Source organism: Vibrio sp. 3-2(1) (assembly GCF_963887575.1).
Classification (GTDB): domain Bacteria; phylum Pseudomonadota; class Gammaproteobacteria; order Enterobacterales; family Vibrionaceae; genus Vibrio; species Vibrio anguillarum.
In genome coordinates, this window is record NZ_CAWPGB010000063.1 from 57,449 (window position 1) to 115,119 (window position 57,671).

Below are 57,671 nucleotides of genomic sequence, written 5' to 3' on the forward strand. Positions count from 1 at the left end.
TTATGGACAGAGCACCGAACGCGATGAAGATAAGATTGAACGTGGCTACCAAGACAAAAGCTTAAAAAGTTTAACTTCAAAGTTGAACTACCAACTTAATGAGCAGCATGATCTGACTTTTGAAGTGGGCACTTCCGCACAAGATCGCCGAGGCAATGTAGGGTTATCCGTGCCAACGACAGGTTGTAAAGGTGGGTGCGAAGACAGCTTAAACGAATACCGTAGAACCTATATTTCCCTTTCTCACCAAGGGGATTGGGGCGACTATGGTGTGTCGGATACTTATGTCCAACGTGAAGTAAGTAACAATAAAAGCCGTGAGATGGAGATCATCAATACGGTGGCTAAATCAAGCTTAGTGGTGCCATTGACTAACAATACGGCAACCGTAGGCATTGAGGCTTCACATTCAAAGTTAGAAGATTTTACCTCAAATAAAGCCTCTGATTTAACTCAGATTGAAAGCACTCAATGGGCGGCGTTTGTTGAAGACGAGTGGCGCATGACCGAGTCGTTTAACCTAACCTTAGGTGGCCGTGTTGACCACGATGAAAATTATGGTTCTCATTTTAGCCCAAGAGCGTATGGCGTGTGGACCATCAATCCAGCGTGGATTCTGAAAGGTGGCGTGGCAACGGGTTTCCGTTCACCGCAGCTCAGAGAAGTCACGCCAAATTGGGCGCAGGTGAGTCAAGGCGGTAATATTTACGGTAATCCAGACTTAAAACCCGAAACCTCGATTAACAAAGAGTTGGGGTTGATGTACCAAAATGGAGCGGGTCTTAACGCGAGTTTGACTTTCTTCCATAATGATTTCAAAGACAAAATTACCCGTGTTGTGTGCCCAAGCAACGTCTGTACTGCAGGCCCGAACGAGTGGGGCTCTGATCCCACTTATCGAGTGAACGTTGATGAAGCGTACACGCGTGGGGTTGAAAGTACGCTCGGTTTGCCTATCACAGAAACGGTTTATTTCAACGCGAGCTATACCTTTACTGACTCAGAGCAAAAAACCGGAAAATATCAAGGTATGCCACTTGAGCAACAACCTGAACATCGCTTCAGCGCTGATATTGATTGGCAAGCGACTGACAACTTGAGCAGTTGGTTGAAGCTGACTTATCGTGGAAAAGAGAGCAACCCAGTCACTGGTCCTTCTCGTAGCAGCTTGATTGAGCCAGCTTATCAGTTCATCGATACTGGCATAACTTACGCGCTTTCTTCTCAAGTAAGCTTGAAAGGTGCGATTTACAATCTACTCGATGAAGAAATTTCATACCAAGAATATGGCTATGTAGAAGATGGACGTCGTTATTGGTTAGGTATTGACGTTAACTTTTAAACCATCAATACCGCAAATGAAATGGCTCCCGTTTGGTGAGCCATTTTTTATGGTCATCTTTCTTGTCGTAGCCGCCATTGCTTGTACCTTGAGTCCGTTTAGAAACAGAATCTTTTGCGACAACTGATGGCTTGGGGTGTTGCTCTTGGTCGCTATCGGTTACTATCTGTACCACGAAAAAAGTTAAGACGATGGAATGATGCTTAAAGTCGCGATCAATGGTTTTGGGCGTATCGGGCGCAACGTGCTGCGTGCGATATATGAAAGTGGAAAAAGTCAGCAGATAAAAGTGGTAGCGGTGAACGAGCTGGCGCTACCTGATGCGATGGCGCACCTACTGCAATACGACACTACTCATGGTCGATTTGGTAAAAAGATCACCAATGATCAAGAGCATATCTATGTTCATCATGGGCTGGATGAGCATGACTCGATTCGAATTTTGCACCTTAGTGAAATCAAACTTCTGCCATGGCGCGATTTAGGCGTTGATATTGTGCTCGACTGCACGGGTGTGTACGGCTCAAAAGCCGATGGTTTGGAGCACATTGAGGCAGGCGCAAAGAAGGTACTCTTTTCACATCCAGGCTCACATGATCTCGATAATACAATCATTTATGGGGTCAACCATGAGACGCTAACCGCAGAACACCGCATTGTGTCGAACGGATCCTGTACCACCAACTGCATTGTACCGATTATTAAAGTGCTTGATGAAGCGTTTGGTATCGATTCAGGAACCATTACCACTATTCACTCGTCAATGAATGATCAACAAGTGATCGATGCCTACCACACCGATTTGCGTCGAACACGTTCCGCCAGCCAATCCATCATTCCAGTAGACACTAAGTTGCACAAGGGAATTGAAAGGATCTTTCCGAAATTTTCTAACAAATTTGAAGCGATTTCGGTGCGTGTACCGACAGTAAATGTGACCGCGATGGATTTAAGTGTCACAATTAAATCAAATGTGAAAGTTAATGACGTAAATCAAACCATTGTGAACGCATCTCAGTGTACATTACGTGGCATTGTTGACTATACTGAAGCTCCGCTTGTTTCCATCGATTTTAACCACGATCCCCATAGTGCGATTGTTGATGGTTCACAAACAAGAGTGAGCAACGGGCAGCTTGTTAAAATGCTCGTTTGGTGTGATAACGAATGGGGCTTTGCGAATCGCATGCTGGATACGGCACTCGCAATGCAAGCATCCGAGTAGTAGCAGGATGATGGAGATTTATTTATTTTCAGGCTTGAAATAAATAACTCAAATCTCCATATCGATAACCAGTTTGAAGAATTTATAGGCTCGGCAAGGTTGCCGGGTTTCCAAAAACTTTATTTATTAATATTTGAGAGGACAAACCATGTCTGTAATCAAGATGACCGACCTGGACCTAGCAGGTAAACGCGTATTTATCCGTGCTGACCTAAACGTACCAGTGAAAGATGGCAAAGTAACTTCTGATGCACGTATTCTTGCATCGCTACCAACAATTCAGCACTGCCTAGCGGCGGGCGCTAAAGTGATGGTTACTTCTCACCTAGGTCGTCCAACTGAAGGCGAATACGCGGAAGAGTTCTCTCTACTACCAGTGGTTAATTACCTAAACGACGCGCTAGATTGCGAAGTGAAACTGGCAAAAGATTACCTAGATGGCCTAGAGCTAAACGCAGGTGAGCTTGTTGTTCTAGAAAACGTTCGCTTCAACAAAGGCGAGAAAAAGAACGAAGAAGAGCTATCTAAAAAATACGCCGCTCTTTGCGACGTATTTGTGATGGATGCATTTGGTACGGCTCACCGTGCACAAGCCTCAACTCACGGCATTGGTATGCAAGCACCTATCGCTTGTGCTGGTCCACTATTGGCAGCAGAACTTGAAGCACTAGGCAAAGCCATGGATAACCCAGAGCGTCCATTAGTGGCTATCGTTGGTGGCTCAAAAGTATCTACTAAACTAACGGTTCTAGAATCGCTATCTAAAATTGCTGACCAACTGGTTGTTGGCGGTGGTATTGCTAACACTTTCATCGCAGCAGCAGGCCATAACGTAGGTAAGTCTCTATATGAAGCAGACTTGCTTGAAACGGCTAAAAAGTTGATGAAAGAGTGTTCTATTCCAGTAGCAACAGATGTTGCTTGTGCAAAAGCCTTTGATGAAAACGCAGAAGCGGAAATCAAAAACGTGGCGGATGTTCAAGATGACGATATGATTTTCGACCTAGGTCCAGATTCAACCGCACAACTGGCTGAAATCATCGCTAACGCAAAAACCATTCTATGGAACGGTCCTGTTGGCGTATTTGAATTCAAAAACTTCGAAGCAGGTACAAAAGGTATCTCTGAAGCGATTGCGAAATCTGCAGGTTTCTCAGTGGCTGGTGGTGGTGACACACTAGCGGCAATCGACAAGTTCGGTATCAAAGCCGACGTATCTTACATCTCTACTGGCGGCGGTGCATTCCTTGAGTTTGTTGAAGGTAAAGTACTACCAGCGGTTGAAATGCTAGAAGCACGCGCGAAAGCTTAATGACTAATGAAAGCGGGAGTGATTCCCGCTTTCTTGTTTGCTGCACGTGTGTTTTTATTCTGATAGAATGACGCCAGTTGTGAGCAAACGTTTGCAAGAATTTAAACTTAACTGTTTTATTTTTAAAACGATAGAAAAAATAGGATCAAATCCATGTCTAAGATCTTCGATTTCGTAAAACCAGGCGTAATTTCTGGCGATGACGTACAGAAAGTATTTGAAGTTGCAAAACAAAATAACTTTGCTCTTCCTGCAGTAAACGTAGTGAACACTGACTCTATCAATGCGGTTCTTGAAGCTGCATCTAAAGTTAAAGCGCCAGTGGTTGTTCAGTTCTCTAACGGTGGCGCGGCTTTCTTTGCTGGTAAAGGCGTTAAACTTGCTGGTCAAGGTGCACAAATCCTAGGTGCGGTTGCTGGCGCGAAATATGTTCACGCTGTAGCAGAAACTTACGGTGTGCCTGTTATTCTTCACACTGACCACGCTGCGAAGAAACTACTTCCTTGGATCGACGGTCTACTAGACGCAGGCGAAGAGTTCTTCGCTCAAACTGGTAAGCCTCTATTCTCTTCTCATATGCTAGACCTTTCTGAAGAGTCTCTAGAAGAGAACGTTGAAACTTGTGCGAAATACCTAGAGCGTATGGCTAAAATGGGTATGACTATCGAGATCGAACTGGGTTGTACTGGTGGCGAAGAAGACGGCGTTGACAACTCAGACATGGATTCATCTGAGCTGTACACTTCTCCTGAAGACGTAGCTTACGCTTACGAGAAATTGAGCGCAGTGAGCCACCGTTTCACTATCGCAGCTTCTTTCGGTAACGTACACGGTGTTTACCAAGCAGGTAACGTGGTACTGACTCCAACTATCCTACGTGATTCACAAGCGTATGTTTCTGAGAAATTTGGCCTTCCAGCGAACTCTCTAAACTTCGTATTCCACGGTGGTTCTGGTTCTTCTGAAGCCGAGATCAAAGAGTCAATCAGCTATGGTGTTATCAAAATGAACATCGATACTGATACTCAGTGGGCAACTTGGGACGGTATCCGTCAGTACGAAGCTGAAAACCATGACTACCTACAAGGCCAAATTGGTAACCCTACGGGTGAATCTGCGCCAAACAAGAAATACTACGATCCACGCGTATGGCTACGTGCTGGTCAAGCATCGATGGTTGCTCGTTTAGAGAAAGCCTTCGCTGACCTTAATGCGATCGACGTACTATAAGTTCATTTATCTGGACTAAGTGATGAACCCGCTCAATGAGCGGGTTTTTTTATGGCCGAGATTCAGACAAAATGACTGGCGGATTGTTAAAATATTGCTTAACCTCTAACAAGCTCATATCAATGCTTCCAAGTAACTATTTGTTTTGTCAGTATTTACATAAAACTGACTTTGCAACATAACCAAAGTGAGATATTGTGCCAAAAAACTGACACTCTGCTGTCAGTCGTTTTTTGTCTTTGATGTTCAGTGGTAACAACAACATTCAAAATGATTTTATAAAGAGGAAATACAATATGTCAGGTGAATCAATGGGCATCGAAGCTCCATTAGTCGATGGTTTAGCGCAAGCCAATACTTGGCTGACCAATAATTCAGATCTTTTGATACAATACGGCGTCAATATTGTTTCCGCTATTCTGATCCTATTTATCGGTAACATTGTTGTTAAAGCTGTCGCTGGAAGTGTTGCCAAGGCTCTGAAAAAGAAAGACATGGACAAAGCAGTTGTTGAGTTTGTTCATGGTCTAGTCCGCTATACGCTATTTGTGGTGGTATTAATTGCCGCTTTAGGTCGCATTGGTGTGCAAACCGCTTCTGTTGTGGCCATTATTGGTGCGGCTGGATTGGCGGTTGGTTTAGCGCTACAAGGCTCGCTATCAAACTTTGCTGCGGGCGTTTTGATTGTGGCATTCCGCCCATTCAAATCCGGTGATTACGTGGAAGTGAGTGGTACTGCTGGATCGGTTGAATCGATTCAAATTTTTTCAACAGTACTGCGCACGCCTGACAATAAAATGGTGATTGTGCCTAATGGTTCGATCATCAGTGGCCCAATTGTTAACTATTCACGCCATGACACTCGTCGTATTGATTTGGTGATTGGTGTTTCTTATAAGTCCAATCTGCAAAAAACCAAGGAAGTGCTGGCTAAAGTAGTCGCGGCAGAGCCTCGTTTATTGAAAGATCCTGCACCGACTATTGGTGTAATGGCCTTGGCCGATTCTTCAGTCAATTTTGTGGTTCGCCCTTGGGTGAAAACGGCAGAGTATTGGGCTGTTTATTTTGATTTGTTACAAGCCATCAAAGAAGAGTTAGATAAAGAAGGTATTGAGATCCCATTCCCACAAATGGATGTTCATCTGAATAAAATGAATTAATTCATTTTCAATCAAGTGAAAAGGGCATGAAATGATTATTCAGTTCATGCCCTTTCTTTTTGTTGGTTATACACTTACACCAGATATTGAATTGCCAGCCCTTTTGCAAGGATAAAGGCGATGCTAAACATCATTGCAGCCACGGCCATGTCTATTCCTTTCTTCACGTTAGGCTTTGAGAGCGTCGGCCCCAGTTTCGCAGCACCAATTGATAAAGAATAAAACCATACAAAAGAGGCCATCATGGTTCCTAGCGCAAACGCGATGCGATCATGGCCTTCAAACTGACCACCAATCGTTCCCAAAATCACAACCGTATCTAAGTATAAATGTGGGTTAAGCACAGTAACGGCTAACGCGCCCAAGATAACCGTTCGTTTACCACGTGCGATCACTTCGCCATCCGATTCATTAGTGCTTGTTGAAGTGAAGGCACTCCTTAAAGAAATAAATCCATAAAATGAGAGAAAAGCAACACCGCCTAAGGTAACCGAGGTCAGTAAGATTTCGTTACTTGAGAGTAGGGCACCGCCACCAAATATACCCAGAGAAATAAAAATTACATCCAGTAGACTACAGATGGTCGCCGTCGTTAAGTGGTGATTGCGCTTAATTCCTTGGTTTAGCACATAGGCATTTTGTGCACCAATAGGAATAATCATCGTTGCACCTAATCCAAAACCTTGTAGCAAAATCCACACATTCACAGCTCACCTCATCGTAATAATTCAATACAGTGAGCGCACAATAGCGAGAGTATAAAAATAAGTATAATTAATGATTTTAATATTATATTAGTAATACTAATAATCATAAAAAGGAGCCTTGGATGAGAGGGCTAGATTACAAATGGATTGAGGCATTAGATGCGGTACTGCAACAAGGAAGCTTTGAACGAGCCGCTGAAAATCTCTATATTTCACAATCGGCTATTTCTCAAAGAATCAAGCAATTAGAGAGATTTATCGCCCAACCGGTCCTGATTCGAGAGCAGCCACCAAGGCCAACGCTGGTGGGAAAAAAATTGCTAGGGCTGTATCGTAGGGTGTGTTTGCTTGAAAATGAACTGGTGCCTGAATTGATGAATGAGGAGAATACGCGGCCCGTTTCAATAGCTATTGCCACTAATGCGGACAGTTTGGCTACTTGGTTACTTCCTGCGTTATCGAATACGATGAAAACGCGGCAAGTTGAGTTGAACCTGACGGTTTTCGGTGAGTCACGTACGATCGAAAAAATTAAAAATGGCGAAGTAGCTGGCGCAATAAGCTTAGAATCGCAAGCCATTCCTGGTTGTCATGCTGACTACTTAGGCCGAATGGACTATGTGTGTGTTGCCAGCCCGGAGTTTTATCAGCGTTATTTCTCTCAAGGTGTGAACTTTCATACTTTAAAAAAAGCACCAGCGGTATCGTATGATCAGTATGATGATCTGCATAAAAAATATTTGCATGATCACTTCAATGTGCCAAGAGATGCCGTCATAAACCATACCGTGGGTAGCTCAGAAGCTTTTGTTAAATTAGCCCTATCCGGTGCGGCGTATTGTTTGATCCCTCGCTTACAGATAGCACAAGAGCTCGAAATAGGCACGCTTACCGACATTACACCAGGGTTCATTTTAACCAACCGTATTTATTGGCATCATTGGCAGTTAGAAACGGGAATATTACAGGAAATTTCTCAGGCCATCGTTCAATATGCTCGCCAAGTGTTGCCGCAATGACAAAAGTTCAACGTCAAAGTTGTGTCATTTCATAAGCTATTAACTGTGCTTATATAGAGTATCGCCTATGATGTATTCACCCATTTGAGTAAGGTAACTCCCATGAAATTAATGACAAGTGTAACGCTATTATCTGGATTGCTCAGTTTTGGTTCTATGGCGCAGGAAATGAATTTTCCTCATCTTTCAACGACAGGTTATGGTGAAGTCGTTGCGGTACCTGATATGGCTGAGTTTTCAGTTAAAGTGGTTGAATCGACGCTGACGGCGGAGCAGGCAAAAAGAGCGGTCGACAAAGTGGTAGAAGCATTTGTGGCACGTTTGAAAGAATCCGGTGTGACTTCCCAACAAATATCGAGTTCAAATCTCTACCTTGCCCCTCAATATCATTACCCTAAATCTGGTAAACCTGAGTTAGTGGGTTATCAAGCAACAAGAAGTGTCACGGTTGAGGTTGAAGATTTAAGCCAGCTTAATCAATACCTTGATGTAGCGCTCGGTGAGGGCATTAACCAAGTCGACAATATTCAACTTAAAGTTCGGAATCAAGAGCAATACCAGCAACAAGCCCGGCTAGCGGCGATTCAAGATGCGAATACCAAAGCACTATCACTGGCGGAAGGATTTAAGTTGAAATTAGGTGATGTGTGGCAGATAGACTACAACTCGCCCAGCGTGCAGCCGATCATGATGCGTGCTATGGCAATGGATGCAAAATCTGAATCAAATAGCTACCAAGACTCGACGCTTATTATTCGCGATAGGGTGGACGTAGTCTATCAATTAAACAACTAAGCCCTTGCCTAAGCTACTGATTAATTGGTTAATTTAAGCTGGATGGCATGAGCTTTTACTTCTATAAATTGATTGTATTATTAATCGGTAGCTTTTTGTTTTGTCTATTTTTTAAGATGCTATAATCCGCTCATCACTATTTAGGGTTAATATTTAGACAAGTCATGAGATACACAAAAATAATCAGCATTCTTCTCATCATTTGTTTCTTATTCAGCGCAATAGTGACTGGGTATTACTATCAGCGCTACCAAGAAGTGAAAGACAACGCAACGCAAAACACGGTAGCGGAGGCGTTTGATCAACTAAATGAGAGTGAACATCAATACCGGGGTTTGAAAGCCCAAGTAGGCTCCATTGTTGATTTACTTAGTCGCAGTCAAAGTTTGTATGAATTTATTTTCTCTCCTTCAGAGGCTAACCAACAGAGTCTTGAAAAAAGCTGGTCTTCTGTTGCTGAAAAACAGACATGGTATAGCTCAATTGCGCTTTTAGACGTATCTGGGCATGAACAACTTCGGATTCATTATTCTGCGACTAATCATTTAGCTTCTAGTGTAAAAACACAGCAAGACAGCTCACATCATGACTACATTGATTTTGCAGAAAATCTCTCAGAGGGGGATGTGGGTGTATGGGGCATTACATTGGCAGATGCTCCGAGCAGAGCGGCTATACAGCCTATGCTATGCGTAATCACACCAGTTACCGTATTAGGGGAGCGAAAAGGCTATTTGGTTCTCAATGTTGATATTTGGTCACAATCTTCGCGCTTAACTCATGCGCGTGATCCACAGTTAACTCCTGAGCTTATCGGCGACTCCGGTTTCTACTTGTCTTCTAGCGATAAAACCAAATTATTTGGAGATTTATTACCCTCTAACCAGCACGTAAATCTGGCACTTCAATTACCGAAAACCTGGCAACAGATGCAGCTTAAGCCTTCTGGGTACGTGCTAGAAAATAACAAGATGACTGTATATACAACCCTTAAGTTTACCTCACTGAAACCCGTCTTTTTAATTATTCAATTCACTGATGAGCAGTTAGATCATCGAGCCCAGCGTGACGTCAACGACTTAATCAAAGAAGCTTTTTTTGTCTTCTTCGTTGTACTCATTTTTGCGCTTCCCATGGTTTCCATGGCGTTGCATTACCATCATCGAAGTATTGAAAGCAAACTGGCAAGAGCAGCCTTGAATGGTATGTCTGCAGTGATGATCTCAGACAGAAAGCACAAAGTGATGATGGTTAATGGCGAATTTGAAAAGATTACCGGTCTGACTATTGACGAGATAAAAGGCAGTAACGCATTAAAGTTACTGCTCAGTCCAAATGGTATGGAGTTTATGCTCGAAGTACTTGAAGAGGTATCGCAGCAACATTTCTGGGAAGGCGAAGTAGAAATGGTCAATACGCAAGGTGAGACTCTAACCGCCATCATGAGAATTCAAGCGATTAAAGAGGCAACTAAAGTCAGTTATTATATTACGTCTTTAGTCGATATTACTCAGCACAAAGAGCTTGAAAACCGATTACGAGAATTGAGCGAAAAAGACGCGTTAACTCAGCTATGGAATCGCCGCAAATTTGAAGCAGAATTGCAGCATCATACGCACCTCATTCAACGTTATCCCGAAAGCCATCAGGTTTGCCTTGTCTTAATTGATATTGATTACTTTAAACGAGTGAATGATGAACAAGGACATGATGAAGGTGATCGCGTCATTATTAAAGTTGGTGAAATTTTGAGCCAAACATTGCGTGCCACGGATTTTCTGGCACGTATTGGCGGTGAAGAGTTTGCGATTATTATGCCGCATACTTCTGTCGAAGAGGCGGAGATAGTCTTGAACCGCTTGCGAGTCGCAGTAGAGGTAGAGCAAAGTCTTACCGTGACCATCAGCGCTGGCTTTACTGACTTAACCGCAGATGGTAAACGCTCGTATAAATGCGCTGACATTGCTTTATATGAGGCCAAAACCTTAGGGCGAAATCGAGTTTCACTGTGTAAAAGTAGTGATGATCTTGCTTAAGGCATACTACAAAGAGTGATGGGCTTGGTAAGTAAAGCGTAAATAGCGGAAATAAAAAAATCGGGGCAAGCCCCGATTTTTGTGTTTCTAGCTTACGTTTCTATTATAGAACGTGAACAGAAGCTGTGTTGGTTGTACCTGAAGCGACAAGTGCACCAGAAACCATCACTACGATGTCACCCTTCTTGCCTAGACCAGAAGCCAGTGCAATCTCTTTACCATTGATGTAGAACGCATCAGTGCTGTCGATAGTATCAACAACAACCGGTGTTACACCTTTAGTCAGAACAAGTTGAGCCGCCGTTTTCTTGTTAGTGGTTACGGCAATGATGTTCGCAGTTGGGAAGTACTTACGCACTGAACGAGCTGATTTACCCGCTTCAGTTGCGACCACGATAAGTGGAGCCGCCAATTTCTCAGCAGTATCTACCGCACCTTTACATACGGCTTCAGTAATGCGTAGGCGTGGGCTGTCTAAACGAGAACCCAACTCAGCTTGTAGAACGCGGTCTGTACGAGCACAGATTTGCGCCATGATAGTGACCGCTTCAACAGGGTATTTACCTTTTGCTGTTTCGCCAGAAAGCATCACTGCATCTGTACCATCCATTACCGCGTTGGCTACGTCGCCAGCTTCTGCGCGAGTTGGACGTGGGTTCTTGATCATTGAATCAAGCATTTGAGTTGCTGTGATAACCACTTTACGTGCGCGGTTACATTTTTCGATCATCATCTTCTGTGCAAAGATAACTTCTTCAGCAGGGATCTCAACACCTAGGTCGCCACGAGCAACCATGATACCGTCAGAAAGCTCAAGAATTTCGTCGAAGTTATCAACGCCTTCTTGGTTTTCAATTTTAGAGATGATTTGGATATCTGCGCCGCCGTTTGCTGTTAGCAGTTCGCGGATTTCACGTACGTCGTCAGCTTTACGAATGAAAGAAGCTGCAACAAAATCAACGCCTTGCTCACAACCAAATTTAAGGTCTGCTTTATCTTTTTCAGAAAGAGCTGGAAGGTTCACTGAAACGTTAGGAAGGTTAACACCTTTGTTTTCACCTAGCGCGCCGTTGTTCAGCACTTTACATTTCACTTCAGTTTCTGTGGTTGCAATCACTTCCATTTCAATCAGGCCGTCATCAACCAAAATTTTGTTACCTACAGTAAGGTCTTTAGCAAAACCTAAGTAAGTCACGGCAACTTTATCTTTGTTACCTACAACGGTTGCATCAGTAGTGAAAGTGAAATCCTGGCCAGCCACGAGATCAACGTCATCACCATTTTCTAGTTTGATGGTACGGATTTCAGGACCTTTAGTGTCTAAAAGGATCGCAAGCTGTTTACCAGTGTTTTCCATTACTTTACGGAAGTTCGCAATACGAGTGCCGTGTTCTACGAAGTCACCGTGAGAGAAGTTCAAACGCATAACGTTCATGCCAGCATTCACTAGCTCAGTAAGCTTCTCTACAGATTCAGTTTTAGGGCCAATCGTACATACGATTTTGGTCTTTTTCATGGAAGGTTCTCTCCGGTAAATATGATTACAATTTGAAGTTGGTTGAGTGTTCTAGCGTCATCACAAGCGGCAATTTTTCTTATCTATTACCCAACAATATTAATGTGATTTTGTGACATTAGAGCTGAAAGTCTTTCAACAGTTTAGTCATTTTATGACCAAGCATTGTCGATTTTATAGCGTTATTTTGCCACTTATTGAGTTTAAATCGGTTAAGTTGCAAAAGAATAACAGTCAATTCTGTAATTTTTTTTCTTTTCGGCGCGAATTCTACCACCTAATGAGTTCAATATCACTGCCTAAGAATTGTCTTAGGACAAGGTTTTAGCGTGAATTATTAATTTTTTAGATCGAAATAAATAGACAATAAAGTTTCGATTCGATTAATATTGCTTTCGATTCGTAATCTTGAAGAAAAATATAAATGTCGAAACGAAACACACAACTGAGAAGACACACCATCGCTAACCTTGTGAATGAACAGGGTGAGGTCAGTGTTGATGCACTCTCTGCTCAGTTTGAAACCTCAGAGGTGACGATTAGAAAGGATTTGGCCTCTTTAGAGAAAAACGGTCAACTCTTACGCCGTTACGGTGGTGCGATTGCACTGCCTAAAGAGGTGGTCAATGATGAGTTTAATCCTAAAGTTTCGAATCGAAAGATAAAGCTGGCTAAAGCGGCGGCTAAGTTAATTCGAGACCACAATCGCATCGTTATTGACTGTGGTAGTACTACGGCAGCATTAATTCAGCAACTGAATGATAAACGCGGTTTGGTTGTGATGACCAACTCATTGCACGTAGCGAACGCCCTTAATGAACTAGAAAGTGAACCGACACTATTAATGACGGGCGGTACTTGGGATACCCATTCCGAGTCATTTCAGGGCAAAGTGGCTGAATCCGTACTGCGTTCTTACGATTTTGACCAACTGTTTATTGGCGCTGACGGTATTGATCTTGAACGTGGCACTACCACCTTCAATGAACTGATTGGCCTGAGCAAAGTGATGGCCGAAGTCTCACGAGAAGTGATCGTGATGATCGAATCAGACAAAGTTGGCCGAAAAATTCCCAACCTTGAGCTCGCTTGGGAGCATATCGACGTGTTAGTGACCGATAACGATCTAACCGTTCAAGATGCCGCATTGATTGAATCGCACCAAGTGCGAGTGATCCGAGCTTAATTAACCCCTATTCAACCATTCCTAAATAAAGGCCTTCGCTTGCGGCTTTAGGGATGAAGCATAAATCTAAAATGGAGTAAAAACCTTATGTGTGGAATCGTCGGTGCAGTAGCACAACGAGATGTGGCTGAAATTTTAGTGGAAGGACTACGCCGCTTGGAATACCGCGGTTATGATTCAGCCGGTGTTGCTGTGGTGGATAGTGCGAGCCAATTAACGCGCGTTCGTCGTTTAGGCAAAGTGCAAGAGCTAGCCGATGCAGTCGAAAAGCAACATGTTGCAGGAGGCACAGGCATTGCGCACACACGCTGGGCGACACACGGAGAACCTTCCGAAATTAATGCTCACCCACACATGTCGGGCGATATTGCGGTTGTGCATAACGGCATTATCGAAAACCATGAAACGCTACGTGACGTTCTGCGTGAACGCGGCTACCTTTTTGAATCGCAAACCGATACCGAAGTGATTGCTCACCTTGTTGAGTGGGAACTGCGCACGGCCAGTTCACTGCTTGAAGCGGTGCAAAAAACCGTTAAACAACTCGATGGTGCTTACGGTACTGTGGTACTTGATCGCAAAGATCCAAGCCGTGTTGTGGTTGCTCGCTCCGGTAGCCCGATCGTGATCGGTTTCGGTGTTGGTGAGAATTTCTTAGCTTCAGACCAATTAGCTTTGCTGAATGTTACACGCCGCTTTATGTATCTTGAAGAGGGTGATGTCGCGGAAGTTACGCGCCGTGATGTGACGGTTTTTGCTGCAAACGGCGAACAGGTGATGCGTGAAATTAGCGAATCTAACGCAGAGCATGACGCTGGCGATAAAGGTAAATATCGTCATTTTATGCAAAAAGAGATCTTTGAACAGCCAACGGCATTGATTAACACCATGGAAGGCCGTATCACCAAAGACAGCGTAGTGACAGAAAGCATTGGCGTGAACGCTGCCGAAATTCTTAGTCAAGTGGAACACGTACAAATCGTCGCTTGCGGAACGTCGTACAACGCAGGCATGACAGCGCGTTACTGGTTTGAAGCATTGGCTGGCGTGAGTTGCGATGTGGAAATTGCCTCTGAATTTCGCTATCGCAAATTTGTGACTCGTCCAAATAGCTTGTTGATCACGCTTTCTCAATCCGGTGAAACGGCAGATACCTTAGCCGCTTTGCGCTTGGCGAAAGAAAAAGGCTACATGGCCGCGATGACTATTTGTAACGTAGCGGGTTCTTCGCTGGTTCGTGAATCTGACTTTGCATTCATGACTCGCGCCGGAACAGAGATTGGTGTGGCATCAACCAAAGCCTTCACTACTCAGCTGGCAACCTTGTTAATGTTAGTGACCGCTCTTGGTAAACAAAAGCAGTGCATTAATAAAGAAAAAGAGGCGGAAATTGTTGAAGCACTGCATGCACTGCCTGCACAAATTAATGCCGCCCTTGCCTATGAAAAGCAGATTGAAGCACTGGCTGAAGATTTCGCAGATAAACACCACACTCTATTCTTAGGTCGTGGTGAGTTTTACCCTATCGCCCTTGAAGCATCATTAAAGCTGAAGGAAATCTCTTATATTCATGCTGAAGCATACGCAGCGGGCGAATTAAAGCACGGCCCATTAGCACTGATTGACGCTGACATGCCCGTTGTCGTGGTCGCGCCAAATAACGAGCTGTTAGAGAAGCTAAAATCGAACATTGAAGAAGTACGTGCTCGTGGCGGTTTGCTGTATGTGTTTGCCGATCAAGACGCTGGCTTTGCGGCTGATGAAACAATGAAAATCATCACCATGCCACACGTGAGTGAAATTACCGCGCCGATCTACTACACCATTCCAATGCAGCTTCTTTCTTACTATGTCGCATTGATCAAAGGCACGGATGTCGATCAACCTCGTAACCTGGCCAAAGCCGTAACGGTTGAGTGATACAAGGTGGTTAGAGCGCATATTGTGTGTGAGTAGAATAAAGCATCACACTAAGTAATAAAGATGCATACTAAGCATTAAAGTATCATACTAAAAAGGCAGCGTTCTCCAATCGGTACGCTGCCTTTTCTAAAACGCTTACGTCCCGAAGTGTGTTAACACACTTCGATACCTAATTTGCCTAATTGATAAAAATGACTGGATTCATAGCGTTCGAACTGGGTTTTCCATTCTTGGTCGGTGCGTCGTTTGGTCATATCAAATCTCCTTGTGGTGGGAGGTTTGATTTTATGGCGTGCTGAGGTTGATTAGAATGCGGGGTTTATGATGCGGTTACGGTTCAAATACCTTTTGTGCTTAAATTCCAGAGAATATATTGCGATATTTGACCTGAACCGTCTTCGAGCGTTTACTGATACAGGTGTAGTCAGGGGACGTCAGCGGTACATCCAATAGTTCAAAGAACGAGTCGATAAAGCCTTGAAGTGCACGTAATGGCAGAGAGAAAATACCCTTAATCATCAAAGCAGTTTCAATCGCTGTATCTGAGTACTGGAAGCTTCTACCACGCTTATCATGGTGGGTTTGCATTGCCATGCATCAATGGCTGAGTCATCTATCCAGAACGTAACCGAACCACGCTTGCACAGAGCCTTATTGTACTCCTCCCAGTTAGTTATCTTCTTTTTCGTTTTCCCCATGTCACCACCGCTCTTACCATCACAAAGGATCAGATCGTAGGACTTGGAAAAGGTTCAACTGATTTAGGCAACAACGCCCCGTTTGATCGTATCTAAAAGCCTAGCGCCAGACTTACAAAGTTACATATGCAGTATGTGTGCTCAACCAGATTTGCAGTTGCTTAATACTAAAATCGCCTTTGAGCAGAGAGCGTTAGTTGAAAGGCATTATGTTATCAGTCTTGCCAAGTGGTTATTGCTCAAATACCCCAAGCGAGTTTTGTTTGCTATTGAGGATAGAGTAATAAGAAGAAACTGGCTTTACAGAGACATTGAGTTGAACGATAAAGTCCTTGCTGTTTGCGCTACACGCTAAAAAAAACAGCAATTTTTGCAATGTTATTTAATCTTCAATGATCGTCAGAGGTAGGGAAAAGTCTGAAATAACGAACATTTTATTGAACAAATATTTATTTAAAAAAGCTTTACAAGTTCATAAAATGAACAGAAAATCGTATGCACAAAAAATGTGTACACAATAATGATGGATACAGAAACGAAATTTACGAATCAACAAACTGAAAGGTTCAAAGCTTTAGAGTACATGCTTTACTGGGAAGGCGGTACAAATGCCACACGCTTATCCCGTTTTTTCGGTGTGCATGTAAATGTGATCTCAAAAGCTATTCTTTTGTATCGTCAAGCTCACCCTGGCAATCTTGTATTCGATGGTAAGGATCCTGAAAAAGTATTCATACCGGCCGCTAAGTTCACTCCGAAGTTTACTCGGCCTGCATGGTCTGACTACGTGGACTTTATATTTCATAACGCCAATCAATACGTAACAGAGACATATGGTTCATCGGCATTCTCAAAAGGTCTAACTCCTATTCAGTCTCCTAAAGCAGAAGTAACAAGGCAGCTATTTAAAGCTATCCGGACGGGAAAAGAAGTGATGATTGATTATTGCAGTCGCACCAATCCTCTTGGAAAAAGTCGTCTGGTGACGCCATTCGCAATTGCTAATGATGGTTTGCGCTGGCATTGCCGAGCTTATTGCCATACTCGGGAACGCTTTGCTGACTTTAACCTGGGCCGAATTATGAAGGTAGAACTTCAAGGAAAGTCCAGCATCAACTTTCAGCAAGATACTATTTGGTTTACTTTTGTCGACATTGAAATAGGCCCGCACCCTGAACTGACTCAAGAAGAGCAAAATTTGGTACTCAATGATTTTGGATATGACAAACCATTTAAAATACGTACTCGCGGGTCTTTGGTTGATTACACGATTCAGTATTACAGAATAGCTAAAGATCCTGAGAAAGTTTCCGGGAAAGCCTTTCCTTTGGTTGTCTTGAATTCAGACGACATCAAAGAATATTATTTTCCTGAGGTATAAAATGAGCTTGTATCCTTATTTGAAAGCAATTGAGTCAGGAAGGACAATAAACGCGACTCGTTTTATAGCGTTACTTAATAATGAGCATGTAAATTTTGATTCTCTGGGCGTGGCTGAATTTGTTCGGCCGGAACGATATTTTATACGCATTTCCAACCATGATTTATTTGATAAGTTACTGGCAAAGTATGCTCCCAGTCGCTCACGCATACACGCGGCTAAACAAGGCAACTCTCATCGTCATAGCGCCCACTCTGCATACCTCACAGCGAAATTTGGTGTAAATGCTCAAACTCATATTGCCATTGAGTGCTCCCCGGAAAAAGCACATGAAGAAATGTCCAATTTTGACCACTTAACGCCGGTTATTCTTATTGAGAACAGTGACTGTTTTACGTTCAGTGAAGACTTCCTTGTAGCTATGGAGCTTGAAGATATTGGCGTGGAATCGCTAATTATTTTTTCTTCAGGTAACGCTATCACTCACAAGCAAACACAGCGGTTTTTATCACAATTTGAAAAAGTGTATTACTGTCCAGACTACGACCTGGCCGGGTTAGAGATATTTGAAACATTACATAAGCAACTCGGCGACAGAATAATATTCACAATGCCTTCAAACCTCACCTGTTACCATGGCCATTGCTATAAACCTGACAAGCAGAAGCAATTTATAAAGGCACTGGATAAGGCACATCATTGGAAATTTGCCGAACTAGCTTCTTTGTTTTCTAAAGGGTTGGGTTTTATTGAGCAAGAAATATTCTTAGGAGAAGAATATGAACAATAGGTTCTCTGTAAATTTAAAACGAATAATCGCCGTTGATTCTGCTTCTTTTGCTTATGTCGAGGTTCCTCTGGATAGTAACCTCGTCCTATTAGCTAAAGGCAACTGGGGGAAAACAAGCATCGTAAATGCAGTGCGCTTTTTCTTGCTTCCTGAGCTTAACCTAAATGATTGTGATAAAAAATTTTCCTTTAAAACTCCCGAGAGTACGACCGAACAAGAGTATTACACTAAGGATGAGGTGAAAAACTATTACTTTCAGTCGGTTCATAGCAAGCTGATTCTAGAGGTAGAGCACAAGCTTATTGGGGGCGGAGCACGGCGTCATTGTCAGATTATTTCTGCCGGTAACAATTACAAGCTTAACCGACTTTTTATAGCGTCTCCATTTGAGGATATCGCTCATTTATTCTGGGACAAATCAAAAGGAGTAAGTGGTGGAAGACCTGATTCCCCTCCTGGGGAAAACTTGTTTAGCGCGTTGAAAGATGTCAACAAAACAACGGCGCTTATTCGCAATACAGATGAACTCAAAAAACATCTATACAATATCGATGTTTTGCATCCGGATGAGTGTCCATTTGTAATTTACCCGCTGCATGATTTGTCAAAAAACTCAATCGAGTCTCTGCGTGCGCTGGTCAAATTACTCTTCAACCAGGATGGAAAATCTCTCCAGCTAATGACGGCGACGGCCATTGATTCTCAGGATCAGGGTTCGCAGCCTCTGGAAGTAGATGTAAAACAACTTATTAATGATCACGATAGGTTGGAGAAAGAACGGGCTGAGTTAGATCAGCTAAAAGCAAATATTCCTGCTTTCCAAGAATTAACCAAAGAGTTTGCAATTCAAAAGGTACAACAAACACACGAACTTGAATACGCTCAGCTTATGATAAATGTTGACGCGTTGAGACTGCATCATGAGGAGAAGCACCGTTTACAGTGCCAGAAAGTGGAGCCGTTAAAATTGGCTTATACAGAAGCCGATAAGGTGTCAAAAGAGAGCAAAGAAGCACTCAAGATAAACCAGCACGATATCAGTAAATCTGAAACTGAGCTAAAACAGCGTGAGTTAATATTAGAAAAATGCGAACTTATCTGTCAGCCATACCCAGGTCTTTCTACATCTGAAGTACTCGATGCTTTAGATGAGCACCTTCAAGAAAGGCAGGAAAAGTTAACTCAGTATGCAGACGCCAGCGCACGACAAATCAGGTTGGAAGAATTGAAGGGGCTGATCCAGCAGGAAACTGACAACCTCAAAAAGCTAAAAGAACGAGAGGCTAACCAAGCCTTAGCAATCAAGGCGCAATTGGCCGAAAGCGAAGTCAGAAAACTGTATGCGATCAATCCGCTTTTGGTTAACGCAAACCCAAGGCGCTTGCTTAATGAAGATGAAATCCAAGCCATTTCAAAATTTCTTCAACTATTTACATTGAACGCAGCGCATCTTCAATTTTTTGACGAAAATATTCCTCTTTCGACTTACACGGCTGAGCGCTCTATTAGTGAGCAAATTTTTGACTGTGATGCACAGCGAATTAGCTATATCAGTGAAGAAAAGGAGTTATTGCGCCTAAACGATAATCCCACGTTACATAACGCATCGGAGATATCCAAAGTAGAAAGAGAAATCACCCTGACTCAATCAGATGTGGAAACGCTTAAAAGCTTTGAATTGTCATTTCAACGAAAAAAAGAAGTGCAGGAAGAGTTAGAAAAACTAAATAAAATCAAGGCGGTGAAGGATATCGAGAAAGAGAGAAATCTTAAAGATTTAGAAAATTCACAACAAGCCTATGAAAAAGCTGAGTTGGAGCGCGAAATAGCTGCTGGACTATGCTTACAAATTTCACGGTTGAACAACAGCATCAAGAGTGACTGTTTACGTTTTCCACGAGTACAGCACCTTACAGAATCATTGAGGCCCACAGATTCTCCAGAAAACATTCAGCTTCCTCTTCCAGAAGAACTTCAAACCTATGCGCAAAAGCTAGAACGAAGCAAAGACGCCAGAGAAAGAGTATATACACAGCTAGTGCAGTTTTGTATAAAAGGGATAATAAAAGATGAGCATGGAATCATGGAAAACAACCGCTCACAAGCTGCTATTAGTAAGAGTTTTGATACTCTCTCTATAAAATTCCAAATACTTGACCAGTCACAAAGCCAACTAGAAAAAGATACAGCCCTGCATAACAGCTATTTGCGCAACCGCTTGGAGCGGTTAGACAAAACAAAGATCAAAATAGAACAGACAGTTCAGCGCATTAATGAGGAACTGGCTAATGCAACAATAAATGATTTAGAGGCCGTCAAACTTAAAGTTGTGCTCAATGGCTCCTTTGATGACTTGGTACTTAGTTGGCGAGAATTTGATGATTTGAACACAGTAGCAACTTTGCCCGCAAGTTGGTATGCCAGACTCCAAGAATTTTTACATTCCGACGCAGTAAATAGCTTAGATGGCAAATTACGCATGGAAAATATTATCAAACAAGCTAGCTACATGACTAAAAAGCCGGGGGAAATGTGGGATGAAAAGGCACAGTCAACTTCCACGCAAATCCTGATTAATATGCACTTTGCAGAAATATTCATCCAGCGGCTATGCGATAATATCAGCGCTATTTCGTTTCCACTTATCCTGGATGAAGTAGGCACCGTCAGCGCTGAACAAATTCCGCCGCTTATACGAATTCTCAATGAAAAAGGCCACACACTGATCGGTGCAACTACTCATGGAAAAAGTGCGGATCTGATTGATGCATTTGGGCAATACTTGTTTATGGATGAAATGAGTACAGCAGAGCCTTATGATCAAAAGCGGGTTAAAACTTGCTTTTCGCCCGAGCAAGAGTTCATCCGCAGGCACTCAACTCAACTCGCCTTTGTGGAGGCATAGATGGCAGGCAAAATCACTAATAAACAGTTCAGTACGCTGGAGACATTTCAACGATTGCTGCGTTACCGTGAAGTGATGTTCAAAACCATCGAATTTGCAGACATTAATCATGCCGGTGCTATTCCAGAGACAATATTTTACTCATTTGTAATAGCGTTAAAGGATCAGTTTTCTGATGAACAGGCTAATGAAGTGAGTTTAGTATTTGATGTGGATAATCTGTTACAGGCGCGGATCATTAATGATCGTCGCAATGTTGATGGAGTAACGAAGTTATTATTCAACACTAGCGTGTTTGAGGTATTTAGGTTATGCCGAGTAAGTCTGTACCGTCCATTAACAAAAGTATCGTTAAATGCTGCCATGACACCGTTGTGGTCTTTGATGCGACAGGTTAAACGTGGCAAGCTGAGTACAACACCAGGAACTGATGACTATCTGGAGTGGGTGGATGATTTGGTATATCGTATAAGCGACTTACTGGGAAAGATCCGAGCAAATATTGCGAAGCTCCAAAATGTTGGTGTTGAGTTTGAAAAATCCGCTATAGCAGATCCTCAGGGTTATTCCCAACTGGAAGTGAAGCGTGAATCATATAACATGGCAGCTAAGTTATATCAGAGAGAAATAGATCCGTTGAAGGTGTTTCTCGACAAGCATACACGTTATGAGGAAGGGGATGGTATTTTTCTTACCCTGGAATATTTTCGTTCTTTTTTTCACACGGTAAACGATACGAGTCGCGCATATTTGATGTTGAGCTACGAAGTACAGTACTTGGATTTATTTTCACCAATCAAACAAGTGGCTAACCAGGTCAGTATCTACCTGCAAAAGACACAGCAATCATTACATGAGCACAGCGCGATCGATCGTGCATATTCAGTAGTTCTTGCCGCCTTTGAAAATACGCTTGGTGGCGACCTGCGTAACAAATTCATTGATATGTCTGATTTAAAGTCTTTGGGTATGACCGTTCAGTGTCCAGCTCTTGGCAGAATAGCTTCGTTCAGGACGGAAAAATCACCTTCATTTTTAGACGTCGCCTTCAATGAATTGGCTACGCGTGTCCAAAGTTATGCCCCTGAGAACAGTGAAAAAGTACTTTTATCCGAAAGTATAAGTAAAGAGGCTGCTAAGAAATTACAGTATTCTCAACGCTTAGCTCGATGGGTTGATAATTTTGACTGGCCGCTAAACAAAGATTTCCTTGCCTTGGCGCATAAAGAGCTAAGCCAGGAATGGACAGACTTTAAATTGCCGGATTTATTCGAAGTACAGTCCAGGCTTATCAACTCACCCAACTATCGGTTGGAGTTGAAAAATGAATATCAAAAAATGGTAGATGATGTATACGAACTCCAGTATAGAGTGCGTCATCTGGTTTCGTTAAGCATTCAACAGACGGAAGTTAATTGAGCATGGATCGTAATACATTTTTAGATGCTGATGAGCAATTGTCGCAGACGATTTATCGTGCTTTTTATACCGGCAGTGTAATTAATCGAAAGGAATACATGACCTCACAAGCGCAATTTGTGGAGTCCAAGACTTACCTTGAAATTCGCCAGCATGAAAACCATTACAATCAGCTATACCGACACTTGGGGTATGAACTAATTCATGATGAAGACGGCGAGTTTTTTTCTCTGAAATCAATAGCTGAGAGCGAAAGCGAAGATACCGTGTTTGATGAAACGTCTTTAAAAATCATTGCGATCTTAACACTCATCAGTCGACTCATGACACAGCGAGGGCAGCCGCTTGCACTATTAGGCGAGTCTGCTCAGGGAATTACAGGTAATGATATTGCATCGTTGGCTGACGATGAAACAACTAGTGCAATATTTAAAGCTTTAAAATTAAAAACTCCAATTGATGCGCTTGAGTTCATAAAAAAGAGAGGCTTTGCCTTTCGAATTAGTCAGAGCCGATACGTTTTAAGCAAAGGAGCCATTACTATGATAGATACTCTAATTGAGCGAGAGAAAGAGTTGTCCTCTTCAGTAAATTAAGGCAGGCTATCCTTAACTTAACGTAGAAATTCCAGTCAAGAGTTTGGTTTTTTCAATTTGGTTAAGATTGAATTTCGTAGCTAATAAAGTACGTCAGGAATTCTTTTAACTGGCAACCAAGCGGTTGCGTTCTATAAATATCTCACATAAATGTAGCATTCCTTACTATAGTAAAGACTTACTCAAAGCCTATCAAAGATAGAGCTCTTAAAATCCATTGATGTTGACCGTACGCGCCCCATGAACACTCAGGGCGTTTTAGTGTGAGAAGTTCCACGGAAGAAGTGAGTCGATATTGGGCTCAGCTTTCGCTAGCTTTTTCATGCACTTGACCATGTAATCGTAGAGAATGAGTCTATTGGCTTTAGCTGTCTCGATGCTGCTATAGAGTAATGCACTGGCATCGGCGTCTCTTGATGTGTTGGCGAAGAGCCAGTTCTTTCGGCCAATGACCATCGATTTGATTGCACGTTCTGCTCGGTTGTTGTCGATGGATAAGTGCCCATCATCCACATAACGCACCAACTTCGGTCATTGACCCAATGTGTATTTAATCGCTTTACCGAGCGGCTGTAAATAAAAAAATAGAACTTCTTTCAATTGCTCGAATCCTTAGTTTCCAGTGTTCTTTGGCAAACAAAATATCACTGTGATTATGAAAAAAAGGAAAGATAGCCATTGAATTTCAAGGTTAGGTAAATCGAGATGTTTAATAAAAAAATCTTCGAAAAAAGGTATCTTAGATGAAACTCCTGCTGTTTTTGTTCCAATCTGAAAAATTGCCCAAAATTGCCCACCTAAGATCAAAAATAATAAAAACCTACATAGCAGAGTGATACCTTTTGATGGTACGTGGTTTATTCGCCATAGCAGATAAATGAGGGAAATAGATGAAAATGAATACCACGTAATGGTTATCATTTTTTGACCTCATCATATAGTGAGTATGCTGTAATGCTGTCACTTAATGCCCCAGCTCCTAGTGATAACCTACTTGATGCTTGATATCCTCTTAGATAGTCTTCTGAGCTGTATCTAAATAACTTAAATTGTTTGGCTTTTGGGGTGATTGTCCATGGCATAGGCTTTAAGTTAGGTTTGGAGGCAATTTGATACGCCTCTACTGCATTTTTAGCCGTGTTGGTTTTGGCTATAGCTCCATAGGCTGACATGGCTAAATCAGAGCTATAGTAGGCAATATCGCCATGAGATTTGGAGTAACCTAAATACTCTGCTGCATGTTGATAGCCTTCTCGAACTAGCCCCGTGGGATTCTCATCACCATCCCAAAAGTATTTGCCATTTTCATACATGTTATTCGCGCCATGAGCCATCATTGTTGCACCAATTGAGCAAAGGTAAGTGGCAGAGTAGTAACAGACCCCCGCGCCTGCGGCTACCTGCATCACACCCGCGATAAAACCAACCCCTTTTTTGGCAATTAGGGCACCTTGGTCCATCAAGTTTTGTCTTTCCTTTCGAAGTTCTTTAAATACCGTTTCTTTGTTTTTTTTACCGTTCTTAAAATCGTTAACAAGACATTGTTCAAAACGATCAACGTCACGAACAAACTGCATCTTTAGCCCACCATTCGAAATATAGCGGTGTGACAGCGTGACGGCTTGCATAGTGAGTCCTTTCCCTGCCTTTTCGACTTCTCGAATGTCCCATGCATCGGGCGAAGTTTGATTTCTCACCCTAAGTTGCTCTCCCATGTTTCATAACCTTCAGTGCCAGCTATTTTATGTTTCCAAGTGATGTCTCGGTAAGAGAGGTGAAGGGTTTCTGACATATCTTCATCGCCAGAGTTCAGTACGTTAGGTTGGTCAAAAGACAGGGTGGTAATTAAGGCGTCAACCAACTCAATAGTATAGAAGTTTTCGTTATAGCCTTGCTCATTAGTACGAAAGAAATTGATTGTGCACTGTAAATGCTCTTGTTTAGAAAAGGCATTACCAAGAAGTGGAGAGGCTTTATCAATGGGTTTGGTAATGACGACTTCGGCAGGTCCGCCGTGTTTGTTTAAGGTGAAGTTACACGCCAGAACGGTGATTTCATTTGAATGCGATACTTGAGCCTTATTTCCTATAGAGTCTTTCGTGTTGCAACCAAGGGATATACAACCTTGTTTTTTACCGATCACTGAGAGATATGCCGTGTGAGCCATGCTATGCCTGTTGTTGTCTATGGTGCAGTGCTCATATTGTATCTTTAATTACCTGAAAAGATAAGATATGCACATTAGATTTTGACATAAGGTCACAATGTATGTGCATGGCAAGAAAAATGGTAAGTGCATGCTGCGACTTGCTCCCTTGGGTTTGTCAAACTCTGCTACTTCTATTTGACCTTAGATAATTCAATTTATCTCAAGGAGTAGTGGCGTGTATTTTTGAAGATAGAATTTCGTTTTAATGACTCAAAGATTGGATACAACTGGTGACCTAAGTTTAAGGGAAGAACTTGATACAGCACGCTTGTGATAACTACAGTTATCGATAATTTACTAAATTATAAAAACCACTGACGCGTTTTTATCCAAAACCAGCAAGAAAACCACGGCCATCGTATTTTGATGCGCTCTATTAACTCTCGTATCACCTTCTGGTGAAGTGTCATATGACAGTTATCGTCGCCGTCATGTTTTAAGTAGGGTGCACTAAAATATGGGCTTGATGTAACTCCGCGTTCCACTCTTTCATTTCGGCAAGGAACAGACCGTGAGCGTTAATCGAATTTATGAGCTCTGGTGCACGCTCTAGCTGGATAAGCATCGATAACGGTGTCACTTGGTTATGTTCTTGGTCAAAACTGTGTTCGACTTGCTCTTCTAACATGTAAAGAATGCCAGGCTCCGCTTCGCTACCTTCTTCAAACAGCCGAGACTCAATACCTTCTTCATCATGAAGGTGGACGAGTAGGTTATAGAGCTTTTCAGCCCCGACGAGTTTCGTTTGATTCGATTCAGTGCTGAGTTGATGCAGTTTCATTTCTAGGTTCCCGCCTTTTTTTCTCGCAACGCTGAGCATCAGTTTGATGTCTTTTTTTATATTTGATAGAGACTTATCGTTGAGCTTAGGCTTGAGGTATTTTATCAATATTTCATTGCGCGTTGCGACTGGCACAAAGCGGGGAGATGCTGACACTTTACATAACAAGTGAAGTAAGGCGTGAGTAATGACATTGTGTAGGTTGTGGTAGTAGTCAAAGTCTCGTTTGATTTGCATAGCCAAGATAATGTTGTGGTCCGATTATTAATATAATCGGGGGCTTGCTGTGCTTTATCAATCACAATAATGACTCAGGAAGCGATTTTCCATACATTTCGTTATTCAATAATCGCTAATGTTATATTTTCTGAAACGGATTTTTGTCCAAAAGCTTGTTACTGTGACCTGCTTAGACTTTGTGATCACCGAGCTATTCTGTCGTACCAAATCTGTATTGTGACACGAAGTATCGGTTGTTAGTATAAATTGCTGCTCATTGATTGTGTTCACTATATAAGAATTGTTGAGTAATAAAGTTGCATACTAAATCTGTTGCGTTTATGCTTATTTTTTAAGCAAAGTGTGATGGTTTTATATGGCAAAAAGCAAGTACGCACCCTCTGAAACGAAATACAAACGCTGGATAAAAGAAGGCCGTGGCAATGGCTGCGGCTCTGATTATCTGCCTTGGATAACTGTCCGCAATGTTCCATCCGATGGTCGCTCTCATCGTGTCTTTGGTCATAAAAGCCAGCGTACTCATCATTTGCTATCTGATTTAGAACTTGCCGTATTCTTAACCCTTGAATGGAACTCCCAAACAACTGATATTCGCGAGCAGTTTCCTCTTAGGCGCGAAGAAACGCTTGATATTGCCCTTGATAGTGGAATTAAACATCCAGCCGAAGGCGGTGTGAAAATGTACATGTCATCCGATTTTTTGGTTGATAGCTTAGAACTTCAGCTTCCACAGTATGTCATTCAAGCTAAGTACTCTAATTTTTTAAAAGATCCCCGAGTTATTGAAAAGCTGGAAATTGAACGCCGTTATTGGCTACTGAAAAAGGTCCCTTGGTTTCTGGTCACGGAAAACGATGTATCCCCAACGCTTGTCCAGAACATTAGTTGGATATACCCGGCTGAGCAGGATGAGATTGATGATGAAGTCTTGTTAGACAGGACGGCGTACTACAGTGACCTTTTTCAGCAAAATCCCAATAAAACGGTTACTGACATCTGTAAGTTGACTGACCGTATTTACAATCAGCCTGATGGTTCTTCTATCTATGAAATCAGGCAATTACTGGCTAATCGCTGTTTCTACTTTGATATGTTGTCCCAACCATTCCACCTACTAAAAGGTAAGGATTTCGTTGTTGAGGACATGGGAAACTTAATAGGAGCTCGTCATGTTTCGAATCAATGAGGTCCTGGAGTATGAGAACGAGCGATTCCGGATTTTGAGTCGATTCGGAAACAATTTTGTCTGGATATCGATCGATAATAAAAGCGCCTTCCCCAGCATTATTGACTTATATTCGCTGGATTTGGCGATTCAAGATGAATTGTTACACCGAGTCGAAGATCCCTATTCCTATTTGATTATGCTCTCGCCTGAAGATGGCAGTACAGCTCAAGTAAAAAGAGACCAAAACTATAAACTGATAAGCCCTATCATCCATCTGGAAGAATTCTATCAGCCGAAACAGCGCGCTAAAGCCATTGATTTGGTCATTGCTAATCACAAAACAACCAAACAAACATTGTATCGTCTTATCCGCCAATACTGGCAGCGGGGTCAGATTGTTAATGCTCTTCTTCCTGATTACAAAAATTCCGGGGCAAAAGGAAAAAAACGAATCCCGGGAGAGATAAAATTAGGGCGACCCAGAAAGTATAATCCGGGTTCTGGTGTCAATGTGGACGAGTTCATCGAAAAGCTATTCAGGATTGCCATTCAGAAGTATTTGTTAACTGACAAAGGTTATTCATTTCCCTATGCGCACCGGCGTTTTAAAGATATGTATGAAACCTATTTTCCGGATGTGCTCGAGGCAGAAATTCCAACCAATTGGCAGATGAAGCACTTCTATCAACGTGAATACACTCAGGTAGAAAAAATCAAAAGCCGGGCAAGTCAAAATTCCTATAACAAAGATATTCGACCTTTGACAGGAACGGCGACTATGTATGCTTTGGGGCCGGGCTCCCGCTTTGAAATTGATGCGACCATCGCAGATATTTACGTGGTTTCCGATGTGAACCGAGGCTGGATTGTTGGACGTCCGGTTGTTTATATCGTTATCGACGTATTCAGTCGCCTGATAGTTGGATGTTATATTGGTTTTGAAAATCCTTCTTATGTAGCTGCTATGCAGGCTTTACAAGTTGCGATGACTGATAAAGTTGAACTATGTCGCCAATATGGGATAGAGATCGAATCTCAAGATTGGCCTGCAATCGGATTTCCAGATGCTATTTTGGCAGACAGAGGTGAATTGCTTGGCTATCAGATAGAAAATCTCGAAAAAAGCTTCTCGGTGCGAATTGAAAATACGCCTCCGTTTCGAGGTGACGCCAAGGGCATTGTTGAGCGCAATTTCAAGACGTTGCAAGCCGACTTTACACCATTTGCTCCTGGTGTCGTGACGGGAACCATTGTTAAAAAACGTGGTGGTAAGGATTATCGTCTTGATGCCAAGTTATCTATTTCAGATTTTAAAGAAATTATCCTGTCCTCAATTCTTTATCACAATCTGTACCATGTGATGAAGACCTATGACAGATCTGCCGATATGCCGGTTGATTTGCCTTCGGTGCCATTAGAACTGTGGAACTGGGGGATTCAACACCGTACTGGCCGGTTGCGCTCAGCTCCTGAAGAAGCCGTAAGATTAAGTTTACTTCCCAGAGCAGATGCAACGGTCTCTGATTTGGGGATATGCATTTTTGGTATCTACTACACCTGCCAAGAGGCGATTGTCGAAGGTTGGATGCATCGAGCCCAAGAAGTGACTCGTCCGCAAAAAGTTTTGGTGGCATATGATCCCGACCTTGCCGATGAAATTTATCTGTTTCCTAGTCGAAACAGCGCCGAGCATTGGGTTTGCAAACTTTCCGGACGATCCAGGGAGTTTGTTAATTGTACTTTCTGGGAAGTGTGGCAGCGACAAGAGCAGAAAAAATTCACTCATGCTGAAAGTAAAGTCAGAGCTGATAAGCACAAACGAAAGCATGAGCAGCGAGTGATTGACAAAATCAAACAAGCAGAGAAATTAAGTCCGGATACCTCAAGCATCCCGAATACTGAACGCATCGGTGAGATTAGGTCGAACCGAAAAGCTGAACTACAAAATGAACGAGTCAGCAGAAAACCGAAAATAAAGACAGATTTGAAAGACACGGCAGATATCATTCCTTTACGTGGTGTTCCGGAGGAAGATTATGACTACCCGAGCTATGTCGATGAGTTATTCGATGATGAGGATGATAACGAATGAGTTTGCCAAGTGAATATGTTAATGCCATATATAAAGATACTGGTAATCCAGCCTATAAAGGGAACCCATTTATCGAAGCTTTGACACCAATCATGGAGCTTAAGCAACTAAAAGAAGGATTGGAAGGTAAAGTCGATTTTTCTTTGAATGATCTTCAGGATAAGCCTCGGCAACGAGCTCATATGGTTGCAGCTTTACTTGATGATTTCTTCCAGCCCTTATCCCAGCATGTTCTCTTGGAAGAGCGCATATCGATTATGATCCGGCGTGGTTATGTGAGCCGAAATTTACTGGATGGTTCATTGAATAAGCATTTACAAAATGGCTACGAACGGGTGATGTCCGGTGATTTGCAGAGTTATAAATTCAGAAATGTGCTAACGACAGCAACTTGTTTATCTCTTATCGGATGTTCCGGTAGTGGTAAAAGTTCAACCCTTGAGCGCATTCTTGCCACCTACCCTCAGGTCATCTATCACGAACAACATAACTTTTTTCAACTCAGCTATCTGAAAATCGAATGCCCGAATAATGGATCACAGCAAAGTTTGTGTCTGAATTTTTTCCGTGAGGTGGATAAGCGGCTGGGAACTAATTATGAAAATACGCATGGCCGCAAACGTCACGGGGTGCCAACGTTACTGGCTCTAATGAGCCAGGTTGCGAATGAACGTGCTATAGGTGTCCTGGTTATTGATGAAATTCAACGCTTAAAAATTCGCAAGGCGGTTGGCCGAGAGCAAATGTTGGAGTTTTTCGTCGAACTGGTTAACACCGTCGGTATTCCGGTGATATTGGTTGGTACGCCGAAAGCTCGCCCTTTGTTTGAAGTCGAATTGCAGTCTGCAAGGCGAACCACCGGCATCGGTTCTGTTTATTGGCAACCCATGCCGCAATATCCGGAAAATCCGAATGCTAGAAATGAATGGGTTGCTTTTACGAATAAGCTTTGGAAATACCAGTGGCTTAATCGGCGTGATGAAGTGCTTACCGAGGAAATCAGAGATTGTTGGTATGAGCTATCTCAAGGGGTTCTGGATATCGTGGTTAAGTTATTTGTCCTGGCTCAGCTACGAGCAATAGCATCAAAACTGGAGCGTATCACGGTTAACGTTTTACGCTCAGTTTACGACGATGAACTCAAACCGGTACACCCTATGCTGAATGCTATTCGCCGGGGTAACCCAACCTTGATAGCCAAATACTCCGATCTCCGAGTAGAAGATATCGACAAACGACTGCTTAGCCTTCACCAAAAAATCAATCAGATCCCAGATGAGCCGGAATTACCTTTCAGTAATAACGAACAAGCGATGCGGCTATACAAGCTACTTGTACAAACCGATTGCCAGTCTGAAATTCTCATTCCGTTGGTTGAAAAAATTTTCCGGGAACAGCCCAAACTGATGATGCGCGAAATGATGCCGGTTGTACTTGATTGGTATGACGAAAGTAAGCAGTTTGTCGATCAGCAACCGAAAGCACCAAAAGCGGCTGTAGTTAAACGTGCCGACTGGTCAAGCCTTGAAACTGGCGATTTGCGATTTGTGTATTCACAACTGACCAAGAAAGAAGATATGTACAGTGCGCTCAAGGTCAATAAACTTATCTTGGATTTGAAAAAGGTTAGTTAGATGCTCGGTTTCCCAGTCCCGTATCCAAATGAGTTGATTTACAGCTTGGTTGCTAGGGCTAGGGTTCATAGCGGAGCCATATCACCTAAGCAGCTATTGGATGAGGTTTATGGAGACCGAAAGGTTATCGCTACGGTTGACCTACCGAGTCACCTTGCTCAAATTTCTGGGCAATATCCATCAGTTTTAAATATTACGACGGCTTCACTGATATACCAGCACACGCTTTTCCCTATTTATGCGCCTTTTATCGAAGAAAGAAAAAGACAGGCCGGTATGCGCTGGATGGCAAATCAATCTAAAGGGCTCATACACTTGGTATTCGGAATTGCTGCTTCGATTGTCAAGCAGCCGAAACTTCTACGATATTGTCCCCAGTGTTTTGAAGAGCAACTAGCTCAATATGGTGAGCGGCATTGGATGCGTGACTGGCAAGTGTCAGGAGCCACATGGTGCCCAAAACACTCAACCCCGTTGTTTGAATTTTCTATTCAACCACATTACGAACATCGCCATGAATTTTATGCGGCGGACACAACACCGGATGACAGGCCAATACGGCATCATAAAAGGGAATCTTTACGCATCAGCCATGTTGTTGAACAACTTCTGCAAGTGGAACCTCAAACATCGCCAACTTTTTATCAATGGGGCTGCTATTACCATGATTTGGTTGCACTAGCCGGTTGCAATAGAGGTTCCAATGTAAAACATGATGAAGTTCGGGAGCGTATCGATTCATTCTGGAGTAGAGGTTGGTTGTCGGATAACCAACTCACACTGACGAAGCGAGATACCTGCTGGGCCAGAACTATTTTACGAAAGCACCGAAAATCCTTCAGTTTTATGCAGCACCTGATCATTCAGTCCAGTTTACTAGATCGAGATATTTCACCATCTGACATTTTAGCTAACGTAAAGCGTTATCCGCAAAAGCAAAGAAATGTCCATCCAGTGGTTTTGCCGAAGCAGATTAATAGAGACAAAAGAACTCAATGGCTGAAGCTGTTGAAAGAGTGCGGGTGCAAACAAGCTCGATTACATGGATCGCAAGGTTTGTACATGTGGTTGTACCGACATGATTACGAATGGCTGATGAAAATTAATCGACGCTATGAGCATCCGGTCATATATGAAGATAGGCGGGTCGATTGGCTGAAGCGAGATCGTTCGATCGTTCGTCGATTATGTCAGTTACGACAGGAATGTGAACGAGATGATTTTTCTCCCCGAATGACGAGTACTTTTTTGCTGTCAAAACTAAAGCTAGGTGCAATGCCAGAGAGGAAATTACGGCACTTACCTTTAACTAAGCAGTTTCTTGCCAAGTATTCGGAATCGGTCGCTCAATACCAAATTCGGCGATTGGGAAATCAGTACATCTCACTCTTTTTACAAAATATTCAAACTGAACGGTGGCGTTTGCTACGAGGCTCTGGGTTGAGTGAAGAGCGCTTAACTCCACTGGCTCGATGTTTTTTAACAGGAATAACGGATGGTATATGGGCGATTACAGATTTAAGCACATCCCAGAAGATGCATTAGTGTTGGGCGTAGGTTCTCTTTTTAAGAAAAATAGTAACGTGTTTTGGGGAATTAACCTTAGCTTTTCAAAAAAGCTTGATCGTCCATCAATACCCATAGCTGGTGTTCCATTGATTCGACGCTACAAATCATTAAGTGCCAATCAGTCTAATAAGTTAAAAGGAAGACAGTTAACTTTTACCATTAGGGATGCTCAGCAGTGGGGCAGAAAGCGCTTAAGGGACTGCCCGGCTTTTCATTCAATGGGGAATGGGCACAATTCTGAACAGTGGTGCTTTGAATGTGATGTGCCTGATGGTCCAACTGTTTTCCTACCTCAGCTTGAATTAGCACGTGTTCTTTTTCTGCATGATAACTATATGTCCAGAATCTGTTTGGAACACGGAAAGCTGTCATCAGACTTCAATATCACCAATATAAACGGGCATTGGCAGATTGATGTGATGCCAAGTTCTAGCTATCCGATTGCCGCTTTTAATGATGAACGTTCACGACGATTCTTAAGTTGGATATTGATGGATCCTGAGGCTCGAACTTCATTTGAAAGTATTCACCAGACAATGATGAAAGATCATACATCCAGTGGACAGTATAAATTTTGGGATTTCTCTTTTGTACCTCCTCGCTTGAATAGAACAAAATTAGAAGTGTCAGGGTGGCACGACTGGAGCAGTAACAGCTTTTTTGTCTGGGAAATTAGAAGGGTGGAAGACTTGCCATCGAGTATGCCTGATGAACTAGATTTTTATCACCCTGATTTCAAAAGGCAGGTAACAGGTCAAGGTGGCGGAGCTAATTCAGGTAGGCCTAAACGTCCAGAAGAGCACGAACTTGATGATGAGGAAGAGGCTGACCCTGATAAAAAACGTGTTGTTTTAGATACAGAATCAGTTGGCTTGTCATTTCGTAAGCCATTCAAGACTAATCGAGTAACTGATAAAACTCGGAAGGCTAATCGCGGTAAGCCCGATGATAGTGAATCTAATGAACAACTTCCCAATAAGTTATCTCCGAATGGTGATAATGCTACAGGTACAATTGCAGGTGCCAATTATGACGTTTTGAATGACGAAAGTGATGACGCTCATCTGTATGCAAGTAAATTTGAGATTTTTTTTCGGGTTATTGATCGTTTGGAAGCTAATCACGGATGTCAAACGTACCGCTATCCTCTGAGAAAATTGCCTAAATTGGCACGTTGTACCAAACACATGATGGCAGATGATGCTAATCCGAGATGCATGGCTGTCGTCAAAGTTACTTATCATGGGCAGGTGTATCATTTTGTTGAGGTTGATACCTCTGATGCGAAGAATTCGATATCGACCATGGTATTAAAGTTAAAAGATAACGTAGCGTTGCTTGAGCAAATCGCTGAGTTAGAAGTTCGACTGCTCAAGAAGTCGCTTGCTTGGCCGCGTGATTATATCTCTGTAATTTGTGGAGATGGTAACTTCAAGGGAATCTCACATCCTCCATGTAAACACAAAGGCTGTGTGGATCCTGCGGATGTTGATAAATGGGCCGGATGGTTTATGGGGTGGTTGGATCAACAGTAAATCAACACCATCTTATTGGAATTTTAGTAGTTATTTGAAGTAACTCATTGTTAAAACAATATCTATGTCAAATCGATTGAGTATGCAACTTGTGTTGTTTAAACTATGCTCAAACTTCAATATGCAGTATGATTAGATATTATGGATGATAGAAAGTGGTCTCAGGACTATCCAGCAGACATTCTCGTACCGCCCGACGGTGCTGTCGAGATAGATGCTAGTTTATATAGATTAGTGTATAAAGACACCCCAGACGCTGATGACTTTTTAGCTAGTTATAAAGATCCTAAGCAGCGTCATTTGGCAAAAAAAACTGCTATCAAGAAAAAGCCTGGCTTCTATGGGACATCGTTTTTCGATACCCATGATAGTATTAAGGACTTGGTCGATGGCAATCCTGAAAGATTTTCAGGGCAGCTAATAGCTACTGGTCTGGTTAAGCCTGAGCATGGTAAAGGTGAGCCAAGAGGTCACCATGTCTCAATGTGGTTTTACGAAGGGGTATATCCTAAAGGTTTTAAAGTGGTATGAGTGCTAAAGATGATTTGCTGTTTTTAACAAGCAGTAGATGTGGTTCGTTATATTATCATAATGTATATAGCTATTATGATGAGCCCCTGATTTTTACAGCATTAAATGAATACGATCAGTTGTTTTTTTGCTACAGCTTAGGCTGTGACGAACAGCATGATCGTTGGATTGTCGTGCCTGCTTCTCAAGAAAAAGTTAACCGACTTGAACAAAAAGATATACCAATCGTTCATATGCTCAAGCCGTCGGCATCAGCAAAAGTTCTTTTGATAAAGATTGATGTCGATACTGGGATTGTATCTGAAGATTTTGTAATAGCCAAAAAACTCCCATATAAAATGCCTCAAGATAATATTTTTATTAGGGAAAATATCAATTACGATGGTAAGAGAAAACACTCTCATCGTATTAGAATTGCCAAAAAATCGCATAAAGACATCATTTCCGAAACCTTGAACCAAGTTTCTGAAGTTTTTGGAGAATTTTGCCGCCATTATCTAAAAAAACATGAGATATCAGTTTCTTTCTATCCAAGAGATGCAGTTGAAGGTTCTTTTGTCTATCGAGTTAAAACAACAACAAAAGATGAAAATGACTTTAGAACTAAAGGCTACGCACTGCTTTCTAAGGTGTCGTCTCATGAGGATTTTTTGTCTAGTTTAGAAGCTCAAGAAATTGATTTAAGGATAGTTCGGAAACTATTCGATTTGATTGGTTCTAACGATATTGAAATTCAGTTAATAGACGAAGATTCTACTCAAACAATATTGGGTCTAGAGTCTAATTATGTTGAACAACTTCTTCCAGATATCAATGATAAACTAGGTTCCTATCTCGACAGCACAATGGTACCTCAAGCAGATAATTTGGATAGAATTAAATTGTATCTAAGCATTGTTGATAGGAATCGAGTAGTTACCGCGAAGGAGTTAGGGGTTGATCCGAGACAGGTAAGTTATTATAGAGATGCATGTAAATTACTGTCCTTGGTTCATGATTATTCGTCGTTAACTCCGTTAGGGATGAAAGTTGCTGTATCAGAAAATAATGAAGAATGGGTGAAGATAATTCAGCGGCAATTTGAAGAATCTGATTGTGGACACATATGGATGCTCAAACAGGGTGTTAACTCTATGCTTGATATTCAAGAGGATTCCGCTACAGAGTTTCTGATCGAAAACTGCAACGGTTTAAGTGATAACACAAGTCGCCGCAGAGCTCAGACCTTGAAATCTTGGGTTCGGAAATTCAAAGAGTTTGCCTAATACCGTTTATTCTAGCCTTTGTTAATTCTACTGCTTCAATATTTAAATCATTGCCTCTGAAGTTGCGATTTAGTAGTTCAGAGGCTTGACCAACAAATCCCGAACCACAAAATGGATCAATTACTACGTCATGTTCGTTTGAACTCTGCTCTATTAAAATCTTAGCCAAGTTTACTGGTTTCTCTGTCGGATATCCTTTCCAGACTCTTTTCTCTACAAGGATATCTGGAATAGATAAATTATTTAGCTTACGTTTCCCTTTCTCAAAAAAAAGAATGAATTCATATCTTGCTCTATAATGATATCCCATACCAATTGATACTTTGTCCCACACTATAGGCTTCCAAAATTTAAACCCCTGGCTTTCGGCAATAGGTTTTATAACAAACATAGTTTCTTGATCACAGAACAAATAAAAATGGCTGTTTTTTTTCATTATACGATATATTTCAGAGATAAGTTCTTCAAATCGTTTATTTGGAAAAATCTCAAACCATTGATTACTCGAAGATTTACTGTTCTTAAGGCGAGTTGTAGTTCCAATCTTTCTATGCTTCTCGAGAGATTCATATGGAGGGTCTGTGATGACAAGATCCACCGAATTTGATTCAATGGTTTTTAACCATGTTATTGCATCTAAGTTAGATACATCTAGTTCTTTAAAGTTATTTTGTTCAGGCTTTTGATGTGTCATCTTTGCTACTTACATGGATTTTTATACAGTGAATTATGACATCTATTGTAGATAAAATCACCTCGATTCTAGGCTAATTCCAGCAAGTCTGTAGGTTATGGAATACATTGATTTAGATGTGTGGTTTCTAGTATGAAACTTTATTACTTTGAATTTTGAGATTGATAGATGAGGTAGTGAATTTAGTATGATACTTTATTTTTTATCCTAAGATTTGGCCCCTTGTGTTCTGGGAATTAAGAGGGTTTTTAGTATGAGACTTTATTCCTCTTCTACATATTGTTGTCGGTAGACATTAAAGTTTGCAACTATGACACTAAAGTTTGCAACTATACCACTAAAGTTGAAAACTTTTCAAACCCGGTTAAACTGATCAAAAGTTGACCGGGTTTTTGTTATGGCAAAATCAAAGTACGTTTTAACTGAAAAGCAAATCATCAAGCGGATAAATGAAGGCAGAGGTGCAGGAAGGCTTTCTGACTATAAGCCGTGGCTGTATGTTAATGAGGTCCCTTCAGAAGGACGATCTCAGAGAGTCTACTCCCACCTAACGGGCCGGATTCATCATGTATTATCGGACCTTGAGTTCGCAGTCTTTCTCCTTCTAGACCATAACCCTGCCGTAACAGATATTCGTGAGCAGTTTCCACTCAACAGGGATGACACTCTCAATATTTCCAAGGAAGGTCAGCTTTGGCACCCTTCTCAAGGAGGGGTAAACCTTGTCATGTCCTCAGATTTTTTGGTTAACACCGCTTCTAAAACTCAGCCCAAGTTTGCTATTCAAGCAAAGTACTCCAAAGATTTAAAAGACCCAAGAACCATTGAAAAGCTTGAAATAGAACGCCGTTATTGGCGGCTAAAAAAAATCCCCTGGTTCCTCGTCACAGATAAAGAGATAGACAAAACAGTCGTATCTAATATTGAGTGGTTATACGGGGTTAAGGGCTACTTTGATGAAGTAATAACGGATGAGCTATCGCTTACTTTTGAGCATATCAGTGCTTATTTTGTTCAACACCCAGAAAGAAAAGTCGTTGATCTGTGTAAAGAGTATGACATGGCATACCAGCAAGATCTTGGTCAGTCGCTTTATGATATTCGTTTAATGTGTGCAGCAAGGCTTATAACGTTCGATATTCGTTTACCATTTCATAGTTTGAAAGCGAAAGAAATTGCGTTTAGAAGCGAATCTTTGTTCAGGGGGCATCGTAATGTGGCCAGTTAACGAAACTCTAGCGTTTGACGGTAAGGCTTACCGCGTGCTTTTTACCGAGACAAGTTACTTCTATTGGATTTCTATTGATGAGGATAAAGGTTTACCGGAAAGAGTCTATTTTGATGAATGCCGCAACTGGGTCGATGAAGGGCGTATAGAAAAAATTCCTGACCCTTATTCATACCTTCAAGGAGAGTCTTGGACCAAAGAGTCAAATGCATATCAGAAAAGGCAGAACGACTTTGATTTGATTAAGCCTATCGTAGATGGTGAAGGAGCGTTTGACAAAAGGGTTCGAGCAAAAAGGGTTAGTAATGTGGTTGCCAATTCAAATAAAACCAAATCGACCATCTATCGTTTAGTTCGGAGGTTTTGGCAGCGTGGACAAATAAAAAATGCCCTAATACCAGATTACAAAAACTCAGGCGCTGCCGGAAAGAGAAGAAACTTCACAACAAATAAAGCTGGTAAGTCTAGAGTTTACGGTGTCGGTGATGGTAAACAAGTCACTGAAGAAATCAGAAAACAGTTCCGAATTATTTGTGATAAATATTTGATGAATGATAAAGGGAACTCCGTTGCTTATGCACATAGGAAGTTTTCAAAAGCATATAAGCTAAAGAACCCAGGTGTTGAAGAGCATGAAATTCCAACACTCCGCCAATTTAGGTATTTCTACAAAACCGAGTATAGCAAGGTCACAAAGCTTATCGTTCAAACACCTCAAGGCAATTATAATAAAGATGTTAGGCCACTACATGGAACTGCTACCGAGCAAGCGTTAGGCCCAGGCAGTCGATACGAAATTGATGCCACCATTGCAGATATTTACTTAGTAGATGATGACGATGCAGACAAAGTTATCGGTCGGCCGACGATTTATATGGTCATTGATGTTTTTAGTCGTATGGTTGCAGGTTTTTATATTGGTTTCGATAATCCATCTTTCCCCGTCGCAATGAAGGCACTGATATGCAGCTTTGATAGCAAAGTAGAAACCTGCGCAAAATATGGTATCGATATTTCAGAAGTACAGTGGCCATGCATAGGTATTCCCGATGTGTTGCTGGCTGATCGCGGTGAATTGATGAGCCACCAAGCAAATTATTTGGTTGATGCTATTGACGTTCGACTTGAAAGTGCTCCACCTCGAAGAGGCGATGCTAAAGGAATTGTCGAGAGATCATTTGGCACATTACAGGCTAAGTTCAAGCCCTATATGCCAGGTGTCGTAACAGGTAACAAGGTTAAGAAGCACGGTGAAAAAGATTATAGAGTTGAAGCTGCTGTGGCGAGATCAGACTTTATTGAAATACTGCTCTATTCAATACTTGCTCATAACTTAAACAAACCATTAGAAAAGTACGATCGTGCTCCTGATATGCCAGAAAGCCTTCCATCAATCCCTATTGAGCTTTGGAGGTGGGGACTACAGCATCGTACTGGGCGTTTAAGAGCCATCGATGCGGATATTGCAAAGATACTGCTGTTACCGCGTCAAAAAGTCACCGTATCCGAGTTAGGCGTAAAGTTATGGGGATTAACCTACACAGGAAAAGAAATTATTCAGACAGGTTGGATGCACCGCTCTTCGGAAGTTTCGAGACCCAAAAAACTATTTACAGCTTATGAGCTTGGTTCTGCTAATCACATATATTTGTTTCCTGAAGAAGGGAAAAATACATTTTGGGTTTGTGATCTTTCAAGTCGAAGTAGAGAGTTCCGTGATCTAACTTGGTATCAAGTATGGGAACGTCAAGCGGCTCAAAAACAGACTTTGGCTGAAGCTAACTATCAATTTGCACCAGTAGAACGAGATTTTGATGATCTTCTTGAAAAGAAACTGAAGAAGGCTAAAAAGAATCGTAAAACCAGTTCATTGAGCAACGCACAAAAGATAAATGAGATTAAAGAAAATAAACGGAATGCGCGAGAGCAAGAGAGAAAGGAACTAGCAATACAACCAACTAGGGCTAAACAAGAAGAAGTTGCGTCGGTGATACCTATAAACGGAGAGGACGAAAGTTATCAACTGCCTGACTTCATACCGGAGCTATTTGATGATGAGGATGATAACTGATGAAGAAAAACCAAGATCATCGTGTAGTTGCCGTCTATCAAAGAGCAACACTCTCAGCTTATCGAAATAACCCGCTGATAGAGGCATTACCACCGATAAATAGTTTCCTGGACGACTCGATTGCTCTAAAGGGCTCGTTAAGGTGTACCGCAGAAGATATCCATCGAAATGGCATTGAAAGAGCGCATAGTATTTGTCGTGTTATTGATGATTTTTTCCAGCCCCTCAGTCAACACATACAGTTGCACGAACGACTGTCATTGATGATACGGCGTGGTTATGTTGGAAGAAACCCTGAAACAGGAGATTGGGCAAGGCATATACAAAATGGTTACGAGCGTGTTTTAACCGGTGATTTGAAGGCGATAAAGTTCACGGAAGTTAGTTCTACAGCACAAAGCATGACATTGATTGGATGTAGTGGAAATGGCAAAACAACAGCGATCAAGCAGCTTTTGTCGTTATACCCTCAAGTTATTTACCACCCTGACAGAAACCTTGAGCAAGTCGTTTATCTAAAAATTGACTGCTCCCATGATGGCTCACTTAAAGAGCTGTGCTTGAACTTTTTTCGTGCGATGGATAGAGCATTAGGAACATCCAACTACGAAACACAATACTCGATGAGCAAAAGGCTGAGTATTGAAACACTTATGGCCGCTATGGCTCAAGTTGCAAATACTCACGCAGTAGGTGTTCTTATTATTGATGAAATACAGCACCTTAGTCGTTCTCGCTCTGGTGGTTCTGAGAAAATGCTCAATTTCTTTGTGACATTAGTAAATACCATTGGTCTTCCTGTGATTTTGGTCGGAACACCACGAGCTCGCGAGATATTTGAGGCTGATATGAGATCTGCAAGGCGAGGCTCTGGTCTTGGAGCGATTTTTTGGGATCCAATGGAAGAAGGAAGAGAATGGAAAGCGCTCACGGATAAGTTATGGACTCTTCAATGGCTACAAAAACGTGATGAGGTGCTATCGGATGACATTCGTTCTCTATGGTATGACCTGAGCCAAGGTGTTCTAGATATTGTGGTTAAGCTATATGTCTTGTGTCAGTTGAGAGCAATAGCGACAAAAGTAGAAAGGATCACGCCTAAATTAATGCAACAGGTTTATGAGGATGAATTAAAACCTGTTCATCCAATGCTAGCAGCGCTTCGCTCGGGTGATGTTGAAGAAATGATTAAGTTTTCAGATCTTAAACTAAGCAACACTGATAAAAGGTTGCTTGAGTTACAAAAACTGGTAGCAACAACTGTTAAGCAGACACCAGAGGAGTTTGCATATCAACAGCTCAGAACCGATGAAGAGCGACGTGTATATATGGCCCTAAAAGATGAGTTTGACTCAACGCTTTTAGCTCCTGTAATACGACAGCTGTTTGATCTAAATCCAGATTTGACATGGGTCAGCTTACTGCCACTGGTACATGAGCAACTCACTAACCCTGAACAGTTACAATCTAAAAAAGAGGCTAAGCCAAGTAAGGGCAAGAGGGCATCCTCAATTAAACAGACGCAATGGCATACCCTTGATAGTGAGGATTTGAGGTTTGTTCACTCTGAATCTGATTCTGATAGAGAAGTGTACACCGCAATGTCAAAGTCGGGTCTGATTCTAGACATTCAGTCACTGTTAGAAAAGGCGGTTTAATATTGCACTGCTTCCCTGTCCCTTACCCAGATGAATTAATCTATAGCTTGGTGGCTAGAGCTGGAATTCGCAGTGCGATAACAAGCTCTAAACAGCTACTAGATGAAGTGTATGGTGACAGAAAAGTGATTGCGACAATTGACCTGCCTAGTCATTTGTCTTCGATATCAGAGCAGCTAATTAGCACGGGACGATTTGACGTCCAACAGCTTATTTATGAACATACAATGTTCCCGATTTACGCTCCTTTTGTTGATGAAAGCATTAGGATTAGAGCGATGGAGCGAATGGAACATTGCGCTAAGGGCTCTGTTCATCTAATGCTAGGAGCCCCTGCTTCTATTGTAAAAGCTTCGGACAACTTTCGTGTTTGCCCTGCTTGTGTTGCGGAACAAAAGCAAAAATATGGGGAAAGTTATTGGTCGAGATTGTGGTTTTTACCATCCTTACCGTACTGCCCTGAGCATGGGCTTCTGAGCCAATCAACAACCTCATACCATGATAGTAGGCACACGTACCATGTATGTGACCGAGTACAATGCCAGCCCTTTTTATGTAACGACCAGAATATAACAGCGCAGCGGTTTGCTTACTTAGCTAGCAAAGCTCAAGAGGTAATGTGTTTACCAGCCCAAGACGCCCCGACTCAGCATCAATGGAGCCTTTTTTACAATCATCTAGCGCACGACTTTGGGTGCAGGAAAGGTTCTAAACAGGCTGCTCACGATAAGATTGCAGACTTAGTTGTAAGTAAGATCGTTACCCCTGAGCTAACCATCAATTTTGATAGAGAGACCAGCTGGCTTCGCGCGATATTTCGCCGCCATCGTAAAGCTTTTAGCTATCTACAGCACTTGACGGTTTGGTCTGCTTTTATTCCTGAAATGTCGGCTAGTGAAATCATAAAAGAAGTAAAATCAAAAGAGAAAGTGACGGTATCTCTCCCGAGGAACAATGCTCACCTTGTGCCAAATACAAGTGAAGAAAAACGTAAGCTGTGGCGTAACTTAATAGGCAAGACCCCGATTAAGAAAGCACGCAAACTCCCAGGTGGTGGTGCACTGTATGCTTGGCTGTACCGAAATGATAGAGATTGGTTATTGGCTTTTAATCGAGGCCATCAATCGCAATCGGTTGTAAGACAGAAAAAAGTGGACTGGAAAGCAAGAGACCTATCATTCACCAAGCAGCTTATTAAGGTTGTCGAACTATTCGATACTGTTATTGACGGTCCTAGAAGGAGCAAAAATTTCTTACTTAAGCAGCTAGATGATTACGGATCGGTGAGCAAAAAACTGAACTTATTACCCTTGTTATCTTTCGCTTTAAACCGCTATCAAGAGAGTATTTTTGAGTATCAAGCTCGTCGGCTAGCCATGACTGCAATCACAAAGTCACAAACAGGAGCAGGAATGAGTCGCTGGCAATTGATGCGTTCAGCAAGACTTCCTAAAGAAAGAATACTACCGATCGTCGACGACTTGCTCGACTGGGTAGCTACAGGATCAAACATCAAATAAGGGAATTTTATGGGAGCCACATTTTACAAGTGTGATGATGATGTACGTATAGTCCATACAGGTAAAATATTAGTACGAACAAATGATAAGTCTTACCGGCCTTTAATTGAAGTTTGGTGTTATCCACCTCAGAAGAAAAATAACTTTCATGCGACCGCATTTTCTAACGTCCCAGCTTTGTACCGAGGAAAAATAATTAATGAAAGAGGGTTATCAGAAAGCTACGCCAAACGAGGACGTCATACATTTAGAAGTAATGAGTTCTTTCGGAACAGTACTTTGAGCGAGTTTCCCGACTCAGAGTCAGCAGAGTCTTTAAAAAAGAAAGAGTCAGAGCAATATGCATTTGTATTAGATCGAGTATCTTCCCCTAAACTGATTATTCCTCAGCTAGAGTTGGCAAGGGTTCTATTTTATGCCAGCTCTTATTTATCGCGAGCGTCACTAATGTCTTCTCGTTTGCTTACAGACTTCAAGGTCGAAGTTAACACCAAGGAGGATTATGCCAATATCGAAGTTTTGCAAACGTCAAATTTCCCTCCTTCGGCATTCAATGATTCAGCAACAAGAGCAATGTTGAGTTGGTTACTTATTGATAGCAATGCAAAGCGTTCATTTGAATCGATTTTTAGATACTTCAACGTAGAGAAAGACCGTGATGTATATGCGGGGTTTAAGCGCTGGCTATTTCATTTCGACCCTCCTCAAATGGCTGGATGGTCTTTCGAATACGAAGGCAGGCTTGATGCAAGTGGCCGCTACTTTCTAGTTGAAAAGATAACGGATATTGAAATTAATGCTCAAATGCCGTCTAGGGTCTACTTCTATAACCCGTCTTTCACCCACCCAGATGAAGGTAAAAAGCCAACCATTGGTGGAGAAGGTCCTGAGCCGTACGAGCGACCAGAAGATCATATTATCGATGACGACAGAGAAGCTTCCGATGCGAACCAAGCATTCTTGCTGGGAGAAAATACCTGCTCAGTAAGGTTTAAAAATCGTTTTTCAACGTCGAAAGCAACAACGTCAAAAATGAGTCATCGGCTAGATAGAAGCAAAGATGCAGCTAAGAAAGCTGGTGATAAGGTCAGTACCAATGAGCCTAACAGTAATGGTGAGATACCTTCGGCAGACATGGGCGGAGGTATGCAAGATTGTACTGATAGGTCAGAGGAGTATGCCTCTCGCTTTACGGCCTTTAACATGATGGTGCAAATGCTAGAGGAAAAATACGCCTGCACAATCATTGATTCTTACACTCACGAGCTTGATCAGGTTGGGCGTAGTAAATGCCACCTGATTGACTCTGGTGCAAAGAGAACGATTCGTTGTGTTATCGTGGAGCGAAATGGCCATGTGAATTATTTGTTTGAAATTGATGTAACAGGGCTAAATAAATGGATCTCTACCAAATGCGTGCGGCAGATTGATACACGCAACTGGAAAGAACAGTTTTCTCGAATCAAAAAAGGCGTAGTGACAAAGTCTCTGGGGTGGCCTACTCAAGAAATGGATGCCATGTTTGGCTTCAAAAAGCATATTGGTATTTCTCATCCTAAATCAATAGAAGGTCATCCAACAGGAATTCCGATAGAATCAATCTTAGACTGGGCAGGAAGAATTGCCTCAAAATTGTAATCGAAGATCAAAAAATTGTTCTTCCTGGTGCCTATGCATTAATGGTGATAAAATAGCTTACATAATAACGATGTAGATAGATTAGAATCTTTATCATTCACTTAATTTGAGCCCGTTCTAAATGCCTTTAACTATACATGACAAAACAATTATCAATAAAATCAAGGCTTACTCATTAGCTGACGATTCTTACTGGTCTTTCAAAGGGCGCTCTAGCCGTCAGCATTGTCATGCTTTAATTCAATACCCAGCTATGATGGTTCCTCAAATGCAGGGCGAGCTTATTGATGCGATTCGCAGTGAAGATAAGGATATTCAAACTGTATTTGACCCGTTCGTAGGTTCCGGAACCACACTGGGTGAAGCAATGATGCGTGGGCTCGACTTTGTGGGCCATGATATTAACCCTCTTGCAATCCTTGCTTGTGAAGTTAAAAGTGGCCCTCTATACATCGCAAAACTTCAAGAGAAAGTAGCTAACCTTCTTTTCACTATCGAAACAAACAAAGCAGATGAAGTTGCCGTAAATTTCACAGGTATTGATAAATGGTTCTTACCGAATGTTCAAATTGAACTGAGTACGATCTATTTGGCAATTAAAGCCGAACCTTCAAAATGGGCACGCAAGATCTTCTGGCTAGCACTTAGCAATACGGTTCGCTCTACATGTAACTCCAGAAGCTCAACGTACAAGCTTCATATTAAATCTGAAGAACAGATTGAAAAGATTGGCTCGCCTGAAGAAATTTTCAAACGCAATATTCTGAAAAGTGTCGAAAACATCAAAGCTCAGAAGCAACTGCTTGCCGACAACAAACATTTAGTCCGTTCAAAAGGTGTAAGTAAAGTTAGCATCAAGAATGTTGATGCAAAGGCTCGCAAGCGTTCTAAAGCGAAATACGACCTGCTAATTAGTTCTCCGCCATATGGTGATAACGCCACTACTGTGACATACGGTCAGTTTTCATATTTACCATTACAGTGGATAGATATGAACGACATCAATGAAAGCACCCGACCGCAGCTGCTGAGCCAACAAAACACGATTGATAGCTCTAGCTTAGGTGGTTCTTTGAAAGAGTCGGCAGAAAAGCATGAAGTACTTAAAGATAAGTCCCCGTCATTAAACCAATGTATTGATACTATTCATCTAGTGAACCCAGACAATACGAAAAAACTCATTAGTTTTGTTTATGATCTCTCTCTAGCTCTTGAAAATGCAGTTGGTGAATTGCGTGATAATGCATATATGATTTGGACACTAGGCAATCGAAGAATCTCAAACATAGAAGTGCCATTAGACAAGATTATGCGTGAAGTACTTGAAAGTTTTGGCTGCAAATTTGTTTACCAGCTAGAAAGAGACATACCAGCTAAGCGCATGCCTTCAAGAAACAAAGTCGCGACAACGATGGGCAAAGAAACTGTCCTGATTATGCGGAGATAAAATGGAAATAACGTCAGAAAAAGAAAAAAAACCAGACCCACTAAAGCTTAAAATTGATGCCCATGTCATTCAGCAACTAGGTGCTGAGCTGATCAGTGGCCCAGATATAGCTCTAGTCGAACTTATTAAAAACTCGCACGATGCTGATGCGAGTTTTTGCTATATAGAGGTTGATACTGAATATACCGAAACTATTGAACACGTCACAATAGTCGATGGTAAAGAAGTAAGAGAGGAGAAGGTTTACAAAGGCCGAATTTCTGTAAGAGATAATGGTCACGGTATGAACAGAAACCGGATAGATCGCTCTTGGCTTACAGTGAGTTACTCAGAAAAAAAGAAAGCAAAAGAACAAGGGCTTGTGACCAAAAAGTACGACCGAACTCTTGTCGGTGACAAAGGTCTAGGTCGGTTAGGCTCTATGCAACTCGGCTCTCTATGCCGGATATCAACGCATGATCAAGCTAACCAACCAGGTATGGCCGTTTCGTTTGATTGGGATGACTTCTCCCACGGTAAAACAATTGACACTATTCATATTAAAGAACAACCACTTTCACCAAAACCTTCAAGTGGCACCATCATTGAAGCGATTGGGCTTAGAAATATAGATTTCTGGGAAAGCCAAGAGTCGAACTCTATAAAGAACAAGATAGCTTCTATGGTGTCCCCTCACGGTCAAATCTCAGACTTCAAAACATTTTATGTCTGTAATGGAGTCAACGAAGAATTAGAAATCGTTTCGAATAAACTACTAGAACAAGCGTCCAGTATATTTGAATTCGCAGTCACTGAAACCGAGGCAGTTGTAAAAGGCAAGATAGACCTTATGCCTTATAAACCTAATACGACTGACTCTCGAAGAGCTCCTTTCGATAATCATGTCTTGTCAGACAATGGAATTGCACTTCTAGACTACATAAAAAGACAACCTCGCTTGCAAGGTTATGAGTTTACTCACTCCGAAAACAAATATTTCCTGAATTTTGAACATAGAACTTCCTTTGATGAGATGAGCACAACATTAATCTCGGAAAACTTTCCAGGTGTTTTTGAAGCAAAGCTATTTAACTTTTCATTAATGAAAGAAGCGCTCAATGTCGAAGATATCTCTCTCCAAGAAATGCGAGAAACTATAAAAGCGATTTCTGGTGATATCTCCGTTTATCGCGATGGATTTAAGGTCGGTTCCGGAGGAAAAGACTGGCTTGGGTTATCAAAAGATATGACATCGGGTTCTGCTGCATACTCACTAAGACCTGGTAATGTTACAGGGTATGTCAATCTAAGCTGGTACAATAATAAATACTTAATCGAAAAATCTGACCGTGAAAGCTTTGTAGATAACCCTCAATATCGTGCTTTTTATGTTCTCTGTCGTCACTTCATTGAGACAGTGAACCATTTTTTAAACGACAGTAGAAGAAGTACACATAAGTTCTTAGATGAAATGATTCTAGAAGATGCTGGTAAGCCTAAAGGCTACTCGGCAAAACAAGCGACTGTTGAGCTCGATAATATTGTCAAAAAGAGTATAAAGTTTCAGCCGAAGGTGACTAAATCTACTTCACGCATTCAGAAAACATTTACCGAAAAGCGCGCTGAGATTGATAAGGCGATAAATGAAAACCAGAAAGATATGTTTAGTGACCCTATCTTAGCGGAGAAACTAGCGTCCATTAAAGATCTGGTGACATCTTTAGAGTCTGAAGTAAATTCGAGTTTAAAGCAGTACAAAGCCTTTACTGATGACTTAGCTAGCCATATTCACTCGACTACAAAAGTTATTGATGAAATTAAAAGCTACGAGAATCAAATTAAGAACTTTTATGATCACGTAGCGATTGGTTTATCTGCACAAACATTGGCTCACGAAGCCAATGAGCAGATCAGAAATACGCGATTACACCTAAATGCAGCCAAAAAACGAGTAGAAGATTTAGGTATTAAAGATGTTCCATTGATTAAAGAACTTAACGGTATTAGGGGTGACACTCAAGTTTTGTCAAAAGCTATTTCATCACTTAACCCTCTAGTAAAAGCTCAACGACAAGTAATGGAAGAAATTAGTATCTCTGATTTCGTTTATGACTATTTTGAATTACGAGAGGGCTACTTCTCAAGTAAAGGGCTTGAAATAAAATTGGATGATAACAAAAACTCTAAATCAGTATCGTTCAACCGAGGTAAGCTATACCAAATTATCGATAACATTGTGAGAAACTCTGAGCACTGGTTAACCGTATTTAAAGCGCACTACCCTAAAGACGAACATTCAATAACAATTTCTGTCGATAATAGCATCATCACAATTTGGGATAGCGCTAAAGGCGTTAGACCTGCACTGGAAGACGTTTTATTTGATATGTTCGCATCAGATAAAGAATATGGTCAAGGCTTAGGGCTATATATTGTACAAACTCTCCTAAAAGAAAGAGGGTGCTCTATCAAGTTATCAGACGAAAGAAACAAATTTGGTAGAAGATATAAGTTTGAAATTAACTTAATTGAGGCGTTGGTGTAATGGCTGTTGAACAATTTAAACAAAGCGTTTTCGACGCTATTAAATTAGATAATGTAATTTGGGTGGATGACCGATTTTCGCCTCAAAACAATAGTATTGTTGATGACTATTTATCTAGTGTAGAAGTTTTTTCACAGGCTAACCCTGAAGCTATATCTAATTTCGAACACATTGTTAACAACAATATTGATATATCAGAACCATTTGAAATATGGAAAGAAAATCTACCAACAGAAGACCACGTCATAAGTGACTACTATAGCCATATAGGGCAGACTAAGCCTGACTTTACGACGACGGAATTTAATGGCCTTATTGATATCTTCGACCAGTACTCCATTGGAAAGCTTGAAAAGCTAAGTCTATATGAATGGAATGAAAAAAAGTCCAATTGGTTAAAATCTAATTCAAGAAATTTATTTTTAATCGATTATAACTTTGAGCACGAAGGCGCAAGTAAAACATTTGGTAAAGAAATAATAGAAGAGATATTAAATCAAACTCAATTATCTGACATATATTGTGTTCTTTTCACCAGTGAAGCAAAGCACGGTCTTGAGGAAGAAGCAAAGCGTAATGAAATAATTAAAGAATTAAATAATAGCCTTGATACTTATAATTTTTCCGTATTATCAAAAGATATTATTTCTGTTGAAGAAAAGTCTGATGACGTTTGTCTTGATTTTAAAGCTTCTGAGTTTATCAAACGAATATTCCTTAGAAAATTGAGCGCTGAAATGGTTGGTTCTTTATCTGAAGAGCTAGTCAAATCAATACAAGAGCTTAGAAATGATCTTAGCCAAAATTCCATCTATGAAATAGACCATTCAATATTTTCAAGCTCTCTAAAAGAAGGTGCATCTGAAATAGAACTCCTAAATCGACTTTTCTCAATTAAACAAAACAAGTCCATTGGTGAGTTTTTCAAAACTTCGAGCCCCTTAATTAACAAGCTGGCTGATTTTCGATCTGTACAAGCAGTGATTTTTAATGAAGAAAAATACAAGAAATATCTAGATAAAATAATCCCTGCAAATACCCATTTTTCTTCTTTAAGAAAAGATGAAATATTTGATTTCTCGATAAACAGAATTCATTCTCCTTTGAGTAGTGGCGATATTTTCGAATTTGAGAGCAAAAAATATATTCTAATTGAACAGGCCTGTGACCTTCTAGTTCGAGGTAGTACAGGCTCTCGAAAATTAACAGAAGCTACTCTTATACCGTTTACCGAGAGAGAAATTAAGCAAAGTAATAATAAACAGAAAGTCTCTTTTTACCAAAAGGAATCTGAATCAAAATATCACATGTTGCAAGTACCAAACGCTGAATCTACAAATTATTACTACTTGTTTAATTTTTCTGAAGCTATAACTGTAAATATAAATTGGCTCGATCTGTGTGTTTACAATAGTGATGGCTCCTTAAGAATTGAGTATAGACAAAGCCCATCAAAACTAGTCCACTTACCTGGTTGGATTAAACGCTATAACAATTTGATGGAAAAACTAAGCCAGGTACACCATGCATCTCACTATCACGCTATAGCACCAAAACCGACACTCCAACAAGGGGACTATCAAGCCTTGCTAGAAGAATTTAGTACTTTCAGTTTGGCAAAACTATCTTGGCTAAAAACATCGGTGAGCCGAAGCTCACTTTCAATGGCTGGAAAACGAGTCGCCCGGTTAAGAGAAGGGTTTACGGAGTCTGTTTGCAAAGCCTATTACATAGGCTACAAAGCACGAGGGGCATTAGGTAACGATTTCTCTAGTTGAGCATAGACTTGAGAATGTATTGCTGGAAAAGAATGATGGCATAGATAGCAAGCTATAGAACCAAACGAAGCACTGGTAGTAGTAGGTTATACTTAGTTTTAAACTTTATTGTCATAACTCTGGCTTTTTACGTTAGCAAGTTTTACTTAGTTTCAATCTTTATTGTTACCTCTCTCTATGCCGTGTTACCGATTGATAAGGTTTGTGTTAGGGGAAAGTTTCAAACTTTAATGTCCAGCGACAATTGTCGGAAGACAATAAAGTTTGATCGTTTTTCTTTGCTCAAACACTTGGCCGAGGTGATGTAAACAAGCGACTCGGCACAAATCCGCTTCTGCCACTTAATGCTTTTAAAGTAGATGCTCATAACGCTTTTGTTCCTCCCCCTTTTAGGGGGAGGGAATCAGTTTTGTGAGCGTTGGGAGCATGCCATTTTTAATTTGAAAGCGCCCCTGATAGTGCTATCCAACATGCGAAACTCAGCTCTGTTTTCTTCAAAAGGAGTGCTAGGTTGGGGGAGTGTGTTATAGGGATACCTCCCCTTAAAAAGAGGAGGTATAAACAACCCGAACAACAGAGTTAAAGCGTGTGATGGGTGAGGTATTCGTATGCTTCCTTAGTGCCCATGTAGCGGCTTAAGCTGCGCACCGGAACGTTGCGTAAATCGACCACAATCAAGCCATCTAACGAATCATTAAAATCAGGGTCTACGTTAAAACTGACTAACTTGCCATTTAAACCGAGGTATTGACGCAGTAGCACCGGTACGCTTTTCCCTTCATCCAACCGGGCAATCACTTTTGAAAGCAGCTGTAAATCAGCCAATGCACTCAGCAAACTGGCATTCCAAGGAGCTTGTTGCTTGGGGAGTGGGTTACTTGCCTCTACCAAATGGGCGTGTTGGTTATTGTAGTAGTGCTGCGTCATTGTATCGGCTAATAAACGGCGCGCACTTTCACTGTAATCATTGCTGATACTTACGGGGCCAAATAGGTGCGTATAGTGCGGGTTTCGGTGCACATAGGTTGCGATTCCCTTCCAAAGCAGCAATAGCGGAGCCATACTTTTTTGATACTCAATGTCGACGACTGAACGCCCCATTTCAATTGCATTACCTATGGTATTGAGAAAGCGGTGGTCATACTGAAACAGCGTTCGTGAGTACAAACCTGCAATACCGCTTATCGGCACAATACGGTCGACTAAGCCTAAACGGTAAGCTCCGACCAATTTCTGCGCTTCGCGATCCCAAATGAATAGATGCAGGTAGTTGCGATCGTATTGATCGATATCGAGCTCGGTGCCAGTGCCTTCACCTACCAGCCTGAAATTGTGCTCTCGCACTCGTCCTATTTCGTGCAGTAACGAGGGGATGTTTTCTGCGCTGGTACAATACACATCGAATTCGTTATGCCTTAATAGATGATCAGAAAAAGAAAGCTGCTCAATATCGTGTAACAAAGCGCTTAGGGGGAGCCGCTGTGCAATGGATTGTAACGGCTCATCATTGGTTTCATTGCGCTTGGTTGGGTTGATGTGGCTTAAAAGGTAGGTGTTTAGCCTTAAATAGCTGACCAGTGTCTCATCACACAGATGTTGGATTTCTTTATGATTGATCGCATCGCCAATGGCGATTTCGATACGCTGATGCTTTTTATTGAGCAGTTCACGGCCCAACATTAACGTTCTTAGTAGCGGGTGGATTTTTCCGGCCATGTAAAAGCGTTTCGAATTTTGCCCGTTGATGAACACAGGTAACGCCGTCGCTTGATGCTTTTGTATCAGTCGGCTGACTGAACGGCTCCACTGTTTGTCTTCCAGTTTCTGCGTTTTACTATCAACCAATTGTGACACTTCGCCCGCAGGAAACATCAATAGTAGCCCTCCTTGAGCAAGGTGTTTATTGGCGGCTCTCAAGGCTTGCATATTCGCTTTTTGCGCGGCTTTGTCTTCAAAAACATCCACACCAATGAACAGTGAATCTAACTCTGGTACGGTTTTTAAATAGTGATTGGCTAATATCTGCACGTCTGAGCGAATTGAAAGCAGCATCTCAGCCAGAATAACGCCTTCCACACAACCAAGTGGGTGATTTGCAACAACGACTGTCGCGCCTTGAGTGGGAACTTGAGCTAATGATCCTTTCACCACTTGGTAGTCAATACCCAATACCTCTAACGTAAAACGCAAAAATGTTGCGGTATCGCAATGGGGTGGGCGTTGTGCATAAAACTTATCTAAACGAGTTAGGCCTGTCGCCCACTCAGTGAAGTGTTCGCCTAGTCCAAACGGCGTTTTTCTCGGTAATTTAAAAGGGCTTATCGTGAGCATAGCAACCTCGCATTTTATGCTTTGTGCTTATGCTAGAGAGGGAAGATGACAATCTGGCTGCGATTAAGTGAGTAATTGATGGCTCTTTTTTTACAGTTTAATGAAACCCGTCTCAAATTGGAGATGAACTAGAATCTTGGATGCAACAATGATTTTTTAGTAAAACTAAATAATTTATTGCTCACAAAATGAAGCAAATTTGTGTTGATGCGACATTTTTGGTGTTAGCTTGTAATGGCTGTAAAAAATATAAAAATGTCAATTGAACCTTTGTTTTGCTGATCTGGAATAGACGGGAGCTTCGTGCTCCCGTTGCTGTTTTTAGCGCGAGGTTGCTTATTTCTTTTCTTCTTTATTTTGCCTTGCTGCCAATCCAGCCATTTAAAAAGAGACTTTACCGCGCAATGATTTATTGGCCGCTATCCGTTTTTTCTCGTCAACTCGCCGACGTTGAGAACTTTTTGTCGGTTTGGTTGCCCGGCGCGGTTTTTCTATCACCATCGCAGAAAGAATAATCTCTTTGAGACGTTTGAGTGCATCTTCTTTATTCAGCTCTTGGGTGCGGTGAGATTGCGCTTTGAGGACAATAACGCCCTCTTTGGTCATTCTGGAATCTGGTCTTTCGAGTAATTTTTGTTTGTAGATGTCCGGTAACGTTGAGCGTCTGATGTCAAAACGTAAGTGGATCGCACTGGAGACTTTATTGACGTTTTGCCCGCCATTTCCGGCTGCACGAATCGCAGTAAGTTCGATTTCCCAGTCTGCCAGTTCAATAGTGTTGGATAGTTTGAGCATACAACCAAAGTAAAAATGTGTTCAATCCGCATTCTAGTTGAGGTGGCTAAGGTTATCTACCGCAGATTGTGGCTAGATTAGGAAAAGCGATACAGAGTGACGTATTGCGAAATCGCAGCGAAAAATTGCTTGATACGAGCAAGTTTCTACCCGGACGAGCAAGTTCTTGCTCGAAAATGAAAGCTTATAATCTAATTGATTGAAATTTAACTATTTTTGTTTTGGCATCCCCTTTGCTTTAAGAAACATTACATAACGCGATGCAATTTCCATCGCTTTTTCTTACTGAATAAGGATTAAGTCATGCCAACTCCATGTTATATCTCTATCGAAGGCGAAACTCAGGGTCTCATCACTGCAGGCGCTCTTTCTACTGACTCTATCGGCGATGCTTTCGTTGAAGGTCATGAAGATCAAATGTTGGTTCAAATGTTTGACCACGTTGTGACAGTACCGACTGACCCACAATCAGGTCAGCCTTCTGGTCAACGTGTTCACAAACCATTCAAATTCACCGTTGCGCTAAATAAAGCGGTTCCTCTTCTTTATAACGCGTTGGCGTCTGGCGAGAAGATGAAATCGGTTGAGCTAAAATGGTACCGCACGTCTATCGAAGGTAAACAAGAGAACTTCTTCACCACTAAACTTGAAAGTGCGTCTATCGTCGATATTCACTGCGAAATGCCACACTGCCAAGATCCTGCGAACGGCGACTTCACGCAAAACGTTACGGTTTCTATGTCTTACCGTAAAATCCTGTGGGATCACGTGAACGCGGGTACTTCAGGTTCAGATGACTGGCGCAAACCAGTAGAAGCGTAAGCTTTGATTTGGGTGGCTGGCTGATGTTGCGTAAGCAAAGCCAATCCGGCCAGCCACCTTTTTTAGCCTTAAGCAAAGTGCATTCAATGAGTGTGACTTGCTTAAGGCTTTGCTGTTTCTAGTGTAAAGAGGATGGAAGATGGCCACGCTGAATTTTACGTTAAAGGTTGACGGGCTCGCCGACGATGCATTTGTGGTGCGAGAATACCAAGGACAAGAATCCTTATCGGAGAGTGTGCTGGCTAATGGCGAGCCTTGTTATGGGTTTCGTTACCACATTGAGCTAGCAAGCCGTCAATCAACTTTGAGTGCAATCGATGTCGTCGACAAAACGGCTCAGCTAACGGTTTTCCGTAATGGCGGTGTGGTGCAGCGCGTGCATGGCATCGTGCGCCAGTTTAGTAAAGGCGATATTGGTCATCATCACACCTTTTACTCACTCACTTTAGTACCTGCATTAGAGCGCTTGTCGCTGCGCCAAAATAGCCGCATCTTCCAGCTTAAAACTGTACCTGAAATTCTTTCCATTGTGCTACATGAGATGGGCATTGACGACTATGCCTTCGCACTTAAACGAGAATGTCTTCAGCGCGAATTCTGCGTACAGTACCGTGAAACCGATATCCACTTTTTACACCGCTTAGCCGCCGAAGAGGGCTTGGTCTACCACCTCCTGCATGAAGAAGGTAAACATACCCTCATTTTCAGTGATGATAGCCAAAGCTTAACGCAGCTTGATACACCGATCCCTTACAATGTGCTGTCCGGTGGTATCGCTGATACGCCTTACATTTCCAACTTAATCAGCCACACGCAATCGCAAGTGGCGGAAAGCCAATTGGCGGATTACAGCTTTAAAAAACCGACTTACGGTTTTAAGCAAAGTGCACTCGGCACCGCGATGGATTACCAGCAGACCCACTATGAACATTTTGATTTCCCGGGTCGATTTAAAGACGATGAGAGCGGCAAAGCGTTTAACCAAATTCGTTTAGAGTACTTAAGAAGGCAGGCGCGTACTGCACAAGGTCAAAGCAATGAAGCGCGTTTGCAAGCCGGAACCCTGTTTGATTTGGTCGAGCATTTAGATGATAGCGCGAACCGTGATTGGGTTGTGGTGCAAGTAAACCATCAAGGCCGGCAGCCGCAAGCATTAGAAGAGTCTGGCGGTAGTGGTGCAACGACCTACAGTAACCAATTTACCTTGATCCCGGCCGATGTAACGTGGCGCGCAACACCACACACCAAGCCGCAAGTGGATGGCCCATGCATCGCCCACGTGGTTGGCCCCGATGGCGAAGAGATCTTCTGCGATGAGTATGGCCGCGTTAAACTGCATTTCCCATGGGACAGATATTCCAACGGCGATGAGCACAGTTCATGTTGGGTGAGGGTGTCGCAAGGTTGGGCTGGCAGCCAATACGGCATGATGGCTATCCCAAGAATTGGCCATGAAGTGATTGTCGATTTTTTAAATGGCGATCCTGATCAACCCATCGTCACGGGCCGCGCTTATCACGCCACCAATAAAGCGCCCTACACACTGCCAGATAACAAAACCAAAACCGTACTGCGCAGTGAAACGCATCAAGGTGAAGGCTTTAATGAGCTGAGTTTTGAAGATCAAGCAGGGCAAGAGAAAATCTACCTGCACGCGCAAAAAGACTATGAAGCGCTAGTGCTTAATGATGCCACCACCCACATCAAACACGATAAACACCTGACAGTGGATAACGACCAGTTCAGCCACATCAAAAATAACCAACACCTAACGGTCGAGGGCGAAAGCCGTCAGAAAATAGCGTTAGATCATAGCCTTGAAGTGGGTGGTTTACTGCACCAAAAAATCGGTGAAAAAACGGTTTTTGACTCAGGTAATGAAGTGCACCTTAAAGCAGGCAATAAGTTGGTGTTAGATGCGGGTAATGAGATCACCATCAAAGCTGCGGGCAGTTTTATCAAAGTGGATGGCGGCGGCGTGCACCTAGTCGGGCCTGCGATCAACCTCAACTCTGGCGGCAGCGCAGGCAGCGGCTCGGGGTATGGCGGTGTTGTAGCGGCGTTGCCTATGGGGTTGGCAGCGCCAAGTGCGCCGGATGAGCTGGTCTTAAGCTTGCCAACAGCGAGTTTAATTCAACAAGTGATAGCCGATATCAAAACGGAGATGCCAATCACTCAGGTTTGTCAAAAGCGTTCTGATGGAAGCTGTCCGTTAAGTGACTGCCCTTGTGGAAACAATAAATGATGTTAGTTCTCGATAGCCACTGTAATGACGTTGCAGTGAACTGGTTTGCTCTAGTCAATGATTACCATAATATGCATGCTGAAGTTTATGAGAGGATCTCTGGGCATTTGGTTGAGCCGTTATATTTATCGACGTCAGTTGAGTCATTACTAAATCGTAGCCCTTTGTTGATTGCATTGTATGAGCAAGATCCAATGACAAACATCTTACCTAAAGAACATACACTGTATTTTTCTGCACCACTTAATGTCTCTTTTGATGTTGCCTTAGCTCAACTAAGGAATCGATTACATATTCAATTCTCAGGTAATCGAAGAGGGCTGTTTCATTATTATTGTTCTTCAGTGGCAAGTTATTTTTTTGAGCGTTCAGATACGATCGATACTGGCAAATGGTTGGGATGTTTCAGCAGCCTTTATTTTTATCGTCAAACATACAGTGATTTAGCTAAATGGAGCAAAGTCGTTAGTGAGGGGGGGGAGCTTGCTTCAAATCTTTGGCTTCTTACAGAATCTCAGGAAAATGCTCTCAATGATAAATATCATGAAAATGAGATCGTGCAGTGGGCTACAGAAAACAATATTAAAGAGTTGAATTGGCAGAAACAGAAAATGGTTCATTTATTCTGCTCACAACACCAGATAACAGATCCTCAA

Annotated in this window: 41 protein-coding genes and 2 pseudogenes (2 of these 43 running past the window's edge); 33 read left to right on the forward strand and 10 right to left on the reverse strand. The window is 41.9% G+C overall.

Annotated features, from left to right (window positions below; all coding sequences use genetic code 11):
• The 5 genes from AACQ79_RS15885 to mscS all read left to right on the forward strand — a co-directional run.
• Nucleotides 1-1,342: the 3' portion of a ligand-gated channel protein gene (locus tag AACQ79_RS15885; protein ID WP_094149861.1), read on the forward strand. It extends 614 nt beyond the left edge of the window; only the last 1,342 of its 1,956 coding nucleotides appear in the window; its start codon lies off the left edge, out of view; the stop codon is at nucleotides 1,340-1,342.
• Nucleotides 1,343-1,541: 199 nt separating this feature from the next.
• A complete protein-coding gene (gene epd / locus AACQ79_RS15890; protein WP_047688187.1) occupies nucleotides 1,542-2,567 on the forward strand; it encodes an erythrose-4-phosphate dehydrogenase in 1,026 nt (341 codons plus the stop codon).
• Nucleotides 2,568-2,715: 148 nt separating this feature from the next.
• Nucleotides 2,716-3,879 (forward strand): phosphoglycerate kinase, encoded by a 1,164-nt coding sequence (locus AACQ79_RS15895; protein WP_026027969.1) that lies wholly within the window; start codon nucleotides 2,716-2,718, stop codon nucleotides 3,877-3,879.
• Nucleotides 3,880-4,032: 153 nt separating this feature from the next.
• A complete protein-coding gene (gene fbaA, locus AACQ79_RS15900) occupies nucleotides 4,033-5,109 on the forward strand; it encodes a class II fructose-bisphosphate aldolase (protein ID WP_013857804.1) in 1,077 nt (358 codons plus the stop codon).
• 233 nt (nucleotides 5,110-5,342) lie between these two features.
• A complete protein-coding gene (mscS, locus tag AACQ79_RS15905; protein ID WP_170899363.1) occupies nucleotides 5,343-6,269 on the forward strand; it encodes a small-conductance mechanosensitive channel MscS in 927 nt (308 codons plus the stop codon).
• A 74-nt stretch (nucleotides 6,270-6,343) separates the two neighbouring features.
• Here the strand turns inward: mscS and AACQ79_RS15910 are convergent, their stop codons facing one another.
• Nucleotides 6,344-6,976: a LysE family transporter gene (locus AACQ79_RS15910; RefSeq protein ID WP_170899364.1), complete on the reverse strand. Its 633-nt coding sequence runs from the start codon at nucleotides 6,974-6,976 to the stop codon at nucleotides 6,344-6,346.
• A gap of 122 nt (nucleotides 6,977-7,098) precedes the next feature.
• On the opposite strand from AACQ79_RS15910, the gene AACQ79_RS15915 reads away from it, so the two are divergent.
• From AACQ79_RS15915 to AACQ79_RS15925, 3 genes are all read left to right on the forward strand, one after another.
• Nucleotides 7,099-7,995 (forward strand): LysR family transcriptional regulator ArgP, encoded by an 897-nt coding sequence (locus AACQ79_RS15915; protein ID WP_017045436.1) that lies wholly within the window; start codon nucleotides 7,099-7,101, stop codon nucleotides 7,993-7,995.
• Nucleotides 7,996-8,097: 102 nt separating this feature from the next.
• Nucleotides 8,098-8,790: an oxidative stress defense protein gene (locus tag AACQ79_RS15920; protein WP_038148141.1), complete on the forward strand. Its 693-nt coding sequence runs from the start codon at nucleotides 8,098-8,100 to the stop codon at nucleotides 8,788-8,790.
• A gap of 164 nt (nucleotides 8,791-8,954) precedes the next feature.
• Nucleotides 8,955-10,826 (forward strand): sensor domain-containing diguanylate cyclase, encoded by a 1,872-nt coding sequence (locus tag AACQ79_RS15925; protein WP_170899365.1) that lies wholly within the window; start codon nucleotides 8,955-8,957, stop codon nucleotides 10,824-10,826.
• A gap of 103 nt (nucleotides 10,827-10,929) precedes the next feature.
• On the opposite strand, the gene pykF is transcribed toward AACQ79_RS15925, so the two are convergent.
• Nucleotides 10,930-12,342 carry a pyruvate kinase PykF gene (gene pykF, locus AACQ79_RS15930; RefSeq protein WP_026027602.1) on the reverse strand — a complete coding sequence of 471 codons (1,413 nt, stop codon included), beginning with the start codon at nucleotides 12,340-12,342 and terminating at the stop codon, nucleotides 10,930-10,932.
• A gap of 424 nt (nucleotides 12,343-12,766) precedes the next feature.
• Between pykF and AACQ79_RS15935 the strand changes: the two genes are divergently transcribed.
• Both AACQ79_RS15935 and glmS read left to right on the forward strand, forming a co-directional pair.
• Entirely contained in the window at nucleotides 12,767-13,528 is a 762-nt protein-coding gene (locus AACQ79_RS15935) for a DeoR/GlpR family DNA-binding transcription regulator (RefSeq protein WP_013857797.1), read from the forward strand.
• Between the two features lie 87 nt (nucleotides 13,529-13,615).
• Nucleotides 13,616-15,448 carry a glutamine--fructose-6-phosphate transaminase (isomerizing) gene (gene glmS, locus AACQ79_RS15940; protein WP_170899366.1) on the forward strand — a complete coding sequence of 611 codons (1,833 nt, stop codon included), beginning with the start codon at nucleotides 13,616-13,618 and terminating at the stop codon, nucleotides 15,446-15,448.
• Nucleotides 15,449-15,823: 375 nt separating this feature from the next.
• Here the strand turns inward: glmS and AACQ79_RS15945 are convergent.
• Nucleotides 15,824-16,149, reverse strand: a pseudogene (locus tag AACQ79_RS15945) (transposase); the annotation flags it as partial.
• Between the two features lie 520 nt (nucleotides 16,150-16,669).
• Between AACQ79_RS15945 and AACQ79_RS15950 the strand changes: the two are divergent.
• From AACQ79_RS15950 to AACQ79_RS15970, 5 genes are read left to right on the forward strand one after another with little or no spacing between them, the layout of a single operon-like run.
• Nucleotides 16,670-17,530 carry a WYL domain-containing protein gene (locus AACQ79_RS15950; RefSeq protein ID WP_170899367.1) on the forward strand — a complete coding sequence of 287 codons (861 nt, stop codon included), beginning with the start codon at nucleotides 16,670-16,672 and terminating at the stop codon, nucleotides 17,528-17,530.
• A 1-nt stretch (nucleotide 17,531) separates the two neighbouring features.
• Nucleotides 17,532-18,320: a Wadjet anti-phage system protein JetD domain-containing protein gene (locus AACQ79_RS15955; protein WP_170899368.1), complete on the forward strand. Its 789-nt coding sequence runs from the start codon at nucleotides 17,532-17,534 to the stop codon at nucleotides 18,318-18,320.
• Nucleotides 18,310-21,225 carry a hypothetical protein gene (locus AACQ79_RS15960; protein ID WP_170899369.1) on the forward strand — a complete coding sequence of 972 codons (2,916 nt, stop codon included), beginning with the start codon at nucleotides 18,310-18,312 and terminating at the stop codon, nucleotides 21,223-21,225. Before AACQ79_RS15955 ends, AACQ79_RS15960 begins: the two co-directional genes overlap by 11 nt.
• Nucleotides 21,226-22,644, forward strand: a complete 1,419-nt coding sequence (locus AACQ79_RS15965) for a hypothetical protein (protein ID WP_170899370.1) — start codon at nucleotides 21,226-21,228, stop codon at nucleotides 22,642-22,644. It abuts the gene before it with no gap.
• Nucleotides 22,645-22,646: 2 nt separating this feature from the next.
• A complete protein-coding gene (locus tag AACQ79_RS15970) occupies nucleotides 22,647-23,240 on the forward strand; it encodes a condensin complex protein MksE (RefSeq protein WP_170899371.1) in 594 nt (197 codons plus the stop codon).
• Nucleotides 23,241-23,498: 258 nt separating this feature from the next.
• On the opposite strand, the pseudogene AACQ79_RS15975 reads toward AACQ79_RS15970, so the two are convergent.
• From AACQ79_RS15975 to AACQ79_RS15990, 4 genes and pseudogenes are all read right to left on the reverse strand, one after another.
• Nucleotides 23,499-23,810, reverse strand: a pseudogene (locus AACQ79_RS15975) (IS66 family transposase); the annotation flags it as partial.
• A 347-nt stretch (nucleotides 23,811-24,157) separates the two neighbouring features.
• Complete coding sequence (locus tag AACQ79_RS15980; protein ID WP_212756401.1) at nucleotides 24,158-24,955, reverse strand: DUF4225 domain-containing protein; 798 nt, start codon at nucleotides 24,953-24,955, stop codon at nucleotides 24,158-24,160.
• Nucleotides 24,934-25,407, reverse strand: coding sequence for an Hcp family type VI secretion system effector (locus AACQ79_RS15985; RefSeq protein ID WP_094151065.1), 474 nt, complete (start codon nucleotides 25,405-25,407; stop codon nucleotides 24,934-24,936). Before AACQ79_RS15985 ends, AACQ79_RS15980 begins: the two co-directional genes overlap by 22 nt.
• A gap of 478 nt (nucleotides 25,408-25,885) precedes the next feature.
• Complete coding sequence (locus AACQ79_RS15990; RefSeq protein ID WP_170899372.1) at nucleotides 25,886-26,467, reverse strand: DUF2913 family protein; 582 nt, start codon at nucleotides 26,465-26,467, stop codon at nucleotides 25,886-25,888.
• Nucleotides 26,468-26,825: 358 nt separating this feature from the next.
• On the opposite strand from AACQ79_RS15990, the gene AACQ79_RS15995 reads away from it, so the two are divergent.
• The 7 genes from AACQ79_RS15995 (at nucleotide 26,826) to AACQ79_RS16025 (ending at nucleotide 36,264) form a co-directional block, all read left to right on the forward strand.
• Complete coding sequence (locus tag AACQ79_RS15995) at nucleotides 26,826-27,656, forward strand: TnsA endonuclease C-terminal domain-containing protein (RefSeq protein ID WP_170899373.1); 831 nt, start codon at nucleotides 26,826-26,828, stop codon at nucleotides 27,654-27,656.
• A complete protein-coding gene (locus tag AACQ79_RS16000; protein ID WP_170899374.1) occupies nucleotides 27,640-29,730 on the forward strand; it encodes a Mu transposase C-terminal domain-containing protein in 2,091 nt (696 codons plus the stop codon). Before AACQ79_RS15995 ends, AACQ79_RS16000 begins: the two co-directional genes overlap by 17 nt.
• A complete protein-coding gene (locus AACQ79_RS16005; RefSeq protein ID WP_170899375.1) occupies nucleotides 29,727-31,364 on the forward strand; it encodes an AAA family ATPase in 1,638 nt (545 codons plus the stop codon). Before AACQ79_RS16000 ends, AACQ79_RS16005 begins: the two co-directional genes overlap by 4 nt.
• A complete protein-coding gene (locus tag AACQ79_RS16010; RefSeq protein ID WP_170899376.1) occupies nucleotides 31,365-32,909 on the forward strand; it encodes a TnsD family Tn7-like transposition protein in 1,545 nt (514 codons plus the stop codon).
• The gene (locus AACQ79_RS16015; protein ID WP_170899377.1) at nucleotides 32,867-34,468 is read left to right on the forward strand and encodes a Tn7-like element transposition protein TnsE; all 1,602 of its coding nucleotides are present in this window, start codon (nucleotides 32,867-32,869) and stop codon (nucleotides 34,466-34,468) included. Before AACQ79_RS16010 ends, AACQ79_RS16015 begins: the two co-directional genes overlap by 43 nt.
• Before the next feature lie 141 nt (nucleotides 34,469-34,609).
• Nucleotides 34,610-34,999 carry a hypothetical protein gene (locus AACQ79_RS16020; RefSeq protein ID WP_234910693.1) on the forward strand — a complete coding sequence of 130 codons (390 nt, stop codon included), beginning with the start codon at nucleotides 34,610-34,612 and terminating at the stop codon, nucleotides 34,997-34,999.
• Nucleotides 34,996-36,264: a DUF6575 domain-containing protein gene (locus AACQ79_RS16025; RefSeq protein WP_170899378.1), complete on the forward strand. Its 1,269-nt coding sequence runs from the start codon at nucleotides 34,996-34,998 to the stop codon at nucleotides 36,262-36,264. The genes AACQ79_RS16020 and AACQ79_RS16025 overlap by 4 nt, the downstream gene beginning before the upstream one ends.
• On the opposite strand, the gene AACQ79_RS16030 is transcribed toward AACQ79_RS16025, so the two are convergent.
• Entirely contained in the window at nucleotides 36,248-36,958 is a 711-nt protein-coding gene (locus AACQ79_RS16030; RefSeq protein ID WP_170899379.1) for a DNA-methyltransferase, read from the reverse strand. The genes AACQ79_RS16025 and AACQ79_RS16030 overlap by 17 nt on opposite strands.
• A gap of 397 nt (nucleotides 36,959-37,355) precedes the next feature.
• Here AACQ79_RS16030 and AACQ79_RS16035 point away from each other — a divergent pair, with 397 nt between their 5' ends.
• From AACQ79_RS16035 to AACQ79_RS16070, 8 genes are all read left to right on the forward strand, one after another.
• Nucleotides 37,356-38,186 (forward strand): TnsA endonuclease N-terminal domain-containing protein, encoded by an 831-nt coding sequence (locus AACQ79_RS16035; RefSeq protein ID WP_170899380.1) that lies wholly within the window; start codon nucleotides 37,356-37,358, stop codon nucleotides 38,184-38,186.
• A complete protein-coding gene (locus tag AACQ79_RS16040) occupies nucleotides 38,173-40,257 on the forward strand; it encodes a DDE-type integrase/transposase/recombinase (RefSeq protein WP_170899381.1) in 2,085 nt (694 codons plus the stop codon). Before AACQ79_RS16035 ends, AACQ79_RS16040 begins: the two co-directional genes overlap by 14 nt.
• On the forward strand, nucleotides 40,257-41,915 hold the full coding sequence (locus AACQ79_RS16045; RefSeq protein ID WP_170899382.1) for an AAA family ATPase: 1,659 nt from the start codon (nucleotides 40,257-40,259) through the stop codon (nucleotides 41,913-41,915). Before AACQ79_RS16040 ends, AACQ79_RS16045 begins: the two co-directional genes overlap by 1 nt.
• Nucleotides 41,916-41,917: 2 nt before the next feature.
• Complete coding sequence (locus AACQ79_RS16050) at nucleotides 41,918-43,435, forward strand: TnsD family Tn7-like transposition protein (RefSeq protein ID WP_170899383.1); 1,518 nt, start codon at nucleotides 41,918-41,920, stop codon at nucleotides 43,433-43,435.
• 9 nt (nucleotides 43,436-43,444) lie between these two features.
• A complete protein-coding gene (locus AACQ79_RS16055) occupies nucleotides 43,445-45,073 on the forward strand; it encodes a Tn7-like element transposition protein TnsE (protein WP_170899384.1) in 1,629 nt (542 codons plus the stop codon).
• A gap of 121 nt (nucleotides 45,074-45,194) precedes the next feature.
• Nucleotides 45,195-46,520 carry a site-specific DNA-methyltransferase gene (locus AACQ79_RS16060; protein WP_170899385.1) on the forward strand — a complete coding sequence of 442 codons (1,326 nt, stop codon included), beginning with the start codon at nucleotides 45,195-45,197 and terminating at the stop codon, nucleotides 46,518-46,520.
• Nucleotide 46,521: 1 nt separating this feature from the next.
• A complete protein-coding gene (locus tag AACQ79_RS16065) occupies nucleotides 46,522-49,044 on the forward strand; it encodes a sensor histidine kinase (protein WP_170899386.1) in 2,523 nt (840 codons plus the stop codon).
• Complete coding sequence (locus tag AACQ79_RS16070; RefSeq protein ID WP_170899387.1) at nucleotides 49,044-50,822, forward strand: hypothetical protein; 1,779 nt, start codon at nucleotides 49,044-49,046, stop codon at nucleotides 50,820-50,822. The genes AACQ79_RS16065 and AACQ79_RS16070 overlap by 1 nt, the downstream gene beginning before the upstream one ends.
• Nucleotides 50,823-51,401: 579 nt before the next feature.
• Here the strand turns inward: AACQ79_RS16070 and AACQ79_RS16075 are convergent.
• Together AACQ79_RS16075 and arfB are read right to left on the reverse strand one after the other, a co-directional pair.
• Nucleotides 51,402-53,153: a lysophospholipid acyltransferase family protein gene (locus AACQ79_RS16075; RefSeq protein ID WP_094164808.1), complete on the reverse strand. Its 1,752-nt coding sequence runs from the start codon at nucleotides 53,151-53,153 to the stop codon at nucleotides 51,402-51,404.
• A gap of 381 nt (nucleotides 53,154-53,534) precedes the next feature.
• Entirely contained in the window at nucleotides 53,535-53,948 is a 414-nt protein-coding gene (gene arfB / locus AACQ79_RS16080) for an alternative ribosome rescue aminoacyl-tRNA hydrolase ArfB (protein ID WP_017043428.1), read from the reverse strand.
• 303 nt (nucleotides 53,949-54,251) lie between these two features.
• On the opposite strand from arfB, the gene AACQ79_RS16085 reads away from it, so the two are divergent.
• From AACQ79_RS16085 to AACQ79_RS16095, 3 genes are all read left to right on the forward strand, one after another.
• Complete coding sequence (locus AACQ79_RS16085) at nucleotides 54,252-54,770, forward strand: Hcp family type VI secretion system effector (protein WP_013857791.1); 519 nt, start codon at nucleotides 54,252-54,254, stop codon at nucleotides 54,768-54,770.
• 139 nt (nucleotides 54,771-54,909) lie between these two features.
• On the forward strand, nucleotides 54,910-57,015 hold the full coding sequence (locus tag AACQ79_RS16090) for a type VI secretion system Vgr family protein (protein ID WP_170899388.1): 2,106 nt from the start codon (nucleotides 54,910-54,912) through the stop codon (nucleotides 57,013-57,015).
• Nucleotides 57,012-57,671, forward strand: partial view of a DUF4123 domain-containing protein gene (locus AACQ79_RS16095; protein ID WP_094163458.1) — the 5' portion only. It continues 147 nt past the right edge of the window; the window shows 660 of its 807 coding nt (coding positions 1-660); its start codon is at nucleotides 57,012-57,014; its stop codon lies off the right edge, out of view. The genes AACQ79_RS16090 and AACQ79_RS16095 overlap by 4 nt, the downstream gene beginning before the upstream one ends.

Excerpts from the sequence above, each read along its gene's own strand:
- epd (WP_047688187.1), top strand. The coding sequence starts at position 1,542 with ATGCTTAAAGTCGCGATCAATGGTTTTGGGCGTATCGGGCGCAACGTG.
- AACQ79_RS15895 (WP_026027969.1), top strand. The coding sequence starts at position 2,716 with ATGTCTGTAATCAAGATGACCGACCTGGACCTAGCAGGTAAACGCGTA.
- fbaA (WP_013857804.1), top strand. The coding sequence starts at position 4,033 with ATGTCTAAGATCTTCGATTTCGTAAAACCAGGCGTAATTTCTGGCGAT.
- AACQ79_RS15915 (WP_017045436.1), top strand. The coding sequence starts at position 7,099 with ATGAGAGGGCTAGATTACAAATGGATTGAGGCATTAGATGCGGTACTG.
- AACQ79_RS15920 (WP_038148141.1), top strand. The coding sequence starts at position 8,098 with ATGAAATTAATGACAAGTGTAACGCTATTATCTGGATTGCTCAGTTTT.
- AACQ79_RS15925 (WP_170899365.1), top strand. The coding sequence starts at position 8,955 with ATGAGATACACAAAAATAATCAGCATTCTTCTCATCATTTGTTTCTTA.
- pykF (WP_026027602.1), bottom strand. The coding sequence starts at position 12,342 with ATGAAAAAGACCAAAATCGTATGTACGATTGGCCCTAAAACTGAATCT.
- AACQ79_RS15935 (WP_013857797.1), top strand. The coding sequence starts at position 12,767 with ATGTCGAAACGAAACACACAACTGAGAAGACACACCATCGCTAACCTT.
- glmS (WP_170899366.1), top strand. The coding sequence starts at position 13,616 with ATGTGTGGAATCGTCGGTGCAGTAGCACAACGAGATGTGGCTGAAATT.
- AACQ79_RS15950 (WP_170899367.1), top strand. The coding sequence starts at position 16,670 with ATGATGGATACAGAAACGAAATTTACGAATCAACAAACTGAAAGGTTC.
- AACQ79_RS15955 (WP_170899368.1), top strand. The coding sequence starts at position 17,532 with ATGAGCTTGTATCCTTATTTGAAAGCAATTGAGTCAGGAAGGACAATA.
- AACQ79_RS15960 (WP_170899369.1), top strand. The coding sequence starts at position 18,310 with ATGAACAATAGGTTCTCTGTAAATTTAAAACGAATAATCGCCGTTGAT.
- AACQ79_RS15965 (WP_170899370.1), top strand. The coding sequence starts at position 21,226 with ATGGCAGGCAAAATCACTAATAAACAGTTCAGTACGCTGGAGACATTT.
- AACQ79_RS15970 (WP_170899371.1), top strand. The coding sequence starts at position 22,647 with ATGGATCGTAATACATTTTTAGATGCTGATGAGCAATTGTCGCAGACG.
- AACQ79_RS15980 (WP_212756401.1), bottom strand. The coding sequence starts at position 24,955 with ATGGGAGAGCAACTTAGGGTGAGAAATCAAACTTCGCCCGATGCATGG.
- AACQ79_RS15985 (WP_094151065.1), bottom strand. The coding sequence starts at position 25,407 with ATGGCTCACACGGCATATCTCTCAGTGATCGGTAAAAAACAAGGTTGT.
- AACQ79_RS15990 (WP_170899372.1), bottom strand. The coding sequence starts at position 26,467 with ATGCAAATCAAACGAGACTTTGACTACTACCACAACCTACACAATGTC.
- AACQ79_RS15995 (WP_170899373.1), top strand. The coding sequence starts at position 26,826 with ATGGCAAAAAGCAAGTACGCACCCTCTGAAACGAAATACAAACGCTGG.
- AACQ79_RS16000 (WP_170899374.1), top strand. The coding sequence starts at position 27,640 with ATGTTTCGAATCAATGAGGTCCTGGAGTATGAGAACGAGCGATTCCGG.
- AACQ79_RS16005 (WP_170899375.1), top strand. The coding sequence starts at position 29,727 with ATGAGTTTGCCAAGTGAATATGTTAATGCCATATATAAAGATACTGGT.
- AACQ79_RS16010 (WP_170899376.1), top strand. The coding sequence starts at position 31,365 with ATGCTCGGTTTCCCAGTCCCGTATCCAAATGAGTTGATTTACAGCTTG.
- AACQ79_RS16015 (WP_170899377.1), top strand. The coding sequence starts at position 32,867 with ATGGGCGATTACAGATTTAAGCACATCCCAGAAGATGCATTAGTGTTG.
- AACQ79_RS16020 (WP_234910693.1), top strand. The coding sequence starts at position 34,610 with ATGGATGATAGAAAGTGGTCTCAGGACTATCCAGCAGACATTCTCGTA.
- AACQ79_RS16025 (WP_170899378.1), top strand. The coding sequence starts at position 34,996 with ATGAGTGCTAAAGATGATTTGCTGTTTTTAACAAGCAGTAGATGTGGT.
- AACQ79_RS16030 (WP_170899379.1), bottom strand. The coding sequence starts at position 36,958 with ATGACACATCAAAAGCCTGAACAAAATAACTTTAAAGAACTAGATGTA.
- AACQ79_RS16035 (WP_170899380.1), top strand. The coding sequence starts at position 37,356 with ATGGCAAAATCAAAGTACGTTTTAACTGAAAAGCAAATCATCAAGCGG.
- AACQ79_RS16040 (WP_170899381.1), top strand. The coding sequence starts at position 38,173 with ATGTGGCCAGTTAACGAAACTCTAGCGTTTGACGGTAAGGCTTACCGC.
- AACQ79_RS16045 (WP_170899382.1), top strand. The coding sequence starts at position 40,257 with ATGAAGAAAAACCAAGATCATCGTGTAGTTGCCGTCTATCAAAGAGCA.
- AACQ79_RS16055 (WP_170899384.1), top strand. The coding sequence starts at position 43,445 with ATGGGAGCCACATTTTACAAGTGTGATGATGATGTACGTATAGTCCAT.
- AACQ79_RS16060 (WP_170899385.1), top strand. The coding sequence starts at position 45,195 with ATGCCTTTAACTATACATGACAAAACAATTATCAATAAAATCAAGGCT.
- AACQ79_RS16065 (WP_170899386.1), top strand. The coding sequence starts at position 46,522 with ATGGAAATAACGTCAGAAAAAGAAAAAAAACCAGACCCACTAAAGCTT.
- AACQ79_RS16070 (WP_170899387.1), top strand. The coding sequence starts at position 49,044 with ATGGCTGTTGAACAATTTAAACAAAGCGTTTTCGACGCTATTAAATTA.
- AACQ79_RS16075 (WP_094164808.1), bottom strand. The coding sequence starts at position 53,153 with ATGCTCACGATAAGCCCTTTTAAATTACCGAGAAAAACGCCGTTTGGA.
- arfB (WP_017043428.1), bottom strand. The coding sequence starts at position 53,948 with ATGCTCAAACTATCCAACACTATTGAACTGGCAGACTGGGAAATCGAA.
- AACQ79_RS16085 (WP_013857791.1), top strand. The coding sequence starts at position 54,252 with ATGCCAACTCCATGTTATATCTCTATCGAAGGCGAAACTCAGGGTCTC.
- AACQ79_RS16090 (WP_170899388.1), top strand. The coding sequence starts at position 54,910 with ATGGCCACGCTGAATTTTACGTTAAAGGTTGACGGGCTCGCCGACGAT.